This window comes from Paenarthrobacter nitroguajacolicus, from assembly GCF_029952445.1.
In the GTDB taxonomy this organism is placed as follows: domain Bacteria; phylum Actinomycetota; class Actinomycetes; order Actinomycetales; family Micrococcaceae; genus Arthrobacter; species Arthrobacter nitroguajacolicus_B.
This window is the reverse complement of sequence record NZ_JAQPPK010000009.1, coordinates 1-57,671: the sequence shown is the minus strand read 5'-3', so window position 1 is coordinate 57,671 and position 57,671 is coordinate 1. Positions and strand designations below refer to the sequence as shown.

The 57,671-nt window shown below is 62.8% G+C and carries 53 protein-coding genes (1 of these 53 running past the window's edge); 34 read left to right on the top strand and 19 right to left on the bottom strand.

Translation table 11 applies throughout. The annotated features are described in order from the left end of the window. From PJL15_RS08230 to truA, 3 genes are all read left to right on the top strand, one after another. Nucleotides 1-154 carry the end of a DNA-directed RNA polymerase subunit alpha gene (locus PJL15_RS08230; RefSeq protein ID WP_011775567.1) on the top strand. It extends 857 nt beyond the left edge of the window, so the window shows 154 of its 1,011 coding nt (coding positions 858-1,011); the start codon falls outside the window, past its left edge; its stop codon occupies nt 152-154. A 66-nt stretch (nt 155-220) separates the two neighbouring features. Continuing rightward, nucleotides 221-790, top strand: a complete 570-nt coding sequence (gene rplQ / locus PJL15_RS08225) for a 50S ribosomal protein L17 (protein ID WP_281450689.1) — start codon at nt 221-223, stop codon at nt 788-790. Nucleotides 791-822: 32 nt separating this feature from the next. Further along, a complete protein-coding gene (gene truA / locus PJL15_RS08220; RefSeq protein ID WP_281450688.1) occupies nt 823-1,713 on the top strand; it encodes a tRNA pseudouridine(38-40) synthase TruA in 891 nt (296 codons plus the stop codon). A gap of 140 nt (nt 1,714-1,853) precedes the next feature. On the opposite strand, the gene PJL15_RS08215 is transcribed toward truA, so the two are convergent. The 9 genes from PJL15_RS08215 to PJL15_RS08175 form a co-directional block, all read right to left on the bottom strand. Further along, nucleotides 1,854-2,732: a type II secretion system F family protein gene (locus tag PJL15_RS08215; RefSeq protein WP_281450687.1), complete on the bottom strand. Its 879-nt coding sequence runs from the start codon at nt 2,730-2,732 to the stop codon at nt 1,854-1,856. A 12-nt stretch (nt 2,733-2,744) separates the two neighbouring features. Further along, nucleotides 2,745-3,686 (bottom strand): type II secretion system F family protein, encoded by a 942-nt coding sequence (locus tag PJL15_RS08210; RefSeq protein WP_281450686.1) that lies wholly within the window; start codon nt 3,684-3,686, stop codon nt 2,745-2,747. A 2-nt stretch (nt 3,687-3,688) separates the two neighbouring features. After that, nucleotides 3,689-5,008, bottom strand: coding sequence for a CpaF family protein (locus tag PJL15_RS08205; RefSeq protein WP_281450772.1), 1,320 nt, complete (start codon nt 5,006-5,008; stop codon nt 3,689-3,691). Nucleotides 5,009-5,127: 119 nt separating this feature from the next. Then, nucleotides 5,128-6,327 carry an AAA family ATPase gene (locus PJL15_RS08200; protein ID WP_281450685.1) on the bottom strand — a complete coding sequence of 400 codons (1,200 nt, stop codon included), beginning with the start codon at nt 6,325-6,327 and terminating at the stop codon, nt 5,128-5,130. Then, on the bottom strand, nt 6,324-7,091 hold the full coding sequence (gene cpaB / locus PJL15_RS08195) for a Flp pilus assembly protein CpaB (RefSeq protein ID WP_281450684.1): 768 nt from the start codon (nt 7,089-7,091) through the stop codon (nt 6,324-6,326). The genes PJL15_RS08200 and cpaB overlap by 4 nt, the downstream gene beginning before the upstream one ends. A gap of 55 nt (nt 7,092-7,146) precedes the next feature. Beyond that, the gene (locus PJL15_RS08190) at nt 7,147-8,184 is read right to left on the bottom strand and encodes a pilus assembly protein TadG-related protein (RefSeq protein WP_281450683.1); all 1,038 of its coding nucleotides are present in this window, start codon (nt 8,182-8,184) and stop codon (nt 7,147-7,149) included. Next, on the bottom strand, nt 8,172-8,570 hold the full coding sequence (locus tag PJL15_RS08185; protein WP_348651481.1) for a TadE/TadG family type IV pilus assembly protein: 399 nt from the start codon (nt 8,568-8,570) through the stop codon (nt 8,172-8,174). Before PJL15_RS08185 ends, PJL15_RS08190 begins: the two co-directional genes overlap by 13 nt. Nucleotides 8,571-8,668: 98 nt before the next feature. Further along, nucleotides 8,669-8,857: a Flp family type IVb pilin gene (locus tag PJL15_RS08180; protein ID WP_281450681.1), complete on the bottom strand. Its 189-nt coding sequence runs from the start codon at nt 8,855-8,857 to the stop codon at nt 8,669-8,671. 323 nt (nt 8,858-9,180) lie between these two features. Beyond that, on the bottom strand, nt 9,181-9,807 hold the full coding sequence (locus PJL15_RS08175; RefSeq protein ID WP_432443809.1) for a prepilin peptidase: 627 nt from the start codon (nt 9,805-9,807) through the stop codon (nt 9,181-9,183). 305 nt (nt 9,808-10,112) lie between these two features. On the opposite strand from PJL15_RS08175, the gene rplM reads away from it, so the two are divergent. From rplM to glmM, 3 genes are all read left to right on the top strand, one after another. Continuing rightward, nucleotides 10,113-10,556, top strand: a complete 444-nt coding sequence (gene rplM / locus PJL15_RS08170; protein WP_011775554.1) for a 50S ribosomal protein L13 — start codon at nt 10,113-10,115, stop codon at nt 10,554-10,556. Between the two features lie 38 nt (nt 10,557-10,594). Further along, nucleotides 10,595-11,104, top strand: a complete 510-nt coding sequence (gene rpsI, locus PJL15_RS08165; protein WP_018776652.1) for a 30S ribosomal protein S9 — start codon at nt 10,595-10,597, stop codon at nt 11,102-11,104. Nucleotides 11,105-11,262: 158 nt separating this feature from the next. Further along, nucleotides 11,263-12,627 carry a phosphoglucosamine mutase gene (gene glmM, locus PJL15_RS08160; protein WP_281450679.1) on the top strand — a complete coding sequence of 455 codons (1,365 nt, stop codon included), beginning with the start codon at nt 11,263-11,265 and terminating at the stop codon, nt 12,625-12,627. An 8-nt stretch (nt 12,628-12,635) separates the two neighbouring features. Here glmM and PJL15_RS08155 read toward each other — a convergent pair whose 3' ends face one another. Together PJL15_RS08155 and coaA are read right to left on the bottom strand one after the other, a co-directional pair. Next, entirely contained in the window at nt 12,636-13,499 is an 864-nt protein-coding gene (locus PJL15_RS08155) for a M15 family metallopeptidase (protein WP_281450771.1), read from the bottom strand. Nucleotides 13,500-13,520: 21 nt separating this feature from the next. Continuing rightward, the gene (coaA, locus tag PJL15_RS08150; protein ID WP_281450678.1) at nt 13,521-14,492 is read right to left on the bottom strand and encodes a type I pantothenate kinase; all 972 of its coding nucleotides are present in this window, start codon (nt 14,490-14,492) and stop codon (nt 13,521-13,523) included. Nucleotides 14,493-14,631: 139 nt separating this feature from the next. Between coaA and glmS the strand changes: the two genes are divergently transcribed. The 8 genes from glmS to PJL15_RS08110 all read left to right on the top strand — a co-directional run bounded on the left by glmS (nt 14,632) and on the right by PJL15_RS08110 (nt 27,326). After that, complete coding sequence (glmS, locus tag PJL15_RS08145) at nt 14,632-16,515, top strand: glutamine--fructose-6-phosphate transaminase (isomerizing) (RefSeq protein WP_281450677.1); 1,884 nt, start codon at nt 14,632-14,634, stop codon at nt 16,513-16,515. A 4-nt stretch (nt 16,516-16,519) separates the two neighbouring features. Continuing rightward, nucleotides 16,520-16,867, top strand: coding sequence for a holo-ACP synthase (locus tag PJL15_RS08140; protein WP_281450676.1), 348 nt, complete (start codon nt 16,520-16,522; stop codon nt 16,865-16,867). 31 nt (nt 16,868-16,898) lie between these two features. After that, nucleotides 16,899-18,476 (top strand): NAD(P)H-hydrate dehydratase, encoded by a 1,578-nt coding sequence (locus PJL15_RS08135; RefSeq protein ID WP_281450675.1) that lies wholly within the window; start codon nt 16,899-16,901, stop codon nt 18,474-18,476. A 68-nt stretch (nt 18,477-18,544) separates the two neighbouring features. Beyond that, the gene (gene glgX / locus PJL15_RS08130) at nt 18,545-20,809 is read left to right on the top strand and encodes a glycogen debranching protein GlgX (RefSeq protein WP_281450674.1); all 2,265 of its coding nucleotides are present in this window, start codon (nt 18,545-18,547) and stop codon (nt 20,807-20,809) included. Beyond that, nucleotides 20,806-23,118, top strand: a complete 2,313-nt coding sequence (treY, locus tag PJL15_RS08125) for a malto-oligosyltrehalose synthase (RefSeq protein ID WP_281450673.1) — start codon at nt 20,806-20,808, stop codon at nt 23,116-23,118. Before glgX ends, treY begins: the two co-directional genes overlap by 4 nt. 52 nt (nt 23,119-23,170) lie before the next feature. Then, entirely contained in the window at nt 23,171-24,940 is a 1,770-nt protein-coding gene (treZ, locus tag PJL15_RS08120; RefSeq protein ID WP_281450672.1) for a malto-oligosyltrehalose trehalohydrolase, read from the top strand. Nucleotides 24,941-25,020: 80 nt separating this feature from the next. Beyond that, nucleotides 25,021-26,058: an L-glyceraldehyde 3-phosphate reductase gene (gene mgrA / locus PJL15_RS08115; protein ID WP_281450671.1), complete on the top strand. Its 1,038-nt coding sequence runs from the start codon at nt 25,021-25,023 to the stop codon at nt 26,056-26,058. Nucleotides 26,059-26,240: 182 nt separating this feature from the next. Continuing rightward, the gene (locus PJL15_RS08110) at nt 26,241-27,326 is read left to right on the top strand and encodes an inositol-3-phosphate synthase (protein ID WP_281450670.1); all 1,086 of its coding nucleotides are present in this window, start codon (nt 26,241-26,243) and stop codon (nt 27,324-27,326) included. Between the two features lie 183 nt (nt 27,327-27,509). On the opposite strand, the gene PJL15_RS08105 is transcribed toward PJL15_RS08110, so the two are convergent. Both PJL15_RS08105 and mshA read right to left on the bottom strand, forming a co-directional pair. Next, nucleotides 27,510-29,198 carry a formate--tetrahydrofolate ligase gene (locus tag PJL15_RS08105; protein ID WP_281450669.1) on the bottom strand — a complete coding sequence of 563 codons (1,689 nt, stop codon included), beginning with the start codon at nt 29,196-29,198 and terminating at the stop codon, nt 27,510-27,512. Nucleotides 29,199-29,300: 102 nt separating this feature from the next. After that, entirely contained in the window at nt 29,301-30,545 is a 1,245-nt protein-coding gene (mshA, locus tag PJL15_RS08100) for a D-inositol-3-phosphate glycosyltransferase (RefSeq protein ID WP_281450668.1), read from the bottom strand. A 110-nt stretch (nt 30,546-30,655) separates the two neighbouring features. On the opposite strand from mshA, the gene PJL15_RS08095 reads away from it, so the two are divergent. After that, a complete protein-coding gene (locus PJL15_RS08095) occupies nt 30,656-31,174 on the top strand; it encodes a GNAT family N-acetyltransferase (protein ID WP_281450667.1) in 519 nt (172 codons plus the stop codon). 3 nt (nt 31,175-31,177) lie between these two features. On the opposite strand, the gene PJL15_RS08090 is transcribed toward PJL15_RS08095, so the two are convergent. After that, nucleotides 31,178-32,557, bottom strand: coding sequence for a 6-phospho-beta-glucosidase (locus tag PJL15_RS08090; RefSeq protein ID WP_281450666.1), 1,380 nt, complete (start codon nt 32,555-32,557; stop codon nt 31,178-31,180). Nucleotides 32,558-32,604: 47 nt separating this feature from the next. On the opposite strand from PJL15_RS08090, the gene PJL15_RS08085 reads away from it, so the two are divergent. Genes PJL15_RS08085 through tsaD form a run of 6 tightly spaced genes read left to right on the top strand, consistent with a single transcriptional unit; the run spans nt 32,605 to nt 37,903 of the window. Continuing rightward, the gene (locus PJL15_RS08085) at nt 32,605-33,699 is read left to right on the top strand and encodes a carbohydrate kinase family protein (protein WP_281450665.1); all 1,095 of its coding nucleotides are present in this window, start codon (nt 32,605-32,607) and stop codon (nt 33,697-33,699) included. Between the two features lie 57 nt (nt 33,700-33,756). Continuing rightward, entirely contained in the window at nt 33,757-35,010 is a 1,254-nt protein-coding gene (gene alr, locus PJL15_RS08080) for an alanine racemase (protein WP_281450664.1), read from the top strand. Continuing rightward, complete coding sequence (gene tsaE / locus PJL15_RS08075; protein ID WP_281450663.1) at nt 35,007-35,582, top strand: tRNA (adenosine(37)-N6)-threonylcarbamoyltransferase complex ATPase subunit type 1 TsaE; 576 nt, start codon at nt 35,007-35,009, stop codon at nt 35,580-35,582. Before alr ends, tsaE begins: the two co-directional genes overlap by 4 nt. Then, complete coding sequence (tsaB, locus tag PJL15_RS08070; RefSeq protein WP_281450662.1) at nt 35,582-36,253, top strand: tRNA (adenosine(37)-N6)-threonylcarbamoyltransferase complex dimerization subunit type 1 TsaB; 672 nt, start codon at nt 35,582-35,584, stop codon at nt 36,251-36,253. The genes tsaE and tsaB overlap by 1 nt, the downstream gene beginning before the upstream one ends. Nucleotides 36,254-36,266: 13 nt before the next feature. After that, nucleotides 36,267-36,770 (top strand): ribosomal protein S18-alanine N-acetyltransferase, encoded by a 504-nt coding sequence (rimI, locus tag PJL15_RS08065; protein ID WP_281450661.1) that lies wholly within the window; start codon nt 36,267-36,269, stop codon nt 36,768-36,770. After that, on the top strand, nt 36,767-37,903 hold the full coding sequence (gene tsaD, locus PJL15_RS08060) for a tRNA (adenosine(37)-N6)-threonylcarbamoyltransferase complex transferase subunit TsaD (RefSeq protein ID WP_281450660.1): 1,137 nt from the start codon (nt 36,767-36,769) through the stop codon (nt 37,901-37,903). Before rimI ends, tsaD begins: the two co-directional genes overlap by 4 nt. Nucleotides 37,904-38,006: 103 nt before the next feature. Here tsaD and PJL15_RS08055 read toward each other — a convergent pair whose 3' ends face one another. Then, nucleotides 38,007-39,158, bottom strand: a complete 1,152-nt coding sequence (locus tag PJL15_RS08055; protein WP_281450659.1) for a glutamate--cysteine ligase — start codon at nt 39,156-39,158, stop codon at nt 38,007-38,009. Nucleotides 39,159-39,356: 198 nt separating this feature from the next. On the opposite strand from PJL15_RS08055, the gene PJL15_RS08050 reads away from it, so the two are divergent. Genes PJL15_RS08050 through PJL15_RS08040 form a run of 3 tightly spaced genes read left to right on the top strand, consistent with a single transcriptional unit; the run spans nt 39,357 to nt 41,528 of the window. Further along, nucleotides 39,357-40,511: a GTP-binding protein gene (locus tag PJL15_RS08050; protein ID WP_281450658.1), complete on the top strand. Its 1,155-nt coding sequence runs from the start codon at nt 39,357-39,359 to the stop codon at nt 40,509-40,511. A gap of 42 nt (nt 40,512-40,553) precedes the next feature. After that, nucleotides 40,554-40,676, top strand: coding sequence for a type B 50S ribosomal protein L36 (gene ykgO / locus PJL15_RS08045; RefSeq protein ID WP_011775528.1), 123 nt, complete (start codon nt 40,554-40,556; stop codon nt 40,674-40,676). A 39-nt stretch (nt 40,677-40,715) separates the two neighbouring features. After that, nucleotides 40,716-41,528: a shikimate 5-dehydrogenase gene (locus tag PJL15_RS08040; protein WP_281450657.1), complete on the top strand. Its 813-nt coding sequence runs from the start codon at nt 40,716-40,718 to the stop codon at nt 41,526-41,528. Between the two features lie 4 nt (nt 41,529-41,532). Here the strand turns inward: PJL15_RS08040 and PJL15_RS08035 are convergent, their stop codons facing one another. Then, nucleotides 41,533-42,762 carry a THUMP-like domain-containing protein gene (locus tag PJL15_RS08035; RefSeq protein WP_281450656.1) on the bottom strand — a complete coding sequence of 410 codons (1,230 nt, stop codon included), beginning with the start codon at nt 42,760-42,762 and terminating at the stop codon, nt 41,533-41,535. 67 nt (nt 42,763-42,829) lie between these two features. Here PJL15_RS08035 and PJL15_RS08030 point away from each other — a divergent pair, with 67 nt between their 5' ends. From PJL15_RS08030 to PJL15_RS08005, 6 genes are all read left to right on the top strand, one after another. Then, nucleotides 42,830-43,192 (top strand): hypothetical protein, encoded by a 363-nt coding sequence (locus PJL15_RS08030; RefSeq protein ID WP_281450655.1) that lies wholly within the window; start codon nt 42,830-42,832, stop codon nt 43,190-43,192. 192 nt (nt 43,193-43,384) lie between these two features. After that, nucleotides 43,385-43,681: a co-chaperone GroES gene (gene groES, locus PJL15_RS08025; protein WP_018776625.1), complete on the top strand. Its 297-nt coding sequence runs from the start codon at nt 43,385-43,387 to the stop codon at nt 43,679-43,681. A gap of 84 nt (nt 43,682-43,765) precedes the next feature. Next, nucleotides 43,766-45,379 (top strand): chaperonin GroEL, encoded by a 1,614-nt coding sequence (gene groL / locus PJL15_RS08020; RefSeq protein WP_281450654.1) that lies wholly within the window; start codon nt 43,766-43,768, stop codon nt 45,377-45,379. A 171-nt stretch (nt 45,380-45,550) separates the two neighbouring features. After that, nucleotides 45,551-47,176: a response regulator transcription factor gene (locus PJL15_RS08015; RefSeq protein ID WP_281450653.1), complete on the top strand. Its 1,626-nt coding sequence runs from the start codon at nt 45,551-45,553 to the stop codon at nt 47,174-47,176. Between the two features lie 106 nt (nt 47,177-47,282). Beyond that, entirely contained in the window at nt 47,283-47,609 is a 327-nt protein-coding gene (locus tag PJL15_RS08010; RefSeq protein ID WP_281450652.1) for a hypothetical protein, read from the top strand. Next, nucleotides 47,573-48,703: a flavin-containing monooxygenase gene (locus tag PJL15_RS08005; protein ID WP_281450651.1), complete on the top strand. Its 1,131-nt coding sequence runs from the start codon at nt 47,573-47,575 to the stop codon at nt 48,701-48,703. Before PJL15_RS08010 ends, PJL15_RS08005 begins: the two co-directional genes overlap by 37 nt. Here PJL15_RS08005 and PJL15_RS22630 read toward each other — a convergent pair. Further along, nucleotides 48,616-48,927, bottom strand: a complete 312-nt coding sequence (locus PJL15_RS22630) for a DUF389 domain-containing protein (protein WP_348651480.1) — start codon at nt 48,925-48,927, stop codon at nt 48,616-48,618. The two genes, PJL15_RS08005 and PJL15_RS22630, sit on opposite strands and share 88 nt — an antisense overlap. Next, complete coding sequence (locus PJL15_RS08000; protein WP_348651479.1) at nt 48,882-49,424, bottom strand: hypothetical protein; 543 nt, start codon at nt 49,422-49,424, stop codon at nt 48,882-48,884. Before PJL15_RS08000 ends, PJL15_RS22630 begins: the two co-directional genes overlap by 46 nt. A gap of 221 nt (nt 49,425-49,645) precedes the next feature. On the opposite strand from PJL15_RS08000, the gene PJL15_RS07995 reads away from it, so the two are divergent. The 4 genes from PJL15_RS07995 (at nt 49,646) to PJL15_RS07980 (ending at nt 57,528) form a co-directional block, all read left to right on the top strand. Beyond that, nucleotides 49,646-51,709, top strand: coding sequence for an acyltransferase family protein (locus PJL15_RS07995; RefSeq protein WP_281450650.1), 2,064 nt, complete (start codon nt 49,646-49,648; stop codon nt 51,707-51,709). Then, on the top strand, nt 51,709-53,793 hold the full coding sequence (locus PJL15_RS07990) for an acyltransferase family protein (protein ID WP_281450770.1): 2,085 nt from the start codon (nt 51,709-51,711) through the stop codon (nt 53,791-53,793). Before PJL15_RS07995 ends, PJL15_RS07990 begins: the two co-directional genes overlap by 1 nt. A 223-nt stretch (nt 53,794-54,016) precedes the next feature. Continuing rightward, nucleotides 54,017-55,528, top strand: coding sequence for an IMP dehydrogenase (guaB, locus tag PJL15_RS07985; protein WP_281450649.1), 1,512 nt, complete (start codon nt 54,017-54,019; stop codon nt 55,526-55,528). A gap of 98 nt (nt 55,529-55,626) precedes the next feature. After that, on the top strand, nt 55,627-57,528 hold the full coding sequence (locus PJL15_RS07980; protein WP_281450648.1) for an ABC transporter ATP-binding protein: 1,902 nt from the start codon (nt 55,627-55,629) through the stop codon (nt 57,526-57,528). Between the two features lie 21 nt (nt 57,529-57,549). Here the strand turns inward: PJL15_RS07980 and PJL15_RS07975 are convergent. Next, on the bottom strand, nt 57,550-57,671 hold a 122-nt coding region (locus tag PJL15_RS07975; RefSeq protein WP_281450021.1), incomplete at its 5' end, for an integrase core domain-containing protein.

Sequence of the window (57,671 nt, the reverse complement as noted above, 5' to 3'; positions counted from 1 at the left end):
CCGTAACTTCGGTGCGAAGTCCATCGACGAGGTCAAGGCAAAGCTCGTGGAACTGGGTCTGTCCCTCAAGGACTCCCCTCCCGGTTTCGATCTCGCAGCCCGCGCCGCAGCCATCGAAGAGGACGACGCCGCGTTCAGCGACGACGAGCTCTAAACAGCAGATCTTGGCCGTCAGGTCCAGCAATGGACCTGACCGGCTCACATAACAGGAGAAATAACTATGCCTACCCCCACTAAGGGTCCGCGCCTCGGAGGCGGCCCGGCTCACGAGCGCCTGATGCTCGCGAACCTGGCAGCTGCTCTTTTTGAGCACAAGCGCATCACCACCACGGTCACCAAGGCCAAGCGCCTCAAGCCGTACGCAGAGCGTCTGGTCACCTTCGCCAAGCGTGGCGACCTCGCTTCCCGCCGCCGCGTTCTCGGCCTGATCAGCGACAAGGGCGTTGTCCACGAGCTGTTCACCGACATCGCCGGCGCCGTTGCCAACCGCGATGGTGGCTACACCCGCATCACCAAGATCGGCAACCGCAAGGGCGACAACGCTCCCATGGCTGTCATCGAGCTCGTCCTCGAGCCGGTTTCTGCGAAGCAGGCCGTCGTTGCTGAAGCAACCTCTGCTGCTGCCAAGGCTGCTCCGGCTGCCGAGGAAGAGGTCGTTGAGACCGAAGAGGCTCCTGCCGTCGAGGCAGAGGCTGCTGAAACCGAAGAGGCTCCGGCCGCTGAAGCCGAAGCTGCTGACGCTGAAGTTGCTGAGACCGAAGAGGCTCCGGCCGCTGAGGACAAGAAGTAATTCACTGAATTCTTCACAGTAGACTTAAGTCTATGAACGAACGAAAACCCGCTGCCCCCGTTTTGGGGGGCGGCGGGTTTTTGCGTGTCCGGCTTGATCTTTCCTACGACGGCGGACCATTCAACGGCTGGGCGTTGCAGCCCGGGCTGCGTACCGTGCAGGGTTCCTTGGAAGAGGCACTGGCGCTGTTGTTGCAACGACCCGTCCGCGTTACTGTTGCCGGCCGGACCGATGCCGGCGTTCACGCCCGCGGCCAGGTGGTCCATCTTGACGTCACCGAAGCCGAGTGGCTCTCACTGCCGCGTGGCCACGAACTTGATCCCGCCGTCGCCCTTTTGCGGCGCCTCCGCGGAGCCTTGAGCCGCATCCTCGGCGACCTCACCGGTGCAGTCGAAGTGCACGACGCCGGTCTGGCGCCGGAGGGTTTTGATGCTCGCTTCTCGGCGTTGTGGCGCAGGTACAGTTACCGGATTGCCGACGGTCCGGGAAGGTGGGACCCGGTGCTCCGTGGCATCACGCTGTGGCACAAGGCGTCCTTGGATGTTTCCTTGATGAACCAGGGAGCCGCGGCCCTTTTGGGACTGCAGGATTTCCGGTCTTACTGCAAACCGCGGGAAGGTGCCACCACCATCCGTGAGCTGCAGAAATTCTCGTTTAGCCGGGGGATCGATGGCGTCATCGTAGCTACCGTTCAGGCTGACGCTTTCTGCCACAACATGGTTCGCTCGCTGGTTGGTTCGGCCCTGCGGGTGGGGGAGGGGCTTGAAACTCCTGAGTGGCTGCATGAGCGGCTGCTGGAACGAAAGCGCGATGCCAAGTCCGTGCTGGCTGCGCCTCATCCGTTGGTCCTGGAAGAAGTGGCCTACCCGTCGGACAGCGAGCTGCTTGCCAGGGCTGAACTGACGCGGGCGCGGCGGGAGTAGCTTTCCTGTCCTGTTGTACCGGGACGATGTGCCCCGGACGTTGGAGGACCCCCTCCCGGCTCTGGGTACCGGAAGGGGGCCGTTGTGGCACTCCGTGGTCTGGGATCCGCGAAGTGCCGGTCTATTTCCCGAGGGCAGGATCAGCCAAAAGCCTGGATGATCCTGATGGCCGCGGGACCCAGAAGGACTATGAACAGCACCGGGAAGATGCAGAACAGCAAGGGAAAGAGCACCTTGACGGGGAGCTTCATCGCCCGCTCTTCGGCGCTCTGCCGTCGCCTGACGCGTGCTTTCTTGGCCTGTGCTCGAAGCACGTTGGCGATGCCGATCCCGTATTTGTCGGCTTGGATCACTGCAAGGACGAAACTACGGATGTCCGGAACGGCGCATCGTTCGGCCAGGGCTTCATAGGACTCCTGCCGGGGGCGTCCCACCTGGATGTCTTGGAGCGTGCGCATCAGTTCCTGGGGCAGGGGACCGGCTCCTTGTACGGCCGCCCGTTCCATCGCCGATTCGAACCCGAGGCCGGCCTCAACCGAAATCAGCATTTGATCGAGGGTGTTCGGGAACTCAAGTTTGATGGCCTCCTGCCGTTTGATCCCTGTGTTGTAAATCAAGAGATCGGGAAGGAAGTACAGAAAGATGGTCAGGAAGAGTCCGAGCCCGACCATTGCCGGCCCGGGGCTGAGGAGAAACAGGAAAACGCCGCCGAATGCTCCGGCCAGCGCCAAGGCGGGCTTCAGAGACATGAGCTTAGGCAGGGGCATCGACATCGGGCGCCCAGCCAGGGCAAGCCAATGGTCCAGCTTGGCCTCGTAGCTTCCAGGAGTCAGCTTCCTGGCAACACCCAGAAGCAGCGGTGGGCGCCGAAGACTCACACCGCCACTTTGCGTGAAGCCGGAACCGAGGTTGCCCTGAATGGCAACAATGCCCTTCCGGTCAATGCTGAGCAACGACCAGGCAAAATAGGCTAGTGGAAGAATGATAAGGGCGATAATCAGCCATGCAAAGGGAGTCATGAGCCTTGTCTCCTAGAACTTGATCTTTACGGTGCGGCTCATCCAGAAGCCTCCGACGGCGAACAGGATCACGCTGAGAACTATCAGGGCAATCCCAAGAGGGTGGCCGGTGAAGAGTTTCAGGTACCCGGGGTTTAGCACTGACATGAAGATCCCTACTGCCACAGGGAGAATCATAAGAACCACGGCTGAGATCTTTCCTTCAGCGCTCAAAGCACGCACGTGCCCCTTGATCTCGCTGCGTTCACGGATGGTTCCTTCAACCTGCTCCAAAACCTCGGCCAGGTCACCGCCCACTTCACGGTTGATCTGGATGGCTTGGCCAATCCAACGGAAATCTTCGCTGTCCATCCGCGCAGCGCAGTCCTCGATAGCCTGACGTGCGTCTTTGCCGACCCTTACTTCGTTGACGATGCGGCTTAGTTCTTCTGATGTCGGAGCCTGGGATTCCTGGCCCGCGGCTTGCATGGACCTCATGATGCCGTGTCCCACCCGAAGGCCGCCGATCAACATCTGAATGGTGTCGGTCAGTTGTCCCTCGAATTTGGCGCGCCGTTTCTGCGTTTTGGTAACCAGCACGAATTTCGCCAGGAACGGCACCGATAGCGCCAAGAGGATACCCACGAAGACGTTGACGATGAGGCTGCCCAGAACTGCTGTCACTACTGCACAGGCAACAACCATGACCATGAAGTCTGCCGGAGCCTGATTGACTCCGGCGAGGTAAAGAACCTCCCGATTGAACGGTCCGCCCGAGCGTCCCAAGGCCGTGTCCATGAAGCGTACGGCGGTCTCGGAGACCAGGCCTACGGCTGAACTGTCGTTTGAAGTTTCCAGGCGCCGCCGCTCAAGGGGAATACTGTCGCGGCGCGGTTTCAGGACAATCACGACCAGAATGAAGAGAGCAACCACGCATAGAGCGACGGCGAAGATAAACAATCCTGGTGATTCCACTGTTACCGCCTCCCTGTGGGCATCGGGGCGACGCCGAAGGCCGCGGGCGATACCTGGATCCCAAGTTCAGCGAACCGGTCCAGGAAACGAGGGCGAATGCCGGTCGGGATGGCCTTGCCCAAGAACCGGCCTTGAGCGTCCAAACCGGCCGAGTAGTCGAAGAGGAAGACATCCTGCAAGGTCACGACGTCTCCTTCCATGCCCTGCACCTCAGTGACGTGGGTAATACGGCGACTTCCATCGCGCAGGCGGGTGACCTGAACAATGAGATCCACTGCCGATGACGCTTGTTCGCGGATCGCCCGGAGCGGAAGGTCCATACCGGCCATGAGCACCAGCGTCTCCAGACGGGCGATCGCGTCGCGGGGAGAGTTGGCATGCACGGTGGACAGCGATCCATCGTGGCCGGTGTTCATGGCCTGAAGCATGTCCAGGGACTCACCCCCGCGAACCTCGCCCACGATGATCCGGTCCGGACGCATACGAAGGGAGTTCCGAACCAGGTCTCGAATGGTGATGGCACCCTTGCCTTCGATGTTCGGTGGCCGGCTCTCCAACCGGACCACATGTCGCTGCTGCAGCTGCAGTTCTACCGCGTCCTCGATGGTGACGATACGGTCCGATTCGGGGATGAAGGATGACAGCACATTGAGCAGCGTGGTCTTGCCGGTGCCTGTGCCACCAGAGACGATGACATTGAGCCGGGCCCGGACGCACGCACTCAGCAGCTCTGCCATCTCCGGGCTCATCGATCCCCAGTCGATCAGGTTGCGAACAGTCAACGGAACATGGCTGAACTTCCTGATGGTCAGGGAGGGTCCGTTGACCGCCAAGGGAGGGATGATCGCGTTGACACGGGATCCGTCTTCCAGCCTGGCGTCCACCAACGGCGAAGATTCATCGATGCGGCGTCCAACCTTGGAAACGATTCGTTCGATGACCTTCCTCAGATGATCATCCGAGCTGAACTGGAGTTCAGTGAGAGCCAGATGACCGTGACGCTCCACGTAGATCTGATCGAACCTGTTCACCATGACTTCCGTCACTGAGGGGTCCTCCAACAGCCTCTGAAGAGGGCCGTAGCCCATCACTTCGTCGGAGATCTCCCGGATGAGTCGACGCCGTTCCTCCGGTGTAAGGGGTACTTGCTCGTCGTCGATAACCGCTGAAAGTTCCTCCACGGCGAAGGAGCGGAGGTCTTCTTCCGAAGATGAAGTGTCGCCCAAGCGGCTTCCTATGCGTTCAAAAAGGGAAGCTGCGGCACGTTTCTTGAGTCCCGCCAATGCATCCACGGCCGGGGCCGTTGGGGCACCCCCCAACATCGGAGTTGAAGTCGAAGGGCGGCCGGCCCAGTCGGCCCCGTCGACCACTGCCGGCGGCTGCGAATCACCCGGGGCAATCGTGGAAAGCGGATTGTTTTTCGAAAGCCTCTCCGAGAGTTTCATGACACCACCACCCTCCGGTGCAGCTTGTTCTGGGGAGTGGATTCCAGGCGGGGGTCGAAGCGCTGGACCAGCTTCTTCAGGCCTTTCAGAGCCGAATCCCTGGCCGTTCCCTGCAGCACTGGAATGCCGCGATTGGTTGAATAAGGGAGCGTTCTGGATCGCGGTATGACGGTGTCCACAGGCACTCCGATGGTGGCTTCAACATCCTGGACAGAGAGTCCACTCTTTCGGTCCGCAAAGTTCAGCACCGTGTGGCGGCCCTGTGGCAGAAGCTGGAGTTCTTTCAGGACGCTGAAACACTTGCGCAGACCCCTGATACTCGGGACATCCATCCCGCAGACCCAGACGCCGTCGGTGGCCAACTCCAAGGTTGCCAGGCAGTGTTCGCCGAGACCGGGTGCAGTATCTACAACGACATACTTGAACTCCGTGGCCAGCTGGTTGAGCAGACGGGTGACGTGTTCGGCAGTGATGTAGTCCGAGTCAGAAGGCCTCTGAGGTGCGCAGAGGGCATAGATCCCGGCCGGGTGGACGGTCAAAAACGCTTTAAGGACCATGGAGTCCTGGGCCGCAGCCCCATGCACAGCTTCCGTGATGGAGTGCTCCGGTTCAAGCAGCAGACCTGAAGCGACGTCCCCGAACTGCAGGTCCAGATCCACGATCACCACGCTCATCGGTGCGATGTTTCCCAGCCCGATGGCCAGGTTGGTGGCAACAGTGGTCTTGCCAACTCCGCCCTTGGGTGACATCACCGCTATGATCCGTCCCCGCTCCTGCCCGGATTCGGCGGCAGGCTGCATTCCTCGCCGCCGGCTTGCTGCGGCCAAGCACGCGCGCTCCAGAAGCACCCGGAGCTCGTTCACGTCTGCCTCAGGTGCCACAACATCCCTGACACCTGCATGCATGGCTTTGAGCACAACGTCGGCAGTCGGGTCGGCCACCATGAGAAGGCTGATTTCCGGGTACTGAAGGTCGAGCACCGTGGCCAGCTTGAAGGCGTCCTCGGGATTGACTCCTGGGCCGAGAATCATGACCTCGGGAGGTGCCCCCGTGAGTTGCTTGAAGATTTCGTCGGTCCCGGTTTGGAGGACTGCGGGTGGCAATGTTTGAAGGTCACCGTGCAAAGCCCCAGTGATTGCCTGGCGTACACGGGTCTCGAAATCACGTACTGCAGTGATGGCTACGAAGCGGCTCATTGGACCAGCCCTCCGAACGTGGTTGTCGGTGGATCGCTCTTGACGGTTTTCTCTGTCTGCTTGGAGAGCCAGAGGGTGCCAAATTCTGCGCCAAAGACCATCTTGGCTGCGTTGGCGTCGCTTAGTGCCACGGTGACGTAGGCCGACCCGTTGGGAAGCGCTACTGCCTTTTCACTTCCGGCCGACTTTTCGGCATCGGGGGCAGCCTGCTGGACCGCCGTGACCAGAACGTCGTGGTAAAGGAGCTCAGTGAAATCCTTCCATCCGGTCAAACCGGCCGGCACGTTGGCTCCTGCCTGCACAGCATCGTCGAGTTTGAACGATGCGAAGACAGTCACTGTGTCGCCGGCCTCGACCCGGCCTCCGAGCATGCGCTCAGGGGCAAGGACGAAAGTGGCTTCCTGCAAACCCTCCGGTACCGGAACAGTTCCCGGGACCAGCTCTTTGGGACTGACCAGCTTTACCCCCAGAAGCTGTTCACCCGGCTGAAGATCAGCTGAGGTCACCTTGCCCTTTTGATCGGTGAGGGTGTTGATGGTTCCCGGTGCCACGGCGGACTGAGGCAAAGTTTCGGTTTTGAGCTTGGACTGGATGTCCTCTGCCTTGGTGCCGGCAGGAATGCGTTCCTTGACGACAAGTACACTGACGGGATCAAGCCCTTGCTGTGCCCGTTTGTCTGCTCCCTGTACGTAGGTGACCAGTAGAACGATGCCTGTGACTGCCAACAGCAATGCGGCAATGCCTCCCAGTAGGCGTGTTTTCACTTTGTAACTCCCTTCGAGTTCTCGTGAGATTGGTGGCGAGGCGCTCATCGAGTGCCTATTTGGTGAGCGTGACCACCGACGCTCCATAGTTGGGAATGCCACCGGAGACTTGGGAACCTTCTTCGAGTGACACGAAACGGGAGAAATATCCCTGTAGGGCCCTGCAGTTGTTGTTGCAGGCAGGCGCGGCGGGGTCAAGCTGCTGACCGCCGTCGAATTTGTATCCAGTGACCTGAAATGCTGCGAAACCGACAAGCGTGTACTTGGTCTTGTTTCCGTTTTGGGCGGCCGTCTTGAACAGTGGAATTAATGCGGGTTCGTCCATAATGTGCGCAAGCACCGTGTTGCAGGTGGCAGCATTGGGAAAATGGTTACCAGGCTGGCCCTGCACCACTGCGCCGATGTTGATGTCCGTTGAGCATGCTGACGTGGTTTCCAGCCAGCCAAAGCCGCCGGGTTGGTAGCCATTTTGCGCAACGCATCCGCCAACTGCGGGTGCATTCGTGTCATAACGAAGCGTCACGTGAGTGGGGATGGGATCGCCGGAAAAGTTACCTGTGGAGTTCAGCGAGGCCAGCTGGGCCGGAGACAGGTACTTCTTGAAAACGCACTCACTGACGGTCCAGGGCAGGGTCGTCGCTGATGACGGAGCACCCCACGAGGCTTCGGCGGAAGCGTCAACCGACGCAGTGTCGAAGCCCATGGACTGTGCGAAGAACAGCGAGAGGCTGTTTTGCCCGGCAGTGTCCCTTGCGTTGGTCACGACCCGCACGGTGGTGGCTGCGGGAAAGGTGACGACAGCGCCGCTGGTGTTGTCGTTGGCATTGTTGTTGGCGAACTGGTTTCCCGTGGAAGTGCTGCTTCCACAACTGCCTCCAGCACAGTCGGTTGCGATGGCCAGTGCCGCAGCATCGGCACCGTTCTGCAGTTGCGCCTTCTCCGCATAGATCGCCCCGACGTCCACTGCCAAAGCAGCAAATCCCAACAGAACCACCATGAGGACTGCGACGATGACCGTGGAAGCGCCGCGTTCATCGCCTTTGCGCGTGCAAGCCTGACGGATGCGCTGCCCGGCGTTGCTCAGCCACCGCATCTCATCACCGCCACTCCCGACAGGTTGAGAGGAAAGAGGCCAATTCCATCCAGGAAACCGGTCATCGATGGCAGGGTAACGCTGGTGGTGACTTTTACGCTGGACCCAGGAGCGCAACTTGAAGCATTGTTGGTGACGGTCACGCCCAAGCCATCCAGTGCCGGCGCCGCAGATAATGCCGCTCCGGAAACGTTCAAACTGCCATCCTGATAGTGCACCGCTGCATAGCGGGCTCCTTCACGCGCGGCCTGCGTCAGCGAAACCTGGACATTGTAGGCACGCCCAAATTCGATGATGCCGAACAGGATCAGCAGCAATAATGGAAGGATAATCGCCAATTCCACGGCTGCTGCGCCACGCTCATTCGTCTTGGATTTCACGTCCATCTCCCGGTCCCAGATCCCAACAGAGTGTGCTCTTAAAGCAACGGGTTGGTCGTGGTTGCCAGATGGCAGCCGCGACCAACCGCGTCACGATGCCCGAGCTAAGGGAGGAGGCCACCGAAAAGAGTGGCGACCTTACCGCCGAGAATCACGGCGGCAGCACCGACCACGACTGCGATGGCCGCGACCATCAGGCCGTATTCAACCATCGTCGCGCCCTTCTCTTCCTTGGTGAAGCGGTCCTTGACGCCGGCGATGAAAGCAATGGTGTTGATCATGAAAGCAGACATTGGAAAATCCTTCCCAGAAATGAATATGTTTTGGAAAAATAGATTGGATATTGCTGAGGTGTACTGACTTGTCCGAGCTCGAAGGGCTGTTATCGCTTTTGCCCGTTCCGAATTCGATGACACAAGAATTGCCCAGTCACACCAAAAGCCACAATGCGTAGCCGTACTCGATTTATTCGGGCAGCCAATACTTGCCGGGTGGGCGCATGGGTGCGAAGTACTCAGTTCCGGGGCGCGGACAGCTGGAAACTACTTGGTTCCAGCAGGAGCCTTATTGATTGGGGAGCGCCGTCAAGCGGCGATAAGCACGTACTCGGACCGGCTCAGTTCAGGGCGAGGATGATGCCCAGGGTTGCGATGACCATTGCAGGCCCGTGGGCTGTTTCTGCGGGCTTTTCCGCCGAACGCAGGCGCAGCATGAGCACCGTCAGCACCCCGCCCACCACGAATCCCAGCAAGCCGCCGAAGAGTACTTGCTGCCAACCCAAGTAGCCCAAGTACATTCCAAGGGGTGCGGCGAGCTTCACGTCGCCCATTCCGAGGGCTCCCGGCGAAATAAGTCCCAAAATCAGGTAGCCAACGAAGAGTATGAGCCCTCCAGCCAAGGCGCGGAGCATCTCGGGCCACCCTGGAGCGAGAGCAGCGGACGCCAAAAGGAGAGCCAAGCCCCCGCCCAACAAGAGCAAAACAAGCGGGTTCGGCAGCAAATGGAATGTGAAATCAATACGTGAAAGCTGCACCCCAAGAAGTGCCAATAAAAGAAATGCCGGCAATTCTGCGGCCATTCCGAACCGCCACGCGAGCAAGCCAAACAGCAGCGCGGTGACCGCCGCCGTCGTGATCCGTACCCTAAGGGAGGGGAGGCCGCCGAGTCGCGGAAGGGTGCGCGCGATCACGAACTCCGCGGCAGGGCTCAGGAGGAGGCCGGCAAGCGCCAGGATGAGCGGCATGGCAAGTCCGTCAGTCACGTGCTCTCCCTCATTAACACAGGTACCCCCGGGCGGTCTAACCCCATTTTGACCCGGAAGCCCCGTAACGGGTATTGTTTAGAGTCGTTGTGCGTGTCCTATCTCGATGACACATGCCTACAGGGGGATCCAGTTGCAGGATCGCTAACTCCATGGGCATTTCGAGATCTTGGGATGACTGGTACATAGAGCCCTCACCTCTGCTCCGGTAGCGCATACATAGTAGGTACACGCCTCACTGCGTGTCGCCTAAAACATGAACGCCAGAACAAGAACGAGGCAAAACCGTGCGTACGTACACCCCGAAGCCCGGCGATATCAACCGCCAGTGGCACGTCATTGACGCCACCGACGTTGTCCTTGGTCGTCTTGCCAGCCAGACCGCAACACTGCTGCGCGGAAAGCACAAGCCGACCTTTGCGTCCCACATGGACATGGGCGACTTCGTCATCATCATCAACGCTGAAAAGGTTGCCCTCACCGGCGCCAAGCTGGAGCAGAAGCGCGCATACCGCCACTCCGGTTACCCGGGCGGCCTGACCTCCGTCAACTACGCCGAACTGTTGGAATCCAACCCGGTTCGCGCTGTTGAGAAGGCCATCAAGGGCATGCTCCCCAAGAACTCCCTGGCAGCACAGCAGCTGGGCAAGCTCAAGGTCTACGCAGGCCCTGAGCACCCCCACGCTGCACAGCAGCCTAAGACTTTCGAAATCACCCAGGTCGCCCAGTAGTCCTGGCCACCAACCAACTTTTCATTACAAGGAGAACCGTGGCTCAGAACGAAGAACTGACCGCCGAAGCCGTCGAGGCTGAGGAAACCCTCACCAGCTACACGTCTGAAAGCAGCGCCGCTGCTGAAGATGCTCCCAAGAAGGAGCGCCCGGCACTGACCGTTGCCGGTGCAGCTGTTGGCCGCCGCAAGGAAGCCGTTGCACGCGTTCGCGTTGTTCCGGGTTCCGGCAAGTGGACCATCAACGGCCGCACGCTGGACAACTACTTCCCGAACAAGCTGCACCAGCAGGACGTCAACGAGCCCTTCAAGATCCTTGATCTTGAAGGCGCCTACGACGTCATCGCCCGTATCCACGGCGGTGGCATCTCCGGCCAGGCCGGTGCCCTGCGCCTCGGTGTTGCTCGCTCGCTGAACGAGATCGACGTCGACAACAACCGCGCAACCCTGAAGAAGGCCGGTTACTTGAGCCGTGACGCCCGCGTCATCGAGCGTAAGAAGGCCGGTCTCAAGAAGGCCCGCAAGGCTCAGCAGTACTCCAAGCGTTAATTCGCTTCGCCCCATTTCAGAGGGGTATCGGAAGCCCGTTCCGCCGTTTCGGTGGGGCGGGCTTCCGTCGTTAACGGGCACGCCGGCATGAGTAGTTACGGCACCGTTCGATGGCCCAATGAACAGGTGGTGCCGTGGCGTCGTCTAAACTTGACCCGATGTCTAGATTATTTGGAACAGATGGCGTGCGCGGTCTCGCGAACGGATTACTCACCGCCGAACTGGCTATGCAGCTCGCGCAGGCGGCCGCCGTCGTACTCGGCCATGACCGCGCAACGGACGGAAAGCGGCCCCGCGCCGTGGTTGCCAGGGACCCCAGAGCCAGCGGTGAATTCCTCGCTGCGGCCGTCGAAGCCGGGCTTTCGAGCTCAGGCATCGACGTCTACGACGCCGGCGTCCTGCCCACCCCCGCAGCGGCTTACCTGGTGGCCGACCTCGACGCCGACTTCGGCGTCATGCTTTCCGCCTCCCACAACCCTGCGCCGGACAACGGAATCAAGTTCTTCGCCCGCGGCGGCCAGAAGCTGCCCGATGACGTCGAGGACGCGATCGAAGCACAGCTGGGCAAGGAACCGCAGCGCCCTGTAGGCGCCGACGTCGGACGCATCCAGCGCTTCTCGGACGCAGAGGACCGCTACATCGTCCACCTCCTCGGTACGCTTCCGAAGCGCCTGGACGGCCTGAAGGTAGTGCTTGACTGCGCCCACGGTGCCGCCAGTGGCTGCTCGCCCCAGGTGTTCAAGGACGCCGGGGCTGATGTGGTTGTCATTGGAGCCGAGCCCGACGGACTCAACATCAACGAAGGCGTGGGTTCAACCCACCTGGGTCCGCTGAAGGAAGCCGTGGTCAAGCACGGCGCAGACCTCGGCGTGGCTCACGACGGCGACGCTGACCGCTGCCTGGCCGTCGACCACGAAGGCAACGAAGTGGACGGTGACCAGATCATGGCGATCCTGGCACTGGCACTCAAAGAGGCCGGCAAGCTCAAGGACGACATCCTGGTGGCCACAGTCATGAGCAACCTCGGCCTGAAGATCGCGCTTCGCGACGCCGGCATCACCATCCGCGAAACCGGTGTTGGTGACCGTTACGTGTTGGAGGAAATGCGCGACGGCGGTTACAACCTTGGCGGGGAACAGTCCGGCCACGTGATCTTCTCCGATTACGCAACCACGGGCGATGGTGTCCTGACCGGCCTCCAGCTTGCAGCGCAGGTGGCCCTCACTGGCCGCACCCTGCAGGACCTCGCCGGTGCGATGACCAAACTCCCGCAGCTCATGATCAACGTCAAGGGCGTCGACAAGGCCCGCGCTGCTACGGATGAAGGTGTGGCCGCTGCCGTGGCCGCAGCTGAGCTGGAACTCGGCGAAACCGGCCGGGTGCTTCTGCGCCCCTCGGGCACCGAGGCGCTGGTTCGCGTGATGGTGGAGGCCGCAGACATGGAAACTGCCGAGCGTATTTGCACCGACCTCGCCGCTGTGGTCAAGGAGCGCTTGGGCGCCTCCAGCGAAATGGCCGTATAGGAACGGACTTAGAGGTAGTCCGGTGCTGCCTCAAGCCCGAAGTATTCTTCGAGGGTAGCGATGCCGCGGGTGGTCATGTCCACCGCGGCATCCACCCCGATGTACCGCAAGTGCCAGGACTCGTAGTAGTAACCCGTGGTTTCATGGAACATCCAGGGGTACCGGACGACGAAGCCGTACTTGTGGGCGTTGGCCTTGGCCCAGATAGCTGCAGGTTGCTCGGCAAAACACGGCTGGAAGCTGCAGGCTCCGCCGCCATCGCCAATGTCGAAAGACCAGCCCGTTTGGTGCTCGGAGTGGCCTGGACGGGCGGAAGCGCGGTCGGCCGCGGCCTGCCCGGTGCTGGCAACATAACCGTTGTAGGTGGACACCTGGGTTGCGTAGGAACGGTAGCCCGAAGCCAACGTCATGATGACGCCCTCCGCTGCCGCTGCGCCGAACATCTTTTCTGCGGCAGCCGCCGTCGTGCTGTTCAATAACGCTGCTTCGCCGCTGACGGCGAGGCGGACGCCCGGCTGTGCCAGGTCCGCAGGCACGTAGTCCTGGGGGTTCAACGGCCTGTGCTTGTTGACGATCACCCAAGGACTGGTGGGATCTGTCAGGGAGTGTTGGGTCTTCAGCGTGCTGGAAGGGGCTTGGCTGGGGCTGGCGACGGTCGGCTCGGTGGTTGGCTCGACGGCGGCCGGCGGCGTAGCTGACGCGGTGGCAGTGCTTGAGGTGGCTGACGGAGAGGCGGCCGCAGACGGCGTACCCTCAGCGGGCACCCCCGCAGCAGCAGGGGAGGGGGTCCCTTCCTGCGGTGTGCATGCCGTGAGCGCAGCCAGGCCCGCCCCGGCTGTAAGCAGCCCGGCGAAAGCGCGCCGGCTGGGCATTGGGGTCTTATCGACGGCCAACTAGACCTTCCTTAGCAGCATGCGCCGGATGGAGTGGTCCGCGTCTTTGGTGAGCACCAGCTGTGCCCGGCCACGGGTGGGCAGAACGTTTTCCTTGAGGTTGGGCTCGTTGATGCGCTTCCAGATACCCCGCGCGGTGGACTCGGCGTCGTCGTCGGAGAGCGTGGCGTATCGGTGGAAGTAGGACTCGGGCTGGGCGAAAGCGGTGCTGCGGAGCTTCCGGAAGCGGTCTACGTACCACTCCTCAATGTAGGAGGTCTTGGCGTCGACATAGATGGAGAAGTCGAAGAAGTCACTGACGGCCAGGCCTTGCTTGCCGTCCATCCTGGGGCGTGCCGGAGCCAGCACGTTCAAGCCTTCGACGATCAGGACATCCGGACGCCGCACCACCACTTCCTTGCCTGGAACGATGTCGTAGGTAACGTGCGAGTACCACGGAGCCCTGACTTCCTCGGCCCCGCCTTTGACCTCCGAAACGAAGCGAAGAAGTCCACGCCGGTCATAAGACTCCGGGAAACCCTTGCGCTCAAGAAGGTGCCGGCGCTTGAGCTCAGCGAGCGGGTAGAGGAAACCGTCCGTCGTGATGAGCTCAACGTTGGGAGTCCCGGGCCAGCGACGAAGCATCTCCCGGAGAACGCGGGCGATGGTGGACTTGCCCACCGCCACGGAGCCGGCCACACCGATCACGAAGGGAGTGCGCTGGGTTTGCTCTCCCAGGAAGGTGGTGGTGGCGGCGTGGAGCTGGTGGGAGGCCTCCACATACAGGTGGAGGAGCCGGGACAAGGGGAGATAAACCTCCCGTACTTCCTTCATGTCCAGGGGATCGCCGAGCCCGCGCAGACGGAAAATGTCCTCTTCGTTGAGGGGCTGCTCCATCTGCGCTGCGAGCCTGGACCAGGTCTGGCGGTCCAGTTCAACAAACGGGGAAGCGCCGTCGCCATTAGCTTCGGTGCGTTGCAAAGTCACGCTCATGATTCTGCCCTCCGCGCGGCTGATCAGGAAATGCGCGGTGGCCGGAGGGTGAAATGTGGGTGCCTGCCCAGCCTGAAACGGCAGGAGGAAATGGGATGTCCCACGTCAGTTGTTTGCGGTAGCCGCTAGGCTTGTACCCATGTGTGGAATCGTAGGCTATGTTGGCAATTCGTCTCGCGAGGCAGCTGGTTACAGCGCCCTTGACGTCGTGGTGGAAGGGCTGCGCCGTCTGGAGTACCGCGGCTATGACTCCGCCGGCGTCGCAGTAGTGGCTGATGGGGCCATCTCATCCCGTAAAAAGTCCGGCAAGCTGAGCAACCTGATCGAGGAACTGGAAGCGCATCCCGTTCCCAAGTCCCTCACAGGCATTGGCCACACCCGTTGGGCCACGCACGGTGGACCCACCGACCGTAACGCCCACCCGCACCTTTCCGATGGTGGACGGTTGGCCGTCATTCACAACGGCATCATCGAGAACTTCGCTGAGCTCCGTCAGGAACTGCTCGCCAAGGGTGTCACGTTCGAATCCGAAACCGACACCGAAGTTGCTGCCGCGCTTCTGGGAGACATCTTCCGCAACCAGCTCAACGGCGACGGCGGCAGCCTCACCGAAGCGATGCGCCTGGCCTGCCAGCGCCTTGAGGGTGCCTTCACCCTCCTGGCCGTGCACGCCGACCAGCCCGACGTCGTCGTGGCAGCCCGCCGCAACTCCCCGCTGGTAGTGGGACTGGGCGACGGCGAGAACTTCCTCGGCTCGGACGTCTCCGGCTTCATCGACTACACGCGCCGCGCTGTGGAGCTGGGCCAGGACCAGATCGTCACCATCACCGCGGACACCGTGGAGATCACCGACTTCTTCGGCGCACCCGCCGAGGGCAAGGAATACCACGTTGACTGGGACCCGGCTTCGGCTGAAAAGGGTGGTTTCAGCTCCTTCATGGAGAAGGAAATCAACGACCAGCCCGACGCCGTGGCGCAGACCCTCCTGGGCCGCTCGGACCTCAACGGCAAGCTGACCCTGGACGAACTCCGTATTGACCCTGAGCTCCTCAAACAGGTGGACAAGATCATCGTCCTGGCTTGCGGTACCGCGGCCTACGCGGGCTTGGTGGCCAAGTACGCAATCGAGAACTGGTGCCGCATTCCCACCGAGGTGGAGCTTGCCCACGAGTTCCGCTACCGGGACCCGATCGTCGACTCCAACACGCTGGTGGTCTCCATCAGCCAGTCCGGCGAAACCATGGACACCCTCATGGCCGTCCGCTACGCCCGCGAACAGGGCGCCAAGACCATCTCCATCTGCAACACCAACGGTTCAACCATTCCGCGTGAATCCGATGCCGTGCTGTACACGCACGCCGGTCCGGAAATCGCTGTGGCCTCCACCAAGGCGTTCCTCGCGCAGATTACCGCCGCCTACCTCCTGGGCCTTTACCTGGCACAGCTTCGCGGCAACATCTTCTCCGGCCAGATCAAGGATGTCCTCGCGGACCTCAACAAGATCCCGGCCAAGATCCAGAGCATCCTCGACAACGCCGGACCCCTGCGCGAGCTGGCCCGCAGCATGAAGGACGAGAAGTCCGTGCTGTTCCTGGGCCGCCACGTTGGCTACCCGGTGGCTCTCGAAGGTGCCCTGAAGCTCAAGGAAATCGCCTACATCCACGCTGAAGGCTTCGCCGCCGGCGAGCTCAAGCACGGCCCGATCGCCCTGATCGACGACGGCCAGCCGGTCTTCGTCGTCGTGCCGTCCCCGCGTGGCCGTGACTCCCTGCACTCCAAGGTGGTCAGCAACATCCAGGAAGTGCGCGCACGTGGTGCACGTACCCTGGTCATCGCTGAAGAGGGCGACGAGTCGGTCAAGGATTACGCAGAGCACGTGTTCTACGTTCCGGAGACGCCTACGCTGCTCATGCCGCTGCTCACCACAGTTCCGTTGCAGATCTTTGCTGCAGAGCTGGCCGGGGCGAAGGGTTACGACGTCGACCAGCCGCGTAACCTTGCCAAGAGCGTGACCGTAGAATAGCCGCATGATTGTTGGCATTGGCGTAGACGTCGTAGACATTGAGCGGTTTGGTCGGCAGCTGGAACGGACTCCCGGACTGAGGGATCGCCTGTTCGTGCCTGCCGAGCGTGAACTTAACACGCGGTCCCTGGCTGCCCGATTCGCCGCCAAGGAAGCCGTGGCCAAGGTCTTGGGCGCACCAGCCGGCATGAACTGGCAGGATTGCTGGATCGGCCTGGACCAGAGCGGTCCGACCGTTCAGGTCAAGGGCACGGTGCTTGCCGTGGCCGAGGCCAAGGGCGTCAAGCGGTGGCACTTGTCCATGAGCCACGACGGCGGCATCGCCACGGCGACTGTTCTCGCCGAAGGCTAAACGGACACCTGGGCCCACGGACACATAAGAAATGATCAGCGCCTTCACCGGACAACAGATCAGGGATGCGGAACAACCGCTCCTCGACGCCGGTGAGGGCGCTGTCCTTATGCAGCGGGCAGCCTATGGGCTTGCCCAGGCTGTAATCCGTGAAGTTAAGAAACGACGCCGGCTGGCCGGAGCAAGCGTCACGGTCCTCGCCGGCAAGGGCAACAATGGCGGTGATGGCCTCTACGCGGCGGCTCACCTTGCCAGGCGTGGAATGCGTACGACGGCGGTACTCGCCGCGGACGCCGTGCATGCGGAGGCGCTGGCCGGCTTTAAGGCCGCCGGCGGGCAGGTACTGCAGCTGGGTCCTTCCAACGCGGAAGAACTCGCGGTCCTGTGCGCCGGTGAAGACGTGATCATCGATGCCTTGCTGGGCACAGGGGCCCGCGGCGGATTGCGCGAGGCCTCTGCAGAACTGGTTGCCGCCCTCCAGGAACTGGGGCCGCGGCTGGTGGTGGCGTGTGATGTTCCCAGTGGGCTGGACGCGGGCACCGGAGAAGTCCATTGGCCTGTGCTGGAGGTCGATGTCACGGTCACGTTCGGTGGTTTCAAGGCAGGGCTCCTGACGGACCCGGGCGAGGGCTGTGCGGGGCGCGTGGAACTCGTGCAGATCGGTATCGAATCCGCACTGCACCATCAGGCACCTGAGCTACGCCGCCTCAGCGCGCGGGACCTGGGCGCTTTGCTGCCGCATCCGGTCAGGCGTGCCCACAAATACTCCCGCGGTGTCCTCGGAATCGTCGCAGGCTCATCCCGCTTTGCCGGTGCCGCCGTTTTGAGTGTGCATGCGGCAGCCCTCACCGGAGTGGGCATGGTTCGCTACCTGGGCCCCGAATCCGCGGCGCGAATGGTCCTCACCCGTACCCCGGAAGCCTTGTGGGAGACGCAGGACCCGGGCCGAGTGCAGGCATGGGTCATGGGTCCAGGCGTTGATGGGGAAGAGCAGCTGCACCGGGCAGGAGCTGCCAGCGACGGTGCCCTCCGTGATGGCCTTCCGGTGGTGGTTGACGCCGGGGCGCTGAGCATCCTTCCTGATCGTTGCCCGCCCCATTGGATCCTCACCCCGCATGCCGGCGAACTTGCAGCGTTGCTGGATTCGCTTCCTTCCACGGGTGAAGTGGCGGTGACCCGAGCCGACGTCGAATCCCGGCCCCTGCACTTCGTACGGCAGGCCGCCCAGCAGACCGGAGCCACGGTGCTCCTGAAGGGTGCCACCACACTGGTGGCGTCGCCGTCGGGAATTGTTTTCAGCCAGTCAGAAGGCACCCCTTGGATGGCGACCGCCGGCAGCGGCGATGTCCTGGCCGGAGTCCTGGGCGCACTGCTCGCACAGGCGGCAGAGGAAATAGCCGACGACGACGGCGCGTACGCCGCCTTGGGCCTGGACCCCGAGGACCGCTGGGCGGCCGTGGCGGCCGCGGCGGCGAGCGTCCACGCAAGGGCCGGAGCCCTGGCGTCGATGGATTTTGATGGTGGCCCCATTACAGCCTCGGCCATCGCCGAGGCCGTTCCGCGCGTTATTGGTTCGCTCAGCGCGGAATACGACCGAACAAGACCGTAAGGATACTGTCGTTGTCGGGGTCATGAGTAGGCTTGCAACAGTTGTTCGCATCATCAAGAGGAGAACGCATGGAAGTCTGGCCTGGATCGGCTTATCCGCTGGGTGCCACCTTTGACGGCACCGGCACCAACTTCGCGCTGTTTAGCGAGAAGGCCGAAAAAGTGGAATTGTGTCTCTTTGACGACGACGGCGGGGAAGTCCGCGTAGACGTTATCGAGGTTGATGGTTACGTGTGGCACTGCTACCTGCCGCAAGTGCAGCCGGGGCAGAAATACGGGTACCGGGTACATGGTCCTTACGACCCCGACGCCGGTCAGCGCTTCAACGCCAACAAGCTGCTGTTGGACCCTTACGCCAAGGCCATCCACCGGCAGATCGATTGGGACCCGTCCCTGTTCTCCTACAACCTTGGAGACCCTGATTCACGCAATGACGAGGACTCGGCATCACACATGATGCTGGGCGTCGTCATCAACCCGTTCTTCGACTGGGACGGCGACAAACTCCTGAAGATTCCGTACCACAAGTCGGTGATTTACGAAGCCCACGTCAAGGGTCTTACCCAGCTGCACCCGGAAGTACCCGAAGAGCAGCGCGGCACCTACGCCGGCGTGGCACACCCAGCGGTCATCTCGCACCTGCAGAAACTCGGGATTACGGCGATCGAATTGATGCCGGTGCACCAGTTCGTCAATGACGGCATCCTGCAGGACAAGGGCCTGAACAATTACTGGGGCTACAACACCATCGGCTTCTTCGCGCCCCACAACAGCTACAGCTCCAAGGGCGACACCGGGCAGCAGGTCCAGGACTTTAAAGCCATGGTCCGCGCGCTGCACACAGCAGGAATCGAAGTAATCCTGGACGTTGTGTACAACCACACGGCCGAAGGCAACCACCTCGGTCCCACGTTGTCCTTCAAGGGCATTGACAACTCCGCGTATTACCGGCTGGTGGAAGACGACCAGAAGTACTACATGGACTACACCGGCACCGGTAACTCGCTCAACGTCCGCAGCCCTCACTCCCTGCAGCTGCTGATGGACTCCCTGCGTTACTGGGTCACCGAAATGCACGTCGACGGCTTCCGTTTCGACCTCGCCTCCACCCTGGCCCGCGAGTTCTACGATGTGGACAAACTCTCCACCTTCTTCGAACTCATCCAGCAGGATCCGGTGGTTTCCCAGGTGAAGCTCATCGCTGAACCATGGGACGTCGGTCCCGGCGGTTACCAGGTTGGAAACTTCCCGCCCCAGTGGACGGAATGGAACGGCCAGTACCGGGACACCGTTCGGGACTTCTGGCGGGGCGAGCCGTCCACGCTGGGCGAATTCGCATCGCGCCTCACAGGCTCCGCGGATCTCTACGAGCATTCAGGCCGCCGGCCGTTTGCCTCCATCAACTTCGTCACCGCGCACGATGGCTTCACGCTCACGGACCTGGTGTCCTATAACGAGAAGCACAACGAGGCCAACGGCGAGGACAACAACGACGGCGAGTCACACAACCGTTCGTGGAACTGCGGCGCCGAAGGCCCCACGGACGACCCCACTGTTCTTGGCTTGCGCGCCCGCCAGCAGCGGAACTTCATCGCCTCACTGTTCCTTTCCCAGGGCGTTCCCATGCTCCTTCACGGTGACGAACTGGGCAGGACCCAGAACGGCAACAACAACGGCTACTGCCAGGATTCCGAACTCACCTGGATCAACTGGGACAACGTGGACCAGCCGCTGATCGAATTCACTGCCGCAGTCAGCGCGCTGAGGGCCAAGCACCCCAGTTTGCGCCGCAGCCGGTTCTTCGATGGCCGCCCCGTGCTGCGAGGCGAGGGCGAGCGGCTCCCGGACATCGTTTGGTTGGACGCCGACGCGAGCACCATGAGTCCCTCGGATTGGGACGAGGCATTGGGCCGCTCGGTGGGCGTGTTCCTGAACGGTGACGGCATCCATGGCCGGGACAACCAAGGCAGGCGCATCACCGACGTCAACTTCCTCCTGTACTTCAACGCGGACCAGGAGGATGTGGACTTCCGGATTCCCTCCGACGAATACGCGCCGGCCTGGGACGTCATGATTGATACTGCGGGCGAGGGGGCGGAAGCAGGTGTCATCAAGCCTGACCAGATCCTCTCGGTGGGCGGCAAGTCGCTGGTAGTCCTGCGGGCCCACAGCACTCCCGAGATTGAACCGGACCACTCGGTTGCTGCCTCGCTTGCTGCACTGACCCAGACGAGCACACCGGAAACGGCGTCGATCACGTCCCCGGCTGTTACGTCGCTCCCGTACGACTACAAGGGCGAGGCTGAAGGCGAAGCGAAGGAATCGGAGTCATGAGGACGCCGGTCTCCACCTACCGTCTCCAGATCCGTTCCGGTTTCACGTTGCAGGACGCTGCCGATCTCACGGGCTACTTGCAATCACTGGGAATCGATTGGGTGTACGTCTCACCGATCCTGACCGCGGAGCAGGGTTCGGACCACGGCTATGACGTGACCGACCCCTCCACCGTGGATCCATCCAGGGGAGGGCCCGAGGGCTTGGCCGCCTTGTCCAAGGCGGCCAAGGACAACGGCTTGGGGATTCTTGCCGACATCGTGCCCAACCACATGGGCGTCGCCTCGCCCAAGCAGAACGCCTGGTGGTGGAGCCTCTTGAAGGAGGGCCGGGAGTCCAAGTACGCCGAGGCCTTCGACGTCGACTGGGACTTTGGCGGCGGCAAGATCCGGATTCCGGTGCTGGGCAGCGACGACGACCTCGATGAACTCAAGGTCGTGGACGGCGAACTGCACTACTACGATCACCGGTTCCCGTTGGCCGATGGAACGTACGGGGCCGGCGACAGCCCCAAGGACGTCCACTCACGCCAGAACTACGAGTTGATCGGTTGGCGACGGGCAGACGCGGACCTGAACTACCGCCGGTTCTTCGCCGTGAACACTCTGGCGGGCATCCGGGTGGAGATTCCCTGGGTCTTTGACGAGTCGCATGCCGAGATTGTTCGATGGTTCCGCGAAGGCCTGGTGGACGGGCTCAGGATCGACCACCCCGATGGGCTCGCCGACCCCGAAGGCTACCTCGCCCGGCTTAGGGAGGCGACCGGAGGTGCTTACCTGCTGGTCGAGAAGATCCTCGAGCCTGGGGAGCAACTTCCGGATACTTTCAGCTGCGAAGGCACAACAGGGTACGACGCCCTCGCGGACGTTGACCGCCTGTTTGTGGACCCCACGGCGGAGGAGTACCTCAACTCGCTGGATGCGCGGCTGCGGAACGCGGAGAAGGCAGCCGATTACGCTGAGATGATCCACGGGACCAAGCGCCGGATCGCTGACGGCATCCTGCGATCGGAAATCCTGCGGCTTGCCCGCCTGGTACCAGCCTCCTTGGAGCTGCCGTTCGCCAAGGTGGCCGACTCCCTGGCCGAGGTCATTTGCTGGTTCCCCATCTACCGGACGTACCTGCCCTACGGCGGGAAGATCCTGACGGAAGCCATTGAGCGGGCAGGGCGTCACCGCCCCGAACTCGAGCCAGTCCTTGGCAAACTTCAGCCGCTCCTGCTCGATCCCGGCAGTGCTTTGGCGCGACGGTTCCAACAGACGTCGGGCATGGTGATGGCCAAGGGCGTGGAGGACACCGCGTTCTTCCGCTACACCCGCCTGGGCTCGCTCACTGAGGTCGGCGCAGATCCCACGGAGTTCTCGCTCCCGGGCGAGGTCTTCCATGAACGGATGGCGCGGCGCCAGCAACTCCTCCCGCTGTCCATGACGACGCTCAGCACGCACGACACCAAGCGGAGCGAGGACGCAAGGGCACGGATCTCGGTCATTTCCGAGGCCGTGCCGGAGTGGGAACTGTTCCTCGGGACAGTTCAGCAGCTTGCACCGATTCCCGATGGACCTTTGGCCGCACTGGTGTGGCAGTCGATCGTGGGTGCTTGGCCGGCAGACCGGGGACGGCTTCAGTCCTATGCGCTGAAGGCAGCGCGGGAGGCCGGCAATTCAACCAACTGGACCGACCCGAATCCGGAGTTTGAGCGGCAGCTGGCCGCCGCCGTCGACGCCGCGTTCGATGTTCCTGAGGTAGCGGCCGCGCTGGCCAATTTCGTGGCCGAGCTTGAGCCGTACGGGACATCCAACTCGCTGTCGGCCAAGTTGATCCAGCTCACCATGCCCGGTGTTCCCGACGTTTACCAAGGTACTGAGTTCAGGGACGGATCTTTGACTGATCCGGACAACCGGCGGCCCGTGGACTTCAAGGCCCGCAAAGCGGCTTTGGCAGAGCTCGACCAGGGTGCCACGCCAGCATTCACGGACGAATCAGCAAAGCTGTTGGTGCTGTCCAGGGCGCTCAGGTTGCGTCGGGACCGACCCGAACTGTTTGAAGGTTACGTGCCTGTAGCAGCCCAGGGCGCTGCGGCTGCACATGTGGTGGCCTTTGACCGTGGGGCAGGCAGGCGCGGTGCGCTCACCGTTGCCACTCGTCTTCCGCGCCGCCTTGCCCGGGACGGCGGCTGGCGGGACACCGTCGTCGAACTCACCGTGAACTGCAAGGACGAACTGACCGGAGCCAGTTACGGACCCGGGGCCGTCCACGTAAGCACACTTCTGGAGCGGTACCCAGTGGCATTGCTGGTACCCACCGACTGACGCCATCAAGAACCACGGCAACGCACGCTTAAGGAACGTACAGGGGAACATCATGCTCAAGCACGCTGCTGGAAAGAATCGTTTCGACGTTTGGGCCCCGAATGCCACCACCGTTAAGTTGGTGGCCGGGGGCCAGGAACACGCCATGGAGCAGTACGACGACGCCGCTACCGGTTGGTGGCACGCGCCGGCTGACGTCGTGGCTGAGGAAGTAGACGGCCAGCCGTACGGCTACGTCGTGGACGCCGAGGGGCCATTTCCCGATCCACGTTCACGGCGGCAGCCGGACGGTGTCCATGGCCTGTCGGCCACTTTCGATCCTTCCGTCCATGAATGGAAGGACTCCGGTTGGAAGGGGCGGAACCTCAAGGGTTCCGTGATCTATGAGCTGCATCTGGGGACCTTCACTCCGGAGGGCACCTTGGATGCTGCCGCCGGGAAGCTGGACTATCTGGTGGACCTCGGTGTCGATTTCATCGAGCTCCTGCCGGTCAACGGTTTCAACGGAGTCCATAACTGGGGCTATGACGGTGTCCTTTGGTACGCCGTCCACGAGCCGTACGGAGGCCCGGCCGCCTATCAGCGCTTTGTTGATGCCGCCCATGCTGCGGGGCTTGGCGTTATCCAGGATGTGGTCTACAACCACCTCGGTCCCAGTGGAAACTACCTGCCGAAGTTCGGGCCTTACCTTAAATCGGGGGAGGGCAACACCTGGGGCGACTCGGTGAACCTGGACGGGGCAGGATCGGACGAGGTCCGCCGGTACATCCTGGAAAACGCGGCGATGTGGCTCCGGGACTACCACGTGGATGGGCTTCGGCTCGACGCCGTCCACGCCCTCCGTGATGAGCGGGCCGTGCATATCCTCGAGGACTTTGGTGCGCTGTCTGACCAGATCGAAGCAGAGACGGGGATACCGAAGACCCTGATCGCAGAATCGGATCTGAACAACCCACGCCTCATCTATCCGCGTAAGGACAACGGATATGGGTTGGAAGGCCAATGGAGCGACGACTTCCACCACGCCGTCCATGTCAACCTCAGCGGGGAGACCACCGGGTACTACTCGGACTTCGACTCGCTGTCCGTGCTGGCCAAGGTCCTTGAACACGGCTTCTTCCACGACGGAAGCTACTCAAGCTTCCGTGGACGCCACCACGGCCGGCCAATCCGGAATGACCTCGCCCACCCGTCGGCACTGGTGGTCTGCCTCCAAAACCACGATCAGATCGGAAACCGGGCCATCGGCGACCGGCTCACGGCAACACTGTCCTACGGCAAGCTGGCCATTGGTGCAGTGCTGACAATGACCTCGCCCTTCACTCCCATGCTGTTCATGGGAGAGGAGTTCGGCGCATCTACGCCGTGGCAGTTCTTCACCTCCCACCCCGAACCGGAACTGGGCAAAGCGACAGCCGAGGGACGGATCAAGGAGTTTGAACGGATGGGCTGGGACCCGGCAGTTGTCCCCGATCCGCAGGATCCCCAGACGTTCCAACGCTCCAAGCTCAAGTGGGAGGAAGCCGGCGAAGGAGACCACGCACGCCTGCTGCAGCTGTACAAGGATTTAGCACAGCTGCGCCGGAACACGCCGGAGCTCGTCGACGGCGGCTTTGGAGACACCTCCGTGGAGTTCGACGACGACGAACACTGGCTGGAGATGACCAGGGGCAAGGTCCGTGTTGTCTGCAACCTGGGAGAGGACGCCCTCGCGACGCCCCTCAGCGGCTCCTTGCTGCTGGCAACCGACCCTGAAGCAGCCCTGGATGAGGACACGCTGACGCTTCCTGGCGGTAGCGCCGCCGTCGTGCGCGTCAACTGACGATGTGGCAACCGGGGTGACGGCGCCCACATGGCGGACACCGCCGTCGCCCCGGTTTCTGCAGTGGCAGGATGGTACGTATGACTTATTCGGCTGCGGAAAACCGCTACGAAACCATGCCCTACCGCCGTGTCGGACGCAGTGGACTGAAGCTGCCCGCCATCTCGCTGGGCCTTTGGCACAACTTCGGTGACGACAAGCGATTCGAGGAACAACGCGCCATCCTGCGCCGTGCGTTCGATCTGGGCGTCAACCACTTCGACCTCGCCAACAACTACGGACCGCCGGACGGATCCGCGGAAACGAACTTCGGGCGCCACCTCAAGGACGACTTCAAGCCTTACCGTGATGAACTGGTCATCTCCACCAAGGCCGGCTACTACATGTGGCCGGGCCCGTACGGCGAGTGGGGATCCCGCAAGTACCTGATCTCGAGCCTGGACCAGTCCCTGGAACGGATGGGCCTGGACTACGTGGACATTTTCTACAGCCACCGCCCGGACCCGGAGACGCCCCTGGAAGAAACCATGGGCGCCCTCGATTACGCCGTGCGTTCCGGAAAAGCGCTCTACGCCGGCATTTCCTCCTACACCCCGGAGCAAACCCTCGAGGCCGCCCGGATCCTCAAGGAACTCGGCACCCCGCTGCTCATCCACCAGCCCAGCTACTCCATGCTGAACCGCTGGACTGAGGACGGATCGCCCAACCTCTACGAAGCTTTGGACCAGGTAGGTGCCGGTTCCATCGCGTTCTCGCCGCTGGCCCAGGGCATGCTGACCAACCGCTACCTCAACGGCGTTCCGGCGGACTCGCGTGCAGCCAAGGAACGGTTCCTTTCCGAGGCGCAGCTGACCGAAGAGAAGCTGGACCGGGTCCGCGGGCTCAACGCCATCGCCGAGGGGCGCGGACAGTCGTTGGCGCAGATGGCCATCGCGTGGATCCTGCGGGACCAGCCCAAGGGGTCCCCGGTGACGTCGGCTCTGGTGGGAGCCTCCAGCGTTGCCCAGCTGGAGGACACGCTCAGCGCCATCAACAACCTCGACTTCACTGCTGAGGAACTTACCGCAATCGATGAATTCGCAGTCGAATCCGACATCAACCGTTGGGCGCAGAAATAGCCTCATAAGCGCGACTTGAAGGTGCGACATAAAAAGCTGGGGCCGGCCGGGAACAAAGCCGGCCCCAGCTGTGTTGGTTACAATGCAAGTGTGCGCCGAATGGCGCCGTGCCAATCAGCCGTGTCCTGAACTCAGTCAGGGTTGCGCCTGGCACCTGAGGTTTAGTTCTCAAGAGGAGTTCCGTGTCTTCACATCCGATTCGTGTTGCCATTGTCGGCGTAGGTAACTGCGCCGCATCGCTGGTCCAAGGTGTTCAGTACTACCGCGACGCTGACCCCAAGGCCACGATCCCGGGTCTGATGCATGTCGAGTTCGGCCAGTACCACGTCAACGATGTCCAATTCGTTGCTGCTTTCGACGTTGACAGCAAGAAGGTTGGACTGGACCTGGCCGACGCCATCGGCGCCAGCGAAAACAACACCATCAAGATCGCCGACGTTCCAGCCACCGGGGTTACCGTCCAGCGCGGCCACACCCTGGACGGCCTTGGCAAGTACTACCGCGAGACCATCGTCGAGGCTCCGGAAGAGGCAGTGGACATCGTTGCGGCATTGCGCGAAGCCAAAGCGGATGTCATGGTCTGCTACCTGCCGGTTGGTTCGGACCAGGCTGCCAAGTTCTACGCCCAGTGCGCCATCGACGCCGGCGTCGCTTTCGTTAACGCGCTGCCGGTCTTCATCGCAGGCACCAAGGAATGGGCAGACAAGTTCACCGCTGCCGGTGTTCCGATTGTGGGCGACGACATCAAGAGCCAGATCGGTGCCACCATCACCCACCGCGTGATGGCCAAGCTGTTCGAAGACCGCGGCGTGGCCCTGGACCGCACGTACCAGCTGAACGTTGGCGGCAACATGGACTTCAAGAACATGCTTGAGCGCGATCGCCTCGAGTCCAAGAAGATCTCCAAGACCCAGGCCGTCACCTCCAACGTCGAGGCCGAACTGCACGCCGACGACGTCCACATCGGCCCGTCCGACTACGTTGCCTGGCTCGATGACCGTAAGTGGGCGTTCGTGCGCCTCGAAGGCCGCAACTTCGGCGACGCACCCGTGTCCCTTGAGTACAAGCTTGAGGTGTGGGATTCCCCGAACTCGGCCGGCGTGATCATCGACGCCATCCGCGCCGCGAAGATCGGCCTGGACCGCGGAATCGGCGGCCCTCTGCTCTCCGCTTCCAGCTACTTCATGAAGTCGCCGCCGGAGCAGTTCAATGACGACATCGCCCGCGAGAAGGTCGAAGCCTTCATCCGCGGCGACATCGAGCGCTAAACACCGTCCAACGCACACAGAACGGCCCTCCCGGAACCCCGGGAGGGCCGTTCTGTTGTCCAACCTTCTCTCACCAAACCGCCCCTTGGGCCGATCCCTCTCGCATTCGGGAGAGACGGTTGCCCGGAAGGGGCGTTTTGGTGAGAGAGGAACGGGTGGAAGGGGGTGGGACGTGGGAGAGAGTCAGAAGAGACCCGTGGGGTTGCCGTCGGCGTCCACGTCCATGCGCATCGCGGCCGGTTCCTTGGGCAGCCCGGGCATCGTCATGACGGCACCGGTCAATGCCACGATGAAACCTGCGCCCGTCTTGGGGATCAGGTCGCGGACATGTACCCGGAACCCCTTGGGTGCCCCGAGCCTGGAGGCGTCGTCAGTAAAGGAGTACTGCGTCTTGGCCATGCAGACTGGCAGGCCGGACCAGCCGTTCTTCTCGATCTCGGCAAGCCGCTTGAGGGCCGGCACGGAGAATTCGACGCCGTCGGCCCCGTAGATCTCCTGCACAATCGTCCGGATCTTGTCCTCCACAGGTAGGTCCAGCGAGTAGAGGTGATGGAAGTCCGACTCAGCGCCCAGTGCAGTTGCCACCTTGGCGGCGAGCTCGTCCCCGCCATCCCCGCCGCCACCGCGGCCCCAGACATCGGCGACGGCGGCCTCCACGCCTTCCGCCGCACACCAGGCCAGGAGCCACTCGAGTTCCTCGGGAGTGTCCGTGGCGAACTTGTTGATGGACACAACCGGAGTGATTCCGAACTTTGCCACGTTCCGGACGTGCCGCCTGAGGTTCTCCACCCCGGTGGCCATTGCGTCCACGTTGGGTTCGCTGAGGCGTTCCTTGGGAACTCCGCCTTGCATCTTGAGCGCACGGATGGTGGCAACAACCACGACGGCGGATGGCGCCACGTCTGCGATCCGCGCCTTGATGTCCATGTACTTCTCGGCGCCAAGGTCCGCGCCGAAGCCCGCCTCGGTGACCACGATGTCAGCAAGCTGCATGGCGGTCCTGGTGGCGATCAGCGAGTTGCATCCATGGGCGATGTTCGCGAACGGACCCCCGTGGACCAGAGCGGGAGTCCCTGCGATGGTCTGCACGAGGTTCGGCTTGATGGCGTCCTTCAGAAGCATGGTGAGTGCCCCCTGAACGCCGAGGTCTGCCACGGTAACCGGAGCGCGATCGTAGGTGTACCCGAAGGTTATCCGGCCCAGCCGCGACCGGAGATCGTCGAGGTCCGTTGCCAGGCAGAAAACTGCCATGATTTCCGAGGCCACAGTGATGTCGAAACCGTCCTGGCGGGGCACGCCCTGCGCGGGACCGCCGAGGCCGATCACCACTTCCCTCAGGGCGCGGTCGTTCATGTCCAGCACGCGTTTGAACGTCATGCGCCGTGGATCGATGCCCAGCTGGTTGCCTTGGAAGATGTGGTTGTCCACCAGGGCCATGAGGGCGTTGTTCGCTGAGGTGATCGCGTGGAAGTCCCCTGTGAAGTGCAGGTTGATGTCGTCCATCGGCAGGACCTGAGAATAACCGCCTCCCGTTGCCCCGCCCTTCATGCCAAGAATCGGTCCCAGGGATGGTTCCCGGAGCGCGATCATCACCTTGTGCCCGGCGCGGGCCAGGGAATCGGCGAGCCCCACCGTAGTGGTTGACTTGCCTTCACCGGCGGGCGTGGGGGACATGGCCGAAACAAGCACAACCTTTCCCGGCGCCTTGCCCGCAAGGAGCACTAGCTTGCCGACATCGATTTTGGCTTTGTAAGGCCCGTAGAGCTCAAGGGCATCCACATTGATGCCCGCCCTTTGGGCGATTTCCTCGATGGGGAGGATGGCGGCGTTGTGGGCAATTTCAAGATCACTCATGACCTTGTCTTCAGACATCGTTGTCCTTCGGCTGGATGTTCCCGTTCAGGGCTGACGCTTGTGGCGCGCAAACGCTGTGCGCGACAATCTACCAGCCGCGCGGCCGGATGCCGGGCAACCTCAAGTCCGGGGAAGCAACAGGCCCCCGACCGCTTCGCGATAGCTCTCCAGGGTGATCGCAGCTGTCCGCTGCCACCCGAAGGACTCGGCATGGGTGGCAGCAAGCCTGCCCATGTCTTCGCGGGTTTGGACGTCGTCGTAGAGGTCCTCCAGGGCGTCAGCCCAGTCAGTGGGGTCGTGCCCGTCCACCAGGATTCCAGTGCGCCCGTCCGAGATTGCCCGGGACAGGCCGCCGACGTTGGTGGCCACGACCGGTGTACCGCACGCCTGTGCTTCCAAAGCGACCAGCCCAAAGGATTCGCTGAAGGACGGCATCACCACGACGTCCGCCGAGCGGAACCAGCCAGCCAGCTCGGGTGCCACTACCGGCGGGCGGTGAGTGACGACGTCGTCCATTCCGGCCTCGTGGATGATCTGCTGGAGGTTGAAGTCCTTGGCTCCGCTCAGCGAACCCAGTATGGTCATTTCCAGATCTATGTCCGGCCGCCGCTTCCGCAGGATGCCGGCCGCCCTGACGAAGACCTGCGGGCCTTTAAGCCGCTGGATCCGTCCGGCGAACAGGATGTGGAAGCTGTCCGGACGGACCTCCAGCCGGGCGCGTGATTTCCTGCGGAACGCGGGCGTGAACACGTTGAGGTCCACCCCGGGCGGAGCGACATCGATCCGGTCACGGTCGGCTCCGTAATGCGATACGAGTTCGTCAGCCTCGGCGGGGGTGTTGGCTATCAGGCGTGCGGCGCCGTCGACGATCCTCTGCTCGCCGTTCTCCCGGCGTCGCGGCTCCGGCCGTTCGCCCGGTTGGAGCACGAGGTTCTTGACTTTCGCCATGGTGTGCATGGTGTGCACCAGCGGAACGCCCCACAATGCTGACAGTTCCAGCCCTGCAACACCTGAGACCCAGTAGTGCGAATGGATGGCGTCGTAGCGGCCGTGCAGTTGCTGGTTCCGGATGTTGTCGATTTCTCCCACCATTTGGTGCAGGAGCTCGGGCAGTTCTTCCTTGGGAACCTTGTGGCGGGGTCCGGCTGGAACGTTGTGGACGCACACGCCGGGGCCCGGATGCTCGACGGCGGGTTGGCTGGCTTTGGTGGCGCGCGTGAAAATCTCCACCTCCACGCCGGTCTCTGCCAGTGCCATGGCCAAGGCACGGACGTAGACGTTCATTCCGCCTGCGTCACCGGCTCCGGGCTGCTCCATGGGGGAGGTGTGCAACGACAGGAACGCCACACGACGGACCATCGGCATCGCACTCTCCTGACTTTTCCTGCAATTCACTTTTTGCCCTGCAGAAAACACTACTCCTGCCCGTCCGCGCCTCAATAAAGCGGCCCCGCTATGTGGACAAGGCTGCTAGCGTGTGGGCTGTGAGCCAAGAACAAACCTTCGAAATCCGCAAGGCAACGCCGGGGGACTGGGCGGGCATCTGGTCCATCCTGGAACCCGTGATCCGTGAGGGCGAGACCTTCACCTGGGACCGGGACACCACGGAAGACGCAGCCAGGGCCAAATGGATCAAGGAAGCTCCCGGCCAGACGTTTGTTGCGGCGGACAAGGTCACCGGCAGGATCCTCGGTACCGGGGAGTTCCACGCCAACCAAGGGGGCGGCGGAAGCCATGTGGCCAATGCCGGATACATGGTGGGGGCCCACCACTCGGGCCAGGGCATTGCGCGGGCACTCTGCGCCTACTCTCTCCAGGAAGCCAAAGCCGCCGGGTTCCGCTCCATGCAGTACAACGCCGTGGTGGAGAGCAACGTCAGGGCCGTATGGCTGTGGCAGTCGATGGGATTCCAGATCCTCGCTACCGTGCCTGACGCCTTCAATCACCCTGAGATCGGTTACGTGGGCCTGCACGTGATGTACCGCAAGCTTTAACCTTTACTCCCACAGCCGGGCCAGCCCCGGAAATGCTTCCTCATAACCGGTCAGCAGTTGCCTGCCCAGCAGCTCCGACCCCACCAGCGGATGCGCAGAAAAAGCCTGGACAGCCGCTTCCCTGTCGTGGTCGCGGACCGCGCGGACGGTGAGCCGTTCCACCTCCTTGACGCGCTGCATCAAGGTGAGGAACCGGCCTGGGGGCCGTTCCTGCGCAACCGCTACCGCGCCGTCGGGCGTCACACGGGACGGAACCTCGACGACGGCGTCCGCCGGCAGTCCTGGAACGGCCACCTCTGCAGGGTGGGGACTGTCCGCGGCAAGCACGGGCGCGTTGGGCACGTTGAGGATGAGGTGGGCGGGCCCGCCACCGGCGAGGGCCCGCATCACGGACAGCGCCACCCGTTCGTAGCCGCCGCCTGCGAGATCGGATTCGTCGCGCTGTTCCCCATGGGTGCGGGCTTCGGCCAGGTAGCCTTCCTCCCGCGATCGCCGTGCCTTATCCCACAACGCAAAAGCGTCGTCCGCCTCGACCAACGCCGGATAAAGGGAATGTTGCTGTTGGTGGATCGAGGCCCCGCGGGTTTGGCTTTGTGCACGGATGGCGGCGGTTGCTTGCGCTGTTTGGTAGTAGTAGTAGAGGTACTCATTGGGCAGGCAGCCAAGCCTTTTCAGGGTGTCCGGCCCGAACAGCCGCCCTTCTTCCATGGACTCAAGGGCGGCCCGATTGTCCAGCAGCCCGGGCAGGAGATCCCTGCCGCCCGGTGCCAGCCGGTAGAGCCAGCCCAGGTGGTTCAGCCCGTAGTAGCCCACGCCGTCGAGATTTCCTTCTTCCAGCGGGGCCCCGGCCGCGCGGGCCGCCCGCTGGGCAAGGCCTCCGGCAGAATCGCAGATCCCGATCACCCGTTTCCCAAGGACAGGCACCAGGGCTTCCGTGACCATCCCGGCGGGGTTGGTGAAGTTGATCAGCCAGGCTTCGGGGCAATGACGGCGCATGGCCTGTGCGAGCTCCAGCATGCGGGGGATGGACCGGAGCGCATAGGAGATCCCACCGGCGCCCGTGGTCTCCTGTCCCAGGAGGCCCAGCGCCAAGGCAACGCCCTCATCGGCGATCCGGCCGGCGGTTCCACCGGGACGGATGGCCGCGAACACAACGTCAGTCCCGGTGAGGGCCTGGCCAAGGTCGGTACACGCCACAACACTGGGACCGGAAGCAAGAGGTGTGGGCATATCGCGGAGTACTGCCTCGATGGCAGTGAGCCGTTGATCGTCGACGTCGAAGAGCACCAGTTCACTGACCAACCGAGCGAAGGGGCCCTCGCACAAGGCCCGGTACACAAGGGGAACCCGGAATCCGCCGCCACCGGCGATCATGAGCCGCATGGTTCGAGTCTATGCAGCCGCGCAAGCTGCGGCGTAGTCTGCCGTTCATGGACGCTATGCCCCAGCGACGATTCGACCCCCTTGCCTCCGTCAGGTCCGACGGCGACGCCGGTTGCGACCTCCTCCTGACCGGCACGGTCTTCCAGGACATCATTTTCACCGGCCTTCCCCAAGCGCCCGAACCCGGCACAGAAGTCTGGAGCGAGGGCATGGGAAGCTGCCCGGGAGGAGTGGCGAACCAGGCGATCGCCGCTGCCCGGCTGGGGTTGAGGACCAATCTTGCGGCCACCTTCGGCGACGACGGCTACGGTGACTACAACTGGCAGATCCTCGAAACGCAGGAACACGTTGATCTCTCCCTGTCCCAGCGGGTTCCCGGGTGGCACTCACCGGTGACCGTCTCGATGTGCGTGAACCAGGACCGTTCCATGGTCACCCACGGCCACCCGGCACCAATCAGTTCCTCCCAGCTGATTGGCCAGCCGCCCCGGGCGCTCGCAGCCGTTGCGGACCTGGAAGAGGAGATGGAGCCGTGGATGCTGGCCGCAAAGGCCGCCGGCACCAAACTCTTCGGGGTTGTGGGCTGGGACCCTACGGGCAAATGGTCCGAACGCAGGCTGGATCAGCTTGAGCATTTCCATGCCTTCCTCCCCAACGCCCCCGAAGCGATGGCCTTTACGGGCAAATCCGATCCTTGGGCCGCGCTGTACTCCCTGGCAGACCGAGTGCCGGTGGCCGTGGTGACCCTTGGCCCCCAGGGAGCGGTGGCGGTGGACTCGGAAACCGGTGAGGAGGAGTGGGTGCCGTCCCTGCCGGTCCCGGCCTCGGACCCCACCGGAGCCGGGGACTGCTTCGGGGCCGCGTTCATTGTGGGATCCCTTGCGGGATGGCGGCTGGGTGACCGACTGCGCTTTGCCAACCTGTGCGCATCGCTGGCCGTCCAGGAAGTTGGCGGCTCCTTGGCCGCACCGGGCTGGGGAGACATCGCGGACTGGTGGCAGCGGGCAAACGCGCGCAAGGAACGCCAGTCCAGCCAATGGCTGAGGCGCTTCGCCTTCCTGGAGCCGATCGTGAAGGACATTCCTGCCGAAGCCCAACGGCGTGCCCGGGCCACCATCGCGCACTTGTCGGATGCCCAGTAGTGCCAAGTACCGGTGGGCAGTTAACCCGAATTCACTGGCACCACTAGAATCTCTAGGGTGACTTACGAAGCAGCTGCAGATATCGGTATCGGTTCAAAGGCCTCAATAGCCAAATCGGCGGTGCTGGAACGGTCCGCCGTGATCGATCTCGAAGCTGTGCGCCACAACGTCCGCCAGTTCGTTGGCATCGCCTCTCCCGCCGCGGTCATGGCCGTCGTCAAAGCCGACGCTTACGGCCACGGTGCCGTGCAGGTTGCCCGGGCAGCCCTCGACGCCGGAGCCGCCTGGCTCGGGGTCGCGCACATTTCCGAGGCGCTCGCGTTGCGGGCCGCAGGTATCGATGCCCCCTTGCTTGCATGGCTGCACACCCGCGAGAGCAACTTCCAAGCGGCCGTCGCCGCCGGCATCGACGTCGGAATCTCAGGTTGGGAACTCGACGCGGTCGTTGCGGCAGCGCGCGAACAGGAACGCCCTGCGCGGGTGCACCTCAAGGTGGACACCGGTCTGGGCCGCAACGGCTGCACCATTGCCGACTGGGACCAGCTGCTGGGCCAGGCCATGGACTACCAGGACCAGGGCCTGCTGCGGGTGGTGGGCATTTTCTCGCACCTCGCGGTCGCTGACGAGCCGCACCGCCCGGAGACCGACGAGCAACTCGCTGTCTTCCGTGAAGCAATCGCCATGGCCGAAGACGCGGGAGTGGACACCGAAGTCCGCCACATCGCCAACACGCCCGCCACGTTGTCCCGTCCGGATTCGCACTTCGACCTGGTCCGCGTTGGACTGGGGATCTACGGATTGTCGCCCTTCGAAGGCGCCACCTCTGCCGAACTTGGCCTGCACCCCGCCATGACCGTGCGCACGCTCCTGTCCAATTGCAAGCAGGTACCCAAGGGCCAGGGTGTCTCCTACGGTTTGAACTACCGGACCAGTGAGGAAAGCATCCTCGGCCTGGTTCCGCTCGGATATGCCGACGGCGTCCCGCGGATCGGCACCGGCGGTCCGGTACGGGTCAACGGAGTCAACTACCCGGTGGTTGGCAGGATCGCGATGGACCAGATGGTCATCGACCTGGGGCCAATGACGCCCGAAACGACAGCCACCTTCAAGGGTGCTGAAGCCGTCATGTTCGGCGACGGCGCCGACGGCGGTCCCACAGCCGACGACTGGGCAGCGGCAGCAGGAACCAACAACTACGAAATCGTCACACGCATCAGCCCCCGCGTACCGCGCAGCTACGTCAACGAGCTGCCGACACAACCCGACATGCAAAAATCCACAGCCGCCAGCGCCGAAAAGGCAGCGCTGTGAGCGGACCCCAATGGGAGCGCAGGTTGACGGTCACGACGGCGGACCAGACCCACGCGCTCGCAGCGGCTCTCGGTGGGGTACTGGAGGCAGGCGACCTCCTGGTCCTGACCGGTGAATTGGGTGCGGGAAAGACCACGTTCACCCAGGGGCTGGGGGAGGGCATGGGGGTCCGTGCCGGGATTATCTCGCCGACCTTTGTGCTGGTACGGATCCATCCCAATCTTGCCGATGGTCCCCGGCCAGGCGGCCCGGACCTGGTCCATGTGGACGCCTACAGGTTGGAATCTGCCGCGGAAATCGACGACATCGATCTTGAGAACACCATGGACACGGCCGTCACCGTGGTGGAGTGGGGCCGGGACCGGGTGGAGCACCTTTCGGAGAGCCGGCTGGAAGTTGAGCTGCATCGGTCTGTTGGCGGAGACAACGCGGCAGCGCCCCTCGACGGGGACGTGTTGAATTTCGACACCGATGACGACGACGAGCCCCGCACCATTGTTTTCCGCGGCTTCGGTCCCCGCTGGGCCCGGACCCCAAGGCTTCTTGAGACTGCAGAACAGGGAGGCAGCTGATGCTGATCCTGGCCATTGATACTTCGGCTGTAGCCAGCGCCGCCCTCATTTCGGACGACGCCATGGAAGGCGTGGTGGATTCGTTCGCCACGGAGGACACCCGCAGCCACGCTGAAGTCCTTGCCCCGGGCATTGAGAAACTGTTGGCGGGTGCCGGGGTTACCGGGGCGGACATTGACGCGATCGTTACCGGGGTAGGGCCAGGCCCTTTCACGGGCCTCCGGTCCGGCATCGCCACTGCCCGCACCCTGGCCTTCGTGTGGAACAAGCCGTTGTACGGCCTCATGAGCCTGGACGCGATCGCACTGGAAGTCGCGGAATCCACAGCGGCCGCTCCTGAGTTCCTGGTGGCCACGGATGCACGACGCAAAGAGGTCTACTGGGCCCGGTACGCTGTGGCGCAGGGGCAGCTCCCTGAACTCCTGGATGGCCCCCATGTGGGCTTCGCCTCCGAACTCCCGGAGCTGCCCGTGTTTGGTGCGGGCGCGGGCTTGTACGCCGATGTCCTGCGCGCGGACCAGGAGTTCTCCTCGAAACAACCCGACGCCGCCTCACTGGGCCAGTTTGCCCTGGCCCGGCTCAACGCCGGACAGCAACTGCTGGACTCCACGCCTTTGTACTTGCGGGAATCGGACGCCCAAGTGCCCGGTCCCCGGAAGCGTGCGCTCTGATGGGACGGAAACTGTGAAATTGTCACCCAAACTGGAGCTTGCCGGGGTATCCCTGCGGGACATGGCAGAGCCGGACATCCGGGATGTCGAAGCGCTGGAGCGCCGGCTGTTCCCTGTGGATGCGTGGCCGCTTCAGATGTTCATCGATGAATTGGCCCAGCCGGAAACCCGGCGGTACGTGGTGGCCGAGGCCGACGGCGAAATCGTGGGCTATGCGGGTTTGATGTGCATCGAACCCATAGCGGACGTGCAGACGATCGCCGTCGTTCCTGAATTCGAAGGCAAGGGGATCGGCTCAGCGATGCTGACCGAGCTGATCGAGGAGGCCCGGCGGCGCCGGGCGGCGGATGTCCTGCTCGAGGTCCGTGCCGACAACCCCCGAGCCCAGCAGTTGTACGTGCGCTTCGGTTTTGAGCAGATCCACGTCCGCCCCCGCTATTACCGCGATGGCACGGACGCTTTGATCATGCGGCTGCAACTCGGCGAGGCCCTATCCCAGGAAGGACCCACGGCATGAGCATGCCTGTTGCCCAACAACCACTGGTGCTCGGCATTGAATCTTCGTGCGACGAGACAGGCGTCGGCATCGTGCGGGGGACCACCCTGCTCACCAATACGGTGTCCTCTTCCATGGAGGAGCACGTTCGTTTCGGCGGCGTGATTCCGGAGATCGCCTCCCGCGCGCATTTGGACGCTTTTGTTCCTACTTTGCAGGAGTCACTGCACGAAGCCGGGGTCACCCTGGAGGAGATCGACGCGATCGCCGTAACCTCCGGTCCTGGCCTGGCGGGTGCCCTCATGGTGGGGGTCTGCGCTGCGAAGGCGTTGGCTGTCGCCACCGGGAAGCCGCTGTATGCGATCAACCACTTGGTGGCCCATGTTGGTGTTGGTCTTCTTGATCCGCGACCGGGTCAGGACGGAAAGCCCGACGCGGGTGCTGCCGCCGGCCTGGGTGCCGGACAGTTGCCCGAGAACCTGGGAGCCCTCCTGGTATCGGGTGGGCACACGGAAATCCTGCGCATCCGCAGCATCACCGAAGATGTTGAATTGCTGGGCTCAACCATTGACGACGCCGCCGGGGAAGCCTACGACAAAGTGGCCCGTATCCTGGGGCTCGGTTACCCGGGTGGGCCGGCCATCGACAAACTGGCCCGCCAGGGCAACCCCAAATCCATCCGCTTCCCGCGGGGCCTGACCCAACCCAAGTACATGGGGACCGCGGAGGAGAAGGGGCCGCACCGCTATGACTGGTCGTTCAGCGGCCTGAAAACCGCAGTGGCCCGGTGTGTGGAACAATTCGAGGCCCGGGGCGAGGACGTGCCGGTGGCGGACATTGCCGCAGCGTTCCAGGAGGCCGTGGTGGATGTCATCACCTCGAAGGCAATTCTGGCCTGCAAGGAGAACGGTATTACGGACCTCCTGCTGGGCGGCGGCGTGGCAGCCAATTCGCGGCTCCGTGAGCTGACCGGGCAGCGCTGTACCTCTGCCGGAATCAAGCTCCATGTGCCGCCCCTGGACCTGTGCACGGATAACGGCGCCATGGTGGCGGCCCTCGGAGCCCAGCTCATCATGGCAGGCGTGGGTCCATCCGGCGTGGAGTTCGCGCCGGATTCCTCCATGCCCGTCACTACGGTGTCAGTACCCGCCTAGAGCTCCACCAACAAGCAACGCGGGGTCACTTATGGCCCATCCCGAAGGCATTTATGGGCCATAAGTGACCCCGCGTTGCTGCGAATGGTCAGGCGTTCCCGGCTTAGGCGTCCGGACCTTTGCGCATCTGCTGAACCAGGTCCATGACCACTGCCTGCAGGTCACCGTTGTGTTCGGCCGCCACGCGGCGTTGCCGCTGGTAGCTGGCACCTCGATCCACGATCTTCAGGACGTCTGCCAGTTCTTCGGAACAACCAAGCTTGGCCGCTACAGGCTCAAGGCGCGCAACAGTTTCCGCCAGGTGCTCCGTGACAAGCTGCTCGTTGCCGGCAGCATCGAGGATGATGATGGCTTCCATGCCGTACCGCGCGGCGCGCCACTTGTTCTCCTGCACATGCCACGGCGGCATGGTGGGAATGCTCCCGCCGGCGTCGAGGATGGAGGAGAACTCGTCCACCAGGCATTGGGTCAGGGCCGCAATGGCGCCAACTTCCTCAAGGGTGGCAAGGCCATCGCAGATGCGCATCTCGATGGTGCCCAGGTTGGAGACGGGGCGGATGTCCCAGCGGATCTCTGACGTGGAATCGATCACTCCCGTGGTGAACATGTCCTGGACATAGGACTCGTAGGCCTCCCAAGTTTCGAACTGGAAGGGCAACCCTGCCGTGGGGAGCTGCTGGAACATGAGCGCACGCTGGGACGCGTAGCCTGTCTCTTCACCGGCCCAGTAGGGGCTGGAGGCGGACAACGCCTGGAAGTGCGGGAAGTAGTTGACTAGGCCATCCAGGATCGGAAGGACTTTTTCCTTACGGTCGATGCCCACGTGGACGTGGACGCCGTAGATGACCATCTGGCGTCCCCACCATTGGGTGCGCTCGATCAGTTTGGCGTAGCGCTCTTTGTCGGTGACCGGCTGGAGCAGGGGAGGGCTGAAGGGATGGCTGCCGGCACAAAATACTTCCACGCCCATGGGATCGGTGACTTCCCGCACCGCTGCCAGGGAACGGCTGAGGTCCTCTTTGGCATCCTTGACGGTCTCGCAGATGCCGGTGACAAGTTCCACCGTGTTGAGGAGCAGTTCGCGCTTGATATGGGGGTGTTCGTCGTCCTCATTGAGGTCGGGGTGATTCGCTGCCACGCCTTTGAGGACATCATTTGCTACGGATACGAGTTCCCCAGTGCGTGCATTGACGAGCGCCAACTCCCATTCCACACCCAGTGTCGACTGCCTGGATGGCGCAAAATCAATCTGCACGTAGTCCCCTCAATTTGTACTTCCCGGCAATGTGTACTGTCCGGCAATGTGTTGTTTCGGCCGGGCATAGTTCCCCGCTGCGGGGCCGCCAGCGGTCGGATCAAGTCTAATGCAGCGGGAACCACGGTAATTGCGTGATGAGGCAGGGTCATTCCTACTCGGTTTGCTATTGAGAATGATTCGCATTAGAATCCTTCCATGCACTTCACCGTCGTCAGTTCCCTGGACAGCCAATGCCGCGAGTCGGCCACAGAGCGGCTTGGCCGCACCCACGGAAATTCCGTGGTGGTCCTCCACGACCTCCTGGATGGTTCGTTGGTCCTGCGGCGGGTCTATAGGGAAGGCAGGCTGATCGAACGGGAGACGACGGTACTGGAACATGGTTGCCTTAGCTGCACGGTCAGGTTGGATGTAGTCCCGACGGCGGAACGGCTCGCCGCGTCCGGTTTCGGCCACGTGGTCCTTGGCCTGCCGCCAGGTGTCGCCACGGGCATGGCCCTGGCGGAGCTCCGTCGCAGCCTGGAGGGGCCGGTGGTCATCGACAACGCAGTTTTGGCAGTGGACCCTGCGGACGTGGACAACCATATTTGGGATCGCCATACGCTGTTCGAGTCCGGCTTCACCTCCATGCCCACCGATGAGCGCACCAGCGGTGAGTTCCTCGTTGGGGAATTCGGGCAGGTGGACACGGTGCTCATGGCCCCGGGTTTGGGCGCTGTGTTGTCCGGGGAGGCCGGCGAAGGGACGGAACCATGGCTGACAGGAGAGGAGCTCCTGGGCGAACTGGCGCCCCACGCCAACCTGGTGGGGCCGGCCGACGTATTCCGGCCGGGCTGCTTCGACCCCGCCGAAGCAGCGGCCCGCAACCGGCCCGGCGTCGTGCGTCTGCCTGCCAGCGACTCGCGGGGTTCCTTCACCACCGTGCTTCATAAAGCCGGCCGTCCCCTGCATCCGGGCCGGTTCCGTGACGCGCTGCCGCATCTGGCGAGCGGAACGCATTGGTTGCGGGGGCGTCTGTGGATTGCGTCGGCCCCGGAAATCCGGATCGCTGTTCAAGGCATAGGGCCAAGGGTCTGGCTCGAAAGCACGGGGAAGTGGCTGGCCGACTCGAATGATCGAGCACCCGGGGCAACCGGCCAACGCCATCATCAGGGCGTGGACGTAGATGCTGCCCTCGACTGGCAGCCAAGCTACGGGGACCGCGGCACCGTCCTGGCCATTACCGGCTATTCACAAGACGTCGATCCCCAGGAAGTCCGCGAGCTTCTGGACCGCTGCCAGTTGACCGAAGCCGAAATGCATGCGGATTCCGGCGTTTGGGAAGATCCCCTGGATCTGAGCAATGCCCTCTAAATCGACCCACCAAACCTAACCACCAGGAAAAGGAGAAACACCATGAAGGTCAGGAACTCGCTGCGTGCCCTCAAGAAGATCCCCGGGGCGCAAATCGTCCGTCGGCGTGGCCGCACGTTCGTCATCAATAAGAACAACCCGCGGATGAAGGCGCGCCAGGGGTAACCGGGCTCCAGTATCAACAGGGCGTTGTTTAATGGGTGGATGCCCATCCTGAATAAAGACATGTCCTTGTGCATTTCGCTCGCGGCCCGCCCCAGCAATATCGGGACCCGCTTCCACAATTATTTGTACGATCTGCTCGGCTTGAACTTTATCTACAAGGCATTCGCTCCTGCGGACATCACCCTCGCGGTAGCGGGCATCCGCGGCCTCCCCATCCGGGGCGCCGCGGTGTCCATGCCCTACAAGGAAGCTGTTATTCCGTTGGTGGACGTGCTTGATCCCTCTGCCAAGGCCATCGATTCGGTGAACACGATCGTGAACGACGACGGCGTCCTGACCGCCTACAACACCGATTACATCGCGATCGCCCGGCTGCTGAAAGATCACCAGGTTCCTGCGGGCCATTCCGTGCTGTTGCGCGGTGCCGGAGGAATGGCCAAGGCTGTTGCCGCAGCCCTCAGGGATGCCGGTTTCACTGCGGTCACCATTGTGGCGCGGAATGAAACCGCAGGCCGTGCGCTGGCTGACCTCTACGGCTTCGCCTGGCAGGACGATGTCAACGGGGCAACGGCGGACCTCATCATCAACGTCACTCCGCTGGGCATGACCGGTGCGGATGAAGCCGCCCAGTCCTTCGACGACGCTACGATCGCCGCCTCGCAGGTGGTTTTCGACGTCGTGGCGCTGCCGTCCGAGACACCGCTCATCAAGGCCGCGCGGTCTGCCGGAAAGCCGGTGATCACGGGCGCCGAAGTCATTGCCATCCAGGCGGAGGAACAATTCGTCCTGTACACAGGAGTGCGTCCGACGCCCGGACAGGTGCGCGAAGCGTCGGAATTCTCGCGTCGCTGACGCCTCAGGCAGTCACTGGTTCCACCACCACAGCCACTCTCTCCTCGCCGATCCTGGTGAGGACAAGGGTGGCTGTTTTGGCTTCCATGCCCTTGGCGGGCTTTGCCGGCAGCAGCTGTTTCCGGAGCTCTTCAGGAGTTACCGCGGTGCCACGTTTCTTGATGTCCAGGACGGTGATGCCGTTGCTCCTGACCCATCCCTTGAGGGCTTTGACGTTGAAGGGCATCACTTCCAGCACCTTGTACGCGCGGGCAAAAGGTGTGTCGTGCAGTTCGGGAGCGCAGATGTAGGCGATGTGCTCGTCAACCAGGTGCCCGCCCAGGCGTTCAGCGACGTCGGCAACCAGCCCCGCGCGGATCAGGGCACCGTCCGGTTCATAGAGGAAGCCTTCAACAGGCCCGACGGCGGCTACCGGACCGCCGTCGAAGTCCTCACCGCTGGTGATTTCGGCAGCGCCCTGCGCGCCAATGACCAAGGCGGCACGGCGGATTCCCGGGCGGCCCACGGAGTTGAACCACAGCGTGGCCTCGGTGACATCGCCGCCCACGGAAACCCATTGGGCCTCGCAGTTGGAAGGGACGGAGTCGTGGGGGATGCCCGGGCCCATCTTCACGCCTACTGCGCGCCCGGTCGCAGCCAGGCTTTCAACGAAGGACAACGGGGGCGAGAAAGCCTCCGGATCCCAGATCCTCTTGGTCCCGGACGTGGAGGTGGTGCGCCTGGCGGGGTCCAGCCACACGCCGTCGATCCCTTCGAGGTCCACTGACACGGCATCCGAGTGCACCACGGTGGCATGCGGAAATGGCATGAGGTTGATCATGGCGCAGGCGGCGGTGGTTTCGTCCATTTCCACGGCGGTGACGGCGATGTCCATGGATGCCATCGCCATGGAATCGGCACCAAGGCCGCAGCCAAGGTCGGCAACATGGGTGATGCCGGCCTGGACGAAACGTTCGGCATGCCGGGCGGCGACGTTCAAGCGGGTGGCCTGCTCCAGCCCGGCCTGCGTGAACAGCATTTGCCGGGCGAATTCACCGAATTTCGCCTCGGCGCGGGTCCGGAGGCGGGACTGGGTCAAAACAGCGGCCACGAGGTCGGGGGAGTGGCCGGCCTTGCGGAGGTTGGCATTGACGGCGAACGCATCAGCCTCGCGGTATGGCCCCAGCGAGGCAAGAAGTTCCCATCCTTCAGTGGTCAGCAAGGGCGCGATCTGTTCCTGCGGTGCATGAGGCATGGGAACAAGCCTAGCGTCGCGCGTCATGCCGGGGTGACTGCCGGATCAGCCGGATAGGGTTGTTTTCATGGACGACAACGCAGCACCGCAACCCTCCCGCCTCACCAAGTATGCCCGGCCCGCCCTGATTGCAGGAGCTGTCATCGCGGTAGTCTGCATCGGCCTTCTGATCGTCATCTTCGCACTGGACTCCTTCAACGCGGCAGCTTATTCCGTTACCGGCAAGAGCGTGAACGACCCCACGGAAGAGGCACGCGACATCCGCGATCTTTACAGCGGGGCTCGACTGGGCGGCATCATCGCGCTGGTCGTCTCCGGCGTCGCGGCGGTGGCCTCGGCAGTGGTGCTCTACCTGAACCGCGGCAACGAACCTTTGGATGAGGACGACGACGGCCAGGACTACGATCTGGACGACCTCACGGACCAGTGACCTACGTTCACCCATGACGAAATGCTGGCACTCACCTTGACCGAGTGCTAACGCCTTACATAGAGTCTAGTTAGCACTCTCCCCCGGAGGGTGCTAATCACGCCAGGCGTTCACCGGCACCGCGACGACGGTTGTACGCCAAGGCACCCTAGTTCTTAGTCCATGAATCAGCTCATGAAAAGGAGAGTCCGAGTGTCGGTCTCGATTAAGCCTCTTGAGGATCGTATTGTTGTTCGCCCGCTCGAAGCAGAGCAGACCACGGCTTCCGGCCTGGTTATTCCGGACTCCGCACAGGAGAAGCCGCAGGAAGGCGAAGTTGTTGCAATCGGCCCCGGCCGCTTCGATGACAACGGCAACCGCGTACCGGTTGACGTAGCTGTTGGCGACGTCGTCATCTACTCCAAGTACGGTGGAACCGAAGTCAAGACCGGTGGCAGCGAGTACCTCGTTCTGTCCGCCCGCGACGTCCTTGCGATCGTCGTAAAGTAACTTCCTGGAGCCCCGCACCGCCGCCGCATTGGAATCATTCCGAGCGTCAGCGGTGCGGGTTTTCTGTCTCGAAAGGACACAACCATGGCAAAGCAGCTTGCATTTAACGATGCTGCCCGCCGGTCTCTTGAGGCCGGTATCGACAAGCTCGCCAACACTGTCAAGGTGACGCTGGGCCCGCGCGGCCGCAACGTCGTGCTGGACAAGAAGTGGGGCGCTCCCACGATCACCAACGATGGCGTCACCATCGCCCGTGAAGTTGAGCTTGACGACCCCTACGAGAACCTTGGCGCACAGCTGGCCAAGGAAGTAGCCACCAAGACCAACGACGTCGCAGGCGACGGCACCACCACGGCAACCGTGCTGGCTCAGGCCCTGGTCAAGGAGGGCCTGCGCAACGTTGCTGCCGGCGCCGCTCCCGGCGAGATCAAGCGTGGCATCGAAGTTGCCGTTGAAGCCGTTGCAGCACGCCTGCTGGAGAACGCCCGCGAAGTCGAAGGCACCCAGGTAGCCAACGTCGCAGCCATCTCCGCGCAGAGCGATGAAGTTGGCGAACTGCTGGCTGAGGCGTTCGGCAAGGTGGGCAAGGATGGTGTCATCACCATCGAAGAGTCCTCCACCACGCAGACCGAGCTGGTGCTGACTGAGGGCATGCAGTTCGACAAGGGCTACCTGTCCCCGTACTTCGTCACTGACGCAGAACGCCAGGAAGCTGTCCTCGAGGACGCCCTCATCCTGATCAACCAGGGCAAGATCTCCTCTCTGCAGGACTTCCTTCCCCTGCTGGAGAAGGCCCTGCAGGCCAACAAGCCGCTCTTCATCATCGCTGAGGACATCGAAGGCGAAGCCCTTTCCACGCTGATCGTCAACCGCATCCGCGGCACGCTCAACGTTGTTGCCGTCAAGGCTCCGGGCTTCGGCGACCGCCGCAAGGCAATGCTCCAGGATATCGCCACGCTCACGGGCGCACAGGTTGTTTCCCCGGACCTCGGCCTGACCCTGGACTCCGTTGGCCTTGAGGTGCTCGGCACCGCCCGCCGCATCACGGTCACCAAGGACAACACCACCATTGTGGACGGCGCCGGAACCGAGCAGGACGTCGCTGACCGCGTTGCCCAGCTCCGTGCCGAGCTGACCCGGACGGACTCCGACTGGGACAAGGAAAAGCTGCAGGAACGCCTGGCCAAGCTGGCCGGCGGCATTGGCGTGATCAAGGTTGGCGCAGCCACCGAGGTGGAGCTGAAGGAAAAGAAGCACCGCATCGAGGACGCTGTTTCCTCCACGCGTGCAGCCCTCGAAGAAGGCATCGTTTCCGGTGGCGGTTCCGCCCTCATCCACGCCCTCAAGGCACTGGACGAGTCCCCGGCCGTCAAGAACCTCGAAGGTGACGCAGCAGCTGCTGTCGGCATCGTCCGCCGCGCCCTGGTCCAGCCCTTGCGCTGGATTGCCCAGAACGCCGGCTTTGACGGTTTCGTCGTAGCAGCCAAGGTTGCCGAACTCGAAGCCAACCACGGCTTCAATGCCAAGTCCGGCGAGTACGAGGACCTGATCGCCGCCGGCGTGATCGACCCCGTCAAGGTCACCCGTTCGGCACTCCGCAACGCCGCTTCCATCGCAGCCCTGGTTCTCACTACCGAGACCCTGGTTGCCGAGAAGCCGGCTGAGGAAGAAGACGCACACGCAGGCCACCAGCACTAGCACCTGCTGAAGAAGCCCCGGTCACGTTCGCGCGGCCGGGGCTTTTTCGCGCCTCCAGTCAGCTGCGGCGCAAGCTATTGTGGACGTACGACGGCGGCGGTAACCTGACGCTAAGACGGCGGCTTGGGTGCGCCAACCGGGCTGTTCCCGGTCGCGGGATGAGTCATTGCCATGCCGGTCACAACCTTGGACCTCGGACGCTCGGCGTTCACCGAACATCGCTGGAGCGATGCCTTGGAATGTCTCTCCCGGGCGGACACCGAAGGCGGCCTGCCTCCCCAGGACATCGAACTCGTAGCCTCTGTGGCCATGCTCCTGGGCAAGGAGGCCGAGGGCGAAACTTACCTGACACGCGCCCACGATGAATACGTGACCATGGGTGATATGGCTGGAGCGGCCCGCTGTGCAGCGTGGCTGGTCCTGTACCTCATGAACCTTGGCGAGCCTGCACGGGGTTCTGGTTGGATGGTGCGGGCACAGCATCTGGTGGAGGGGATGGATGACCCTACCGAGGCTGAAGGCTACCTCCTGATCCCCTCAGCCTTAAGGGCTATGTACGGGGGAGATCCGGAAGCCAGCAACGAGCTCTTCGGCCGGGCTTTGGCTGTGGGACAACGGTTCCATGACCGAGACCTGACCGCGTTGGGTCAGTTGGGCCTGGGGACTTCCCGCATCACCTTGGGGTTCCGGGACGAAGGCCTCGGATTCCTGGACGAAGTGATGGTCTCGGTGACCGCAGGGGAGGTATCGCCTATTCCGTCGGGCATCATCTACTGTGCGGTCATTGGAACTTGCCGCCTGACTTTGGACGTGCAGCGGGCCCACGAATGGACGGCCGCGCTGGCCCGGTGGTGTGGGCAGCAGCCGGACATGGTGATGTTCAGTGGGCAGTGCCAGTCGCACCGGGCGGAGTTGTTCATGTTGCACGGCGCTTGGGAAGACGCGATGACCGCCCTCCGAATCGCTCAGGACCGTTCCACCCACGGTGATCCTGAAGCGATGTGGGGCGCTTGGTACCTTCAAGGCGAGCTGTTCCGCCTGACCGGCCGTGACGATGAAGCCATGGACGCATATGCCAAGGCCGCCGAAACCGGGTTCGAAGCCTTGCCGGGGCTGGCGCTCCTCCTTGCCGGGCGCCACAAGGGACCACAGGCGCAGGCGATGCTCCGCCGTGCCCTGTCCGGCTCCGACCCGGCCAACCGCCGTCGACTCCTGCCTGCCGCTGTCGAGGTGGAACTTGCTGCAGGTGACGTCAAGGCGGCACGGGCCGCCGCCGATGAGTTCGTGGCGTCGGTTGGCGATGACAGACCCTTGGAGCAGGCTCTTGCTGCCCAGTCAGAAGCCACTGTTCTGCTCGCTGAGGGAAACGCGAACGCCTGCCTGGTTGAGGCGAGGAAAGGATGGCGGCTTTGGTACAGCCTGGAGGCTCCTTATGGCGCCGCCCAATGCAGGGTGTTGGCAGGGCAGGCATGCTCGGAACTTGGCGATACCGGTTCAGCCGCCATGGAATTCGAAGCCGCACAGGCCGAATTCGCGGATCTCGGGGCGACGCCGGACGTCAGCCGGATCCTGGAACTCCTCGGTGAAAAGGGTCAAAGTGCCTCTCCGCTGACCAGCCGTGAACTCGAGGTGCTGCGGCTGGTTGCCGGCGGGCAGGCGAACCGGACCATAGCCCGGGACCTCTACCTCAGTGAGAAGACCGTGGCCAGGCACGTGAGCAACATCCTGTCAAAACTCGGCGTCCCCTCGCGGGCAGCCGCAACCGGCTACGCCTTTGAGCACGGCCTGATCCGCTGACCGGCCCGTCAAACAGTATTGGTGCGCAGAAATACCCATGCCCCGTTGGAGGGAATGGGTCATTATCCCGACGCGGCCGGATGCGCTGGGCTCATAGTTTGGCCTTATGAACATTCCACTGCTTGCAGGCACCGTATCCACTGTGCTCTTCGCAGCCAGCATGCTGCCGATGTTGCTCAAGGCCGCGCATACCAAAGACCTGGCGTCGTACAGCCTGGGAAACATTGCCCTGACCAACGTCGCCAACGCCGTGCACTCGTTCTATGTCTTTGACCTTCCGGCGGGACCCGTGTGGCTGTTGCACACGTTCTACGTGGTGGCATCGGCATTGATGCTCGTGTGGTGCTTGCGGTACCGGAAGGCGCCTGCCGTGGAACAGGAAGAAAGGAAAGAACCATGGAATCGAATCAGCACCACGGGCTTGACACCGTGATCGTCGGAGGCGGCCAGGCGGGGCTAGCGCTGGGGTATTGGCTCGCCCGGGAAGGCAGGGACTTCGTCATCCTGGACCAGAACCAGAGGCCAGGGGATGCCTGGCGGCAGCGGTGGGACTCGCTCCACCTCTTTACCCCGGCCAAATACGATGGCCTTCCCGGTGCGCCTTTTCCTGGGGATCGGCTTGCTTTCCCGTCCAAGGATGAACTGGCCGACTATCTGGAGGACTATGTTCGACGTTTCGACCTTCCGTTCGTCCCTGACGTGGCGGTGGACCGGATCGACAGTGATGGCAGCGGCTTCCTCATCAGCTCCGGTGAACGGGGCTGGCACGCCCGCAATGTGGTGATTGCCACAGGCGCCCAGCGCGAGCCCAGGATTCCGGCGTTCGCTGCCGATGTGGACCCGGCGATAGTCCAGCTTCACTCGGAGGACTATGAGAACCCGGCACAGTTGCCTCCTGGCACGGTGTTGGTTGTTGGGCTGGGGAATTCCGGGGCTGAGATCGCGCTGGAGACAAGCCGTTCGCATCCAACCAAGGTCGCGGGCAAACCCAGCGGCGAGATGCCCATGCGGCATGGCCGGGCGGCGGCACGTTTTGCCTTGCCTGTGGTGCGTTTCCTGGGCATGTACGTGCTCAATCTCAATACCCCGATCGGCAGGAAAGCTGCACCAGGTTTCAAAGCCATGGCTGCACCCCTCATCCGAACCAAGAGCAAGGACTTGCAAGTCGCCGGAGTGGAACTGGTCGCCAGGGTGGCAGGGGTGGCCGGCGGGAAACCGGTGCTGGAGGACGGAAGGATCGTGGACGCGGGCAGCATCCTCTGGTGCACCGGCTACCACGAGGACTATTCGTGGATCCACTTGCCCGTCTTCGGAGATGATGGGGAACCGCGGCAGACCAGGGGAGTGGCCGATGGTGTCCCGGGCGTGTTCTTCATCGGCCAGGAGTTCCTGTTTGCGGCGGCCTCGGCAACGCTGCCCGGAGTAGGCAGGGACGCCCGTTATCTGGCCCGGCGGTTGGCAGGGGAGCGCCGTCCGGAACGAGGCCTTCGCCCGGCCGGGGACAACGGTTTGCCGATGAGCCGATAGAAAACCAACACAACAGCCGCCGCTCCAACGATGCCCACGAGGTTGAGCAGCAGCTGCATCGCCGAACCGGCCGCTTTGCTGTATTCGCCCAGGACCAAAGCCACGGCGACGTACCCGGCGGCCGGCACGGTGGTTACGAAGATGAAGACCCCCACCAATGCCGAGGACCGGTGGCTGATCATGGACAGCATCCCGGCGGCACCCGCCAGTGCGGCAGCCGCCACTTCCGTTCCACCAATCCCACAGCTAACGCAGCAAGGGGCCCGAACTCGGGACCAACCACCATGGCGCCCACAATTGCGATCGTGGAATCGGTCACAATGCTTATGGCAGCCAATTGCGTGGCGATGACCAGGAACGCCAGGTAGCTCCACGTCAGTTTGGAGTCTTCGCCTGTCTGGCGTGAAAATTCATCCCAAATGACGGAGTCAGCGGATTCGCCAGGCGCCAGGGCTTCGGCTTGGTCCGCACGGTCCGAGAGGACCAGGTCCGGCGAGGAGATGGCGATCGATCCACGCCCGGGAACCTTGAGCCGATGGAGCTTTCCGATCAATTCCTCCGCGGATTCACGGGCAATTTGGACGGTCAGGACATCGCCGCGGGGGACAACAGAGTCACCTTTGTGGAGTGCTACCTCAGCCGTCCCGGTTTGATCGGAGCAGCATTGAAGCACAGCCTTGGACAACTCCGCCGGGACGCAAAGGCGCAGTTGCACGATCATTGGTTTCCTTCCCTGGGCTACGGCTCCAACGTAGTTCCCTAACGGCCGGACCGGGGTCCTTCCGGCACAGGTCATACACAGGTCCGGCTGGCAAGATACAGAGGTGAACCTGAGCCAATGAAGGCTCCGGAGCCGGTCTGAAACACCCCCGGAATGGGGTCGGGTGCGTAAAACCGCGTATTATTGATGCTTTGTGCCACAGCTTTGAGGAACCGCCTAACGTGACTACGCCAACGATCCCAGCCCCTGCCCGCCCCGGTAGGCGGGCTTCGGGCCCCGTTGGTAAGTCCAAGTTCCGCCCCGAAATCCAAGGTCTCAGGTCCCTCGCCGTCCTCATGGTGGTCAGCTACCACATCTGGATAGGCAGGGTTTCCGGAGGTGTGGATGTCTTCCTCCTCATCTCGGCATTCCTGATGACCCTGCAGTTCACTGGCCGCTATAAACAGGGCCGGTCCGTGGACCTCCTGCGGCACTGGTTGCACCTGTTCAGGCGGCTGCTGCCCGCCGTCGTCGTGGTTCTTCTCGGCACCCTGGCGGCGACGTTTACCTTGCTGCCGGCCACCCGATGGGTGGAAGTCGTCCAGCAAGCGTGGGCAGCGCTGTTCTACTACGAGAACTGGCTGCTGCAGCAGCTCGCCGTGGACTACTACGCCACCGACCACAGCCTGGCCAGCCCCCTCCAGCATTTCTGGTCCTTGTCCATCCAGGGCCAGATTTTCATCATCTGGCCCGTGATCTTCGTGGCCGTTGCGCTTCTTTGCCGACGCTTTGCCCTCCGGTACCGTGCGACGCTGGTATACGTCTTCGCGATCATTTTCCTGGTCTCGTTCGTGTACTCCATCATCTTCACGGCCACCAACCAGGCCGTGGCTTACTTCGATACGTTTGCCCGGCTGTGGGAATTCGCCCTGGGCACGCTGTTGGCCCTGGTCCTGCCCGGACTGGATTTCTCCAAACCCGTACGCGTTGTCATGGGGTGGGTGGGCGTGATCGCCATGCTCACCTGTGGCATCGTCCTGCAGGTCCAGACAGCCTTCCCGGGTTTCGTGGCGCTGTGGCCCACACTGGCGGCCGTAGCCGTCATCGCGGCCGGACAAACCGGCAGCCGTTTCGGTGTGGACCGGATACTGAGCTCAAAGTTCCTTGTCCGCTTGGGTGACAACTCATACGCCCTCTACCTCTGGCACTGGCCCGTCCTGGTCATCGCCCTGGCCTGGAGCGGCAAAGAGCACGCTGGTTGGCTCTCCGGCACGGTCATCGTGGCAGTGTCCCTGCTGCTGGCGTTCCTCACCACCAAGTACATCGAGAAGCCCTTCCGCCAGTGGAAGTGGCCCGAACTGAAGCGTCGCCGCTCCATCATCGCAATCGCGGCCTGCCTGGCGGTCGCCACCGCGCCGCTCTTCGGCTTCCAGTTCAAGCAGTACCTTGACCAACAGGCCGCAGCCAGGCAAGCCTTCAACGACAATCCCGGCGCCCATGCGCTGCTCCCCGGATATGTGGACCAGGTCAGTGAAGGCGCCAAGACTCTTCCCACTGCCGAGCAGCTTCCCGAGGACTGGGCGCATCTGTCGGGATCCTGCGAGGGCGAATCCAGGCCTGACGAAAAGATTCTGCAGGACAATTGCCAGCAGAACGACGTCGGCGATGACGCGGCCAAGAGCATCGTTGTGTTGGGCGATTCCCATTCCCAGCAGTGGCTGGCGGCGCTCGGCCCCCTTGCGGAGGCTGAGCATTGGAAGGTTACGGCCCTCCTGCTGGGCGGCTGCCACTTCATGCCGGACAACCCGGACGCTGAGGATAAATGTAATGACTTCAACGCGGCCGCCTTCAAGTACGTGGCTGCCAAGACGCCGGACGCGGTGTTCACGGTCGGGACCCAGGCATCCCCATCATCCCCGGATGAGGAGTTGGTTTACGGCTTTGAGCAGACAGTGACCAATTTCAACGACCTCGGCATCCAAGTGGTCGCCATGCGCGACAACCCCAGGTACGACTACAACGTCACCGATTGTGCCTTGTCCAAGGGCGTTGACAGCCCCGATTGCCGGTCCAACGAGTCTGATGTCCTCGCATCCCAAAGCCCGTTCGCGGCCGTTGAAGGCACGTTTGGCAATGCCGCGTTCCTGGACATGACGGACCTCCTCTGCGATGGCGTCCAATGCCCGAGTGTCATCGGAAACGTGTTCGTCTACCTGGACGACAATCATCTGTCCAGCAAGTACGTGTCCAGCATGGGTGAGATGTTTGATGAGAGGTGGTTTGCCGCTACGGGGTGGCAACAATGATGAGGTCACACGGCACCGCGACAGTTACCGCAACACCGGACAAACAACGTTCGACGCCGGAGCGCGGCTTCCGTCCGGAAGTCCAGGGCCTGCGCGCCCTGGCCGTGCTGATGGTGGCCGCCTACCATATCTGGCTTGGCCGCGTGTCTGGCGGAGTGGATGTCTTCCTGCTCATCTCCGCCTTCCTGCTGACGTTGTCGTTCACCCGGAAGCTTGAAGCCGGTTCACCATTGAAGTTGCTGCGGCATTGGCTCCACGTGTTCAAGCGGCTCCTGCCCGCCGTCGTCGTGGTTTTGCTCGGAGTCCTGGCCGCCACCTGGGCGTTCATCCCGCAGAGCAGGTGGCCGGATGTCCTGGCCGAAGCCTGGGCCTCGCTGTTCTACCGCCAGAACTGGCAGCTCGCGGAGAACGCCGTGGATTACTACGCGCAGGATCATTCAGGTGCCAGCCCGCTCCAGCATTTTTGGTCGTTGTCCGTCCAGGGCCAGGTGTTTGTGCTCTGGCCCTTGGTCTTCGCTGCCGTTGCGCTCTTGCAGCCCCAACTGGCCAAGCTCCTTCCGCAGGGGCGGGCTTTGAGCCACCGCAGCCTCTTGTTCTGCGCTTTTGGTGCGGTGTTCGTGGCATCGCTGGTGTATTCCATCGACCAAACGGCCAACAACCAGGAGTTCGCCTACTTCGATACCCGTGCCCGGCTTTGGGAGTTCGCCTTGGGTTCCTTGCTGGCGCTTGGATTGCCCTACCTCAAACCAGGGCGCCGGCTTCGCGTGTTCCTTGGCTGGGCCGGAATCGCCGCGATGCTCGCCTGCGGCCTGGTGCTGACCGTGGACCGTTCGTTCCCGGGATTCATCGCGCTCTGGCCCACGCTTGCCGCGGCCGCGGTCATCGTCGCCGGGCAAAGCGACAGCCGTTTTGGTGCTGACCGTTTCCTAAGCTCCCGGCCCCTGGTCTTGGTGGGAAACAACTCCTACGCCCTTTACCTTTGGCACTGGCCGGTCCTGGTGTTCTTCCTCCTGGTCACCGGAACCACCACTCCGGGCCTGTTGCAGGGACTGGGAATCATGGCGGTGTCCATGCTCCTTGCGATCGGCACCACAAGGTTCGTGGAGGAACCCATGCGCCGCTGGAAGTGGCCGGACGTGCGATCCTGGCGTGCCGCCGTCGTGATTGGCGCCTGTGGTGCGCTGCTGGCGATGCCCGTGACGGTCTGGCAGGGAGCCATCGCCGCTGAGGACGCCGCAATCGCGGGCCAGCCCAAGGAACTCACGCCAGGTGCCGCAGCACTGTCACCCGAATTCGTGGGGCAACCGAGCCCGGAAGCCATGATCATTCCGGCTCCGGCGGCTATGAAGGACGAATGGGCGGACATTGACGGCCTGTGCACCGGGGACAACGTGCCCAGTGATCCCTTGCTTCAGGGGTGCCTGCAGAACGATGTACCCGAGGTGGTTACCAAGAAGATCGTGGTGCTGGGGGATTCGCATGCCCAGCAGTACATGGCGGCGCTCGGACCCATCGCCAAGCAGCACGGTTGGGAAGTGGTGACGCTCCTGAAGGGCAGCTGCCGCTTCGGTGCTGAATCGTCGGAACGTACCGACGAGTGCAATGAGTTCAACAAGGCAAGCGCCAATTACGTGATGGAACACAAGCCTGACGCCGTGTTTACCGTGGCGTCACTGACCCATGTCGATGCGCCGTTCGAGACCGAGGTGCCCGGTTACCTGGACGGCATCAAGCCGTTCACGGATGCGGGAATCGACGTTGTGGGTGTCCGCGACAATCCGCGGTTCAACATCAACATGCCCGAGTGCGTGCAGAAGAAGGGCCCGGACTCGCCCGATTGCAATGCGCCCCTGGAAGAATCGCTGGCGGCGTCATCGCCGTTGGATGATTACGTCGGCAAGATCAACAGGCTGCATCTGATGGACATGAGCGACTTCATCTGCGAACAAGGCACGTGTCCGGCGGTGGTTGGCAATGTGTACGTCTACAAGGACGACAACCACCTCACCAAGACCTACGTGCAAAGCATGATCCCGATGTTCGAGGAACGCCTCCTGGCGGCCACCGGCTGGTCCAGCAGCTGATTTTTCGTGCCTTTTCGTTCCATAGGGGTCCAAAAGTATACGACGGCGGCCTGCCGCCAGTGCTGTTGCTCACACTGCGCCGATACGGAATATGGCGATCGCCGCTGAGGTTCTACTATTTATTCAACACTTATGCACAGGCCAGTCCCGTAATGACGGGCTGGTCATCAGTTGCAACCCCTACCAGTTAAGCCCCCAAAACCAAGGTAAGAGGCGCACACTCATGACCCAGCCCGAACACAATCCCTTTGGCCTGATCGGCCTGACCTACGACGACGTCCTGCTGCTCCCGGGACACACCGATGTGATCCCGTCCGAAGCCGACACCTCTTCCCGGATCTCCAAGCGCATCAGCGTGCAGACGCCCTTGCTCTCCGCTGCGATGGACACCGTGACCGAATCACGCATGGCCATCGCCATGGCCCGGCAGGGCGGCCTGGGCGTGGTTCACCGCAACCTCGCCATCGATGACCAGGCGGAGCACGTTGACCGCGTCAAGCGCAGCGAGTCCGGCATGATCACCAACCCGCTGACCATCGGTCCGGAAGCCACGCTCCAGGAACTGGACGAGCTCTGCTCCCGCTACCGCGTGTCGGGCCTGCCTGTCGTGGACACCGATGGACGCCTCCTGGGCATCGTAACCAACCGCGACACCCGCTTCATTCCGGAATCGGACTTCCCGTTCCGCAGTGTCAGCGACACCATGACCAAAATGCCGCTCATCACCGGGCACGTGGGCATCAGCCGCGAGGAAGCCTCGCACAAGCTGGCCACCAACAAGATCGAGAAGCTTCCGCTCGTGGACGAACAGGGCCGCTTGAAGGGCCTCATCACCACCAAGGACTTCACCAAGGCGGAGCAGTACCCCCTTGCCACCAAGGACGATGAAGGCCGCCTCCGCGTGGGTGCAGCCATCGGCTTCTTCGGTGACGGCTGGGAGCGTGCCATGAAGCTCATCGACGCCGGCGTGGACGCGCTGTTCGTGGACACCGCCAACGGCCACTCCCAGGGTGTCCTGGACATGATCCGCCGCCTCAAGTCCGATCCCGTTGCCGCGCATGTGGACGTCATCGGTGGCCAGGCCGCCACCCGCGAAGGTGCCCAGGCGCTGATCGACGCCGGCGCCGACGGCATCAAGGTGGGCGTTGGCCCCGGATCCATCTGCACCACCCGCGTTGTTGCCGGTGTGGGTGTTCCGCAGATCACCGCCATCTACGAATCCGCCAAGGCAGCCATCCCGGCCGGCGTTCCGCTGATCGCCGACGGCGGCCTGCAGTACTCGGGCGATATCGGCAAGGCGCTGGTCGCCGGAGCCGACACCGTGATGCTCGGATCCCTGCTGGCCGGTTGCGAGGAGTCCCCTGGAGACCTCATCTTCGTCAACGGCAAGCAGTTCAAGAGCTACCGCGGAATGGGCTCACTGGGTGCCATGCAGTCCCGTGGCAAGAACACTTCCTACTCCAAGGACCGTTACTTCCAGGCTGACGTCTCCGGGGATGACAAGCTCATTCCGGAAGGCATCGAGGGCCGCGTTGCCTTCCGTGGCCCGCTGGCATCGGTTGCCTACCAGCTGGTCGGCGGACTGCGCCAGACCATGTTCTACACGGGTGCACCCACCATCCCCGAGCTCAAGGCCCGCGGCAAGTTCGTCCGCATCACGCCGGCCGGTTTGAAGGAATCGCACCCGCACGATATCCAAATGACAGTGGAAGCCCCCAACTACGGCTCCCGCTAAGCAACTCCTGTTCCCCGCGGATTCCCGCGGGGAACAGCTGTTTAACACCCGGGCTGACTATGGGGCGGGATGCCAGCCCACAGGAATAGGCTGGGCACATGTCAGAGAAGCCCGCGCAACCGCGGCACCCGGAATCGATCCGGCTGAACCCGGTCCAACCGGGCAAGGCACCGCCCCGCAAGCTGGCCTTGCGGCCGTACGCACGCGCCGTCGGGCAGGTCCTGAAGGTGAGCTTCAAGGCCTCGCCGGTGGCGGTCATCATGAAGGTCCTCGGCTCGGTGATCTCCGCGACCCTGCCGTTGATCACCACGTTCTTCGCAGCGTTGACCACCACGGCCCTGGCGGCCGGCTACGCAGGGGACCCCGACGCCGGTCCGCGGGCCGTTCTGTACGTCGTCATCACCGCCGCGCTGGGCTTGTTCTGGGGCGCCTTCAGCAGTGTGGACCGCTACATCCAACAGTTGATGAGCTTCAAAGTGGGCGCCATCGTGGGCGACCTGATGTACCAGCGTTTCCTTGCCCTGGAGTTCTGGCGCTACGACGACAAAGAAACAGTGGACCTCTACGACCGCGCCAAGCGCTTCTCGGACTCCTATGCGCGGGTCCTGGACCGGATCGCGGCCATCTTTACCCAGTTGGTCTCCGTGATTCTTGCCATCGGCGCGTTGTTGTTGGTGAGCTGGTGGATTGCAGTGATCGTGCTGGTTGCGATCGTTCCAAGCGTGTACCTCCAGTTCAAACTCTCGCGTGAACAGATCGCCCACTGGAACACCCAAGTGGATTCCCGGCGGCAACGGCGGATGATCGAGCAAAACCTTCTTCGGCCCCAGCACATCGCCGAGATGCGCCTGTATGGCATCGTCGGGTATCTCATGGATCTTCGCTCCCGGCTTCGGGATGCGGATGAACGCAGGCGGCTCGACTTCCAAAAGCGCTATATCCCCAAGCAGTTGGCCGCCGATTCCCTGCAATACGGCGCCGAAGTCGTGTCACTGATTTGGGTGGTTGGACAGATCATTGCCCGTGCGCAGCCCGTAGGGCAGTTCCTGTACGTTCAGCAGATCGTCAGCCGGGCCCTATCCACGGCGAACAACCTGGTGAGCTCGCTCAGTTCCATTGACGAGGACCTCGCCAACCTGAAGGATTACGAACTTTTCATGGCGCTGCCGATTCCCAGCGGTCACGAGGAACCCTTGGCGGCATCGCCCACAACAGTGGAACTGCAGGACATACGCTTCAGCTACACGGGCAGCGATATTGAGGTCATCAAGGGTATCTCGATGACCATCAGGGCCGGGCAGCACATCGCCATCGTGGGGGAGAACGGCGCCGGTAAATCCACCTTGATCCGGATACTGGCTGGCTTGTACCGGCCCGATTCCGGGCGGGTACTGCTGGACGGCCGGGACCTGGCCGGGATCGACGTGACCAGCTGGCACAGGCGCTTGGCAGTCCTGAGCCAGGAATTCCTGAAGTACGAGTTCGCCACGGCGGCCGAGAACATCTACCTCGGCGACGTCGACCTGCCCCGGGACGACCACCGGATCCGCAGGGCAGCTTCGGATGCCGAGGCCATGGAGTTCATCAACAAGCTGCCCAACGGCCTGGAGAACCACGTCAGCAACTGGATGGAGGATCCACGCGGACGGAAAGGAAGCGGGCTCTCCGGTGGCCAGTGGCAGCGGTTGGCCATGGCACGCAACTTCTACCGTGACGCGTCCTTCATGGTGATGGACGAGCCAACGTCTGCGATCGACGCGTTGGCCGAACACCGCATTTTTACCAGGCTCTTTGCCGACCGCAGCAGCACCATCATCGCCATCAGCCACCGCCTGGCCACCATTGAGAAGGCGGACATCGTCTACATGCTTGAAGACGGGCGGATCGCGGAGCAGGGGACCCACAAGGAACTGGTAGCCATACGGGGCCGGTACTTCCGGATGTTCGAGTCCCAGCTATCGGTGGATGAGATCAGCCGCAACAGTCCTGACGCCCGGTAGCGTCCCTGGGCCTAGATGTACTCAGCCAGCAGGTTGGTTACATCTGCTGATGGGTGGTCGTCCTCCGAGTGCTGAGTGAGTGCGTCGGTGGTTGTAGAAGTCTAGCCAGCCGGTGAGGGCTTGTGCGCGGTGGTTGTTGGAGT

Bases quoted from the DNA above. Each gene is read 5' to 3' on its own strand.
- PJL15_RS08205 (WP_281450772.1), bottom strand. From the start codon at position 5,008: ATGTTGGGGGGTGCCCCAACGGCCCCGGCCGTGGATGCATTGGCGGGA.
- mgrA (WP_281450671.1), top strand. From the start codon at position 25,021: ATGACTTATTCGGCTGCGGAAAACCGCTACGAAACCATGCCCTACCGC.
- PJL15_RS08005 (WP_281450651.1), top strand. From the start codon at position 47,573: ATGGAATCGAATCAGCACCACGGGCTTGACACCGTGATCGTCGGAGGC.
- truA (WP_281450688.1), top strand. From the start codon at position 823: ATGAACGAACGAAAACCCGCTGCCCCCGTTTTGGGGGGCGGCGGGTTT.
- mshA (WP_281450668.1), bottom strand. From the start codon at position 30,545: ATGCCGATGGTCCGTCGTGTGGCGTTCCTGTCGTTGCACACCTCCCCC.
- PJL15_RS08190 (WP_281450683.1), bottom strand. From the start codon at position 8,184: ATGCGGTGGCTGAGCAACGCCGGGCAGCGCATCCGTCAGGCTTGCACG.
- PJL15_RS08180 (WP_281450681.1), bottom strand. From the start codon at position 8,857: ATGTCTGCTTTCATGATCAACACCATTGCTTTCATCGCCGGCGTCAAG.
- PJL15_RS08085 (WP_281450665.1), top strand. From the start codon at position 32,605: ATGGACGCTATGCCCCAGCGACGATTCGACCCCCTTGCCTCCGTCAGG.
- PJL15_RS08050 (WP_281450658.1), top strand. From the start codon at position 39,357: ATGCACTTCACCGTCGTCAGTTCCCTGGACAGCCAATGCCGCGAGTCG.
- PJL15_RS08000 (WP_348651479.1), bottom strand. From the start codon at position 49,424: ATGATCGTGCAACTGCGCCTTTGCGTCCCGGCGGAGTTGTCCAAGGCT.
- PJL15_RS08215 (WP_281450687.1), bottom strand. From the start codon at position 2,732: ATGACTCCCTTTGCATGGCTGATTATCGCCCTTATCATTCTTCCACTA.
- glgX (WP_281450674.1), top strand. From the start codon at position 18,545: ATGGAAGTCTGGCCTGGATCGGCTTATCCGCTGGGTGCCACCTTTGAC.
- PJL15_RS08155 (WP_281450771.1), bottom strand. From the start codon at position 13,499: ATGCCCAGCCGGCGCGCTTTCGCCGGGCTGCTTACAGCCGGGGCGGGC.
- PJL15_RS08015 (WP_281450653.1), top strand. From the start codon at position 45,551: ATGCCGGTCACAACCTTGGACCTCGGACGCTCGGCGTTCACCGAACAT.
- PJL15_RS08200 (WP_281450685.1), bottom strand. From the start codon at position 6,327: ATGAGCCGCTTCGTAGCCATCACTGCAGTACGTGATTTCGAGACCCGT.
- glmS (WP_281450677.1), top strand. From the start codon at position 14,632: ATGTGTGGAATCGTAGGCTATGTTGGCAATTCGTCTCGCGAGGCAGCT.
- treZ (WP_281450672.1), top strand. From the start codon at position 23,171: ATGCTCAAGCACGCTGCTGGAAAGAATCGTTTCGACGTTTGGGCCCCG.
- PJL15_RS07980 (WP_281450648.1), top strand. From the start codon at position 55,627: ATGTCAGAGAAGCCCGCGCAACCGCGGCACCCGGAATCGATCCGGCTG.
- PJL15_RS07990 (WP_281450770.1), top strand. From the start codon at position 51,709: ATGAGGTCACACGGCACCGCGACAGTTACCGCAACACCGGACAAACAA.
- guaB (WP_281450649.1), top strand. From the start codon at position 54,017: ATGACCCAGCCCGAACACAATCCCTTTGGCCTGATCGGCCTGACCTAC.
- treY (WP_281450673.1), top strand. From the start codon at position 20,806: ATGAGGACGCCGGTCTCCACCTACCGTCTCCAGATCCGTTCCGGTTTC.
- PJL15_RS08010 (WP_281450652.1), top strand. From the start codon at position 47,283: ATGAACATTCCACTGCTTGCAGGCACCGTATCCACTGTGCTCTTCGCA.
- PJL15_RS08185 (WP_348651481.1), bottom strand. From the start codon at position 8,570: ATGGACGTGAAATCCAAGACGAATGAGCGTGGCGCAGCAGCCGTGGAA.
- rplQ (WP_281450689.1), top strand. From the start codon at position 221: ATGCCTACCCCCACTAAGGGTCCGCGCCTCGGAGGCGGCCCGGCTCAC.
- coaA (WP_281450678.1), bottom strand. From the start codon at position 14,492: ATGAGCGTGACTTTGCAACGCACCGAAGCTAATGGCGACGGCGCTTCC.
- PJL15_RS08040 (WP_281450657.1), top strand. From the start codon at position 40,716: ATGCCCATCCTGAATAAAGACATGTCCTTGTGCATTTCGCTCGCGGCC.
- PJL15_RS08030 (WP_281450655.1), top strand. From the start codon at position 42,830: ATGGACGACAACGCAGCACCGCAACCCTCCCGCCTCACCAAGTATGCC.
- PJL15_RS08140 (WP_281450676.1), top strand. From the start codon at position 16,520: ATGATTGTTGGCATTGGCGTAGACGTCGTAGACATTGAGCGGTTTGGT.
- groL (WP_281450654.1), top strand. From the start codon at position 43,766: ATGGCAAAGCAGCTTGCATTTAACGATGCTGCCCGCCGGTCTCTTGAG.
- tsaB (WP_281450662.1), top strand. From the start codon at position 35,582: ATGCTGATCCTGGCCATTGATACTTCGGCTGTAGCCAGCGCCGCCCTC.
- PJL15_RS08090 (WP_281450666.1), bottom strand. From the start codon at position 32,557: ATGCGGCTCATGATCGCCGGTGGCGGCGGATTCCGGGTTCCCCTTGTG.
- glmM (WP_281450679.1), top strand. From the start codon at position 11,263: ATGTCTAGATTATTTGGAACAGATGGCGTGCGCGGTCTCGCGAACGGA.
- PJL15_RS08105 (WP_281450669.1), bottom strand. From the start codon at position 29,198: ATGTCTGAAGACAAGGTCATGAGTGATCTTGAAATTGCCCACAACGCC.
- PJL15_RS08135 (WP_281450675.1), top strand. From the start codon at position 16,899: ATGATCAGCGCCTTCACCGGACAACAGATCAGGGATGCGGAACAACCG.
- ykgO (WP_011775528.1), top strand. From the start codon at position 40,554: ATGAAGGTCAGGAACTCGCTGCGTGCCCTCAAGAAGATCCCCGGGGCG.
- PJL15_RS08035 (WP_281450656.1), bottom strand. From the start codon at position 42,762: ATGCCTCATGCACCGCAGGAACAGATCGCGCCCTTGCTGACCACTGAA.
- tsaD (WP_281450660.1), top strand. From the start codon at position 36,767: ATGAGCATGCCTGTTGCCCAACAACCACTGGTGCTCGGCATTGAATCT.
- PJL15_RS08175 (WP_432443809.1), bottom strand. From the start codon at position 9,807: ATGCCGCTCATCCTGGCGCTTGCCGGCCTCCTCCTGAGCCCTGCCGCG.